General features: G+C 48.9%; 40 protein-coding genes (1 of these 40 only partly in view). 21 read left to right on the top strand and 19 right to left on the bottom strand.

The genetic code is table 11. The features are described 5' to 3' along the window. The first annotated feature begins 241 nt into the window (after positions 1-241). Both CVV44_02725 and CVV44_02720 read left to right on the top strand, forming a co-directional pair. Positions 242-1,441, top strand: coding sequence for a hypothetical protein (locus CVV44_02725; GenBank protein PKL40536.1), 1,200 nt, complete (start codon positions 242-244; stop codon positions 1,439-1,441). 123 nt (positions 1,442-1,564) lie between these two features. Then, the gene (locus CVV44_02720; GenBank protein PKL40535.1) at positions 1,565-2,449 is read left to right on the top strand and encodes an iron-regulated protein; all 885 of its coding nucleotides are present in this window, start codon (positions 1,565-1,567) and stop codon (positions 2,447-2,449) included. 98 nt (positions 2,450-2,547) lie between these two features. Here the strand turns inward: CVV44_02720 and CVV44_02715 are convergent, their stop codons facing one another. The 4 genes from CVV44_02715 to CVV44_02700 all read right to left on the bottom strand — a co-directional run bounded on the left by CVV44_02715 (position 2,548) and on the right by CVV44_02700 (position 7,853). Continuing rightward, complete coding sequence (locus CVV44_02715) at positions 2,548-3,507, bottom strand: sodium:proton exchanger (GenBank protein ID PKL40534.1); 960 nt, start codon at positions 3,505-3,507, stop codon at positions 2,548-2,550. A gap of 111 nt (positions 3,508-3,618) precedes the next feature. Next, complete coding sequence (locus CVV44_02710; GenBank protein ID PKL40533.1) at positions 3,619-5,496, bottom strand: sugar phosphorylase; 1,878 nt, start codon at positions 5,494-5,496, stop codon at positions 3,619-3,621. A gap of 212 nt (positions 5,497-5,708) precedes the next feature. Continuing rightward, positions 5,709-7,130 (bottom strand): hypothetical protein, encoded by a 1,422-nt coding sequence (locus CVV44_02705; protein ID PKL40532.1) that lies wholly within the window; start codon positions 7,128-7,130, stop codon positions 5,709-5,711. A gap of 3 nt (positions 7,131-7,133) precedes the next feature. Further along, complete coding sequence (locus CVV44_02700; GenBank protein PKL40909.1) at positions 7,134-7,853, bottom strand: two-component system response regulator OmpR; 720 nt, start codon at positions 7,851-7,853, stop codon at positions 7,134-7,136. Between the two features lie 183 nt (positions 7,854-8,036). Between CVV44_02700 and CVV44_02695 the strand changes: the two genes are divergently transcribed. Both CVV44_02695 and CVV44_02690 read left to right on the top strand, forming a co-directional pair. Continuing rightward, positions 8,037-8,489, top strand: coding sequence for a hypothetical protein (locus tag CVV44_02695; protein PKL40531.1), 453 nt, complete (start codon positions 8,037-8,039; stop codon positions 8,487-8,489). 187 nt (positions 8,490-8,676) lie between these two features. Next, entirely contained in the window at positions 8,677-10,056 is a 1,380-nt protein-coding gene (locus tag CVV44_02690) for a hypothetical protein (protein PKL40530.1), read from the top strand. 37 nt (positions 10,057-10,093) lie between these two features. On the opposite strand, the gene CVV44_02685 is transcribed toward CVV44_02690, so the two are convergent. Next, positions 10,094-12,715: an aminopeptidase N gene (locus CVV44_02685; GenBank protein ID PKL40529.1), complete on the bottom strand. Its 2,622-nt coding sequence runs from the start codon at positions 12,713-12,715 to the stop codon at positions 10,094-10,096. 289 nt (positions 12,716-13,004) lie between these two features. Between CVV44_02685 and CVV44_02680 the strand changes: the two genes are divergently transcribed. Further along, positions 13,005-14,276, top strand: coding sequence for a pyridine nucleotide-disulfide oxidoreductase (locus CVV44_02680; protein ID PKL40528.1), 1,272 nt, complete (start codon positions 13,005-13,007; stop codon positions 14,274-14,276). 9 nt (positions 14,277-14,285) lie between these two features. On the opposite strand, the gene CVV44_02675 is transcribed toward CVV44_02680, so the two are convergent. Beyond that, on the bottom strand, positions 14,286-18,755 hold the full coding sequence (locus tag CVV44_02675; GenBank protein ID PKL40527.1) for an ATP-dependent helicase: 4,470 nt from the start codon (positions 18,753-18,755) through the stop codon (positions 14,286-14,288). Between the two features lie 286 nt (positions 18,756-19,041). On the opposite strand from CVV44_02675, the gene CVV44_02670 reads away from it, so the two are divergent. Then, positions 19,042-19,554: a hypothetical protein gene (locus CVV44_02670; GenBank protein PKL40526.1), complete on the top strand. Its 513-nt coding sequence runs from the start codon at positions 19,042-19,044 to the stop codon at positions 19,552-19,554. A 268-nt stretch (positions 19,555-19,822) separates the two neighbouring features. Then, positions 19,823-20,029 (top strand): hypothetical protein, encoded by a 207-nt coding sequence (locus tag CVV44_02665; protein PKL40525.1) that lies wholly within the window; start codon positions 19,823-19,825, stop codon positions 20,027-20,029. 136 nt (positions 20,030-20,165) lie between these two features. On the opposite strand, the gene CVV44_02660 is transcribed toward CVV44_02665, so the two are convergent. The 5 genes from CVV44_02660 to CVV44_02640 form a co-directional block, all read right to left on the bottom strand. Beyond that, the gene (locus CVV44_02660) at positions 20,166-21,731 is read right to left on the bottom strand and encodes a chemotaxis protein (GenBank protein PKL40524.1); all 1,566 of its coding nucleotides are present in this window, start codon (positions 21,729-21,731) and stop codon (positions 20,166-20,168) included. A gap of 154 nt (positions 21,732-21,885) precedes the next feature. After that, positions 21,886-27,297 (bottom strand): hypothetical protein, encoded by a 5,412-nt coding sequence (locus CVV44_02655; GenBank protein PKL40523.1) that lies wholly within the window; start codon positions 27,295-27,297, stop codon positions 21,886-21,888. 1 nt (position 27,298) lies between these two features. Then, on the bottom strand, positions 27,299-27,913 hold the full coding sequence (locus CVV44_02650) for a hypothetical protein (GenBank protein PKL40522.1): 615 nt from the start codon (positions 27,911-27,913) through the stop codon (positions 27,299-27,301). Further along, on the bottom strand, positions 27,910-28,635 hold the full coding sequence (locus tag CVV44_02645) for a hypothetical protein (protein PKL40521.1): 726 nt from the start codon (positions 28,633-28,635) through the stop codon (positions 27,910-27,912). The genes CVV44_02650 and CVV44_02645 overlap by 4 nt, the downstream gene beginning before the upstream one ends. A gap of 19 nt (positions 28,636-28,654) precedes the next feature. Continuing rightward, positions 28,655-30,853: a hybrid sensor histidine kinase/response regulator gene (locus CVV44_02640; GenBank protein PKL40520.1), complete on the bottom strand. Its 2,199-nt coding sequence runs from the start codon at positions 30,851-30,853 to the stop codon at positions 28,655-28,657. A 208-nt stretch (positions 30,854-31,061) separates the two neighbouring features. Between CVV44_02640 and CVV44_02635 the strand changes: the two genes are divergently transcribed. Next, positions 31,062-31,367, top strand: coding sequence for an antibiotic biosynthesis monooxygenase (locus CVV44_02635; GenBank protein ID PKL40519.1), 306 nt, complete (start codon positions 31,062-31,064; stop codon positions 31,365-31,367). 29 nt (positions 31,368-31,396) lie between these two features. After that, the gene (locus CVV44_02630; protein PKL40908.1) at positions 31,397-32,554 is read left to right on the top strand and encodes an alcohol dehydrogenase; all 1,158 of its coding nucleotides are present in this window, start codon (positions 31,397-31,399) and stop codon (positions 32,552-32,554) included. A gap of 2 nt (positions 32,555-32,556) precedes the next feature. Here CVV44_02630 and CVV44_02625 read toward each other — a convergent pair whose 3' ends face one another. Next, positions 32,557-34,833, bottom strand: coding sequence for a hypothetical protein (locus tag CVV44_02625; GenBank protein PKL40518.1), 2,277 nt, complete (start codon positions 34,831-34,833; stop codon positions 32,557-32,559). Positions 34,834-35,029: 196 nt separating this feature from the next. Here CVV44_02625 and CVV44_02620 point away from each other — a divergent pair, with 196 nt between their 5' ends. Further along, entirely contained in the window at positions 35,030-35,392 is a 363-nt protein-coding gene (locus CVV44_02620; GenBank protein ID PKL40517.1) for a hypothetical protein, read from the top strand. Positions 35,393-35,460: 68 nt separating this feature from the next. On the opposite strand, the gene CVV44_02615 is transcribed toward CVV44_02620, so the two are convergent. Both CVV44_02615 and CVV44_02610 read right to left on the bottom strand, forming a co-directional pair. Beyond that, positions 35,461-36,699, bottom strand: a complete 1,239-nt coding sequence (locus CVV44_02615; GenBank protein ID PKL40516.1) for a hypothetical protein — start codon at positions 36,697-36,699, stop codon at positions 35,461-35,463. A gap of 21 nt (positions 36,700-36,720) precedes the next feature. Further along, positions 36,721-38,451 carry a hypothetical protein gene (locus CVV44_02610; GenBank protein PKL40515.1) on the bottom strand — a complete coding sequence of 577 codons (1,731 nt, stop codon included), beginning with the start codon at positions 38,449-38,451 and terminating at the stop codon, positions 36,721-36,723. Between the two features lie 214 nt (positions 38,452-38,665). On the opposite strand from CVV44_02610, the gene CVV44_02605 reads away from it, so the two are divergent. Continuing rightward, on the top strand, positions 38,666-39,112 hold the full coding sequence (locus tag CVV44_02605) for a GNAT family N-acetyltransferase (GenBank protein ID PKL40514.1): 447 nt from the start codon (positions 38,666-38,668) through the stop codon (positions 39,110-39,112). Positions 39,113-39,186: 74 nt separating this feature from the next. On the opposite strand, the gene CVV44_02600 is transcribed toward CVV44_02605, so the two are convergent. After that, positions 39,187-40,998, bottom strand: a complete 1,812-nt coding sequence (locus CVV44_02600; GenBank protein ID PKL40513.1) for a hypothetical protein — start codon at positions 40,996-40,998, stop codon at positions 39,187-39,189. Positions 40,999-41,179: 181 nt separating this feature from the next. Between CVV44_02600 and CVV44_02595 the strand changes: the two genes are divergently transcribed. From CVV44_02595 to CVV44_02575, 5 genes are all read left to right on the top strand, one after another. Further along, positions 41,180-41,809, top strand: a complete 630-nt coding sequence (locus tag CVV44_02595; GenBank protein ID PKL40512.1) for a TetR/AcrR family transcriptional regulator — start codon at positions 41,180-41,182, stop codon at positions 41,807-41,809. A gap of 31 nt (positions 41,810-41,840) precedes the next feature. Further along, positions 41,841-42,392 carry a hypothetical protein gene (locus CVV44_02590; protein ID PKL40511.1) on the top strand — a complete coding sequence of 184 codons (552 nt, stop codon included), beginning with the start codon at positions 41,841-41,843 and terminating at the stop codon, positions 42,390-42,392. Between the two features lie 121 nt (positions 42,393-42,513). Continuing rightward, complete coding sequence (locus tag CVV44_02585; GenBank protein PKL40510.1) at positions 42,514-43,122, top strand: hypothetical protein; 609 nt, start codon at positions 42,514-42,516, stop codon at positions 43,120-43,122. Between the two features lie 23 nt (positions 43,123-43,145). Continuing rightward, positions 43,146-44,915, top strand: a complete 1,770-nt coding sequence (locus CVV44_02580; protein ID PKL40509.1) for a hypothetical protein — start codon at positions 43,146-43,148, stop codon at positions 44,913-44,915. Between the two features lie 28 nt (positions 44,916-44,943). Next, positions 44,944-45,981, top strand: coding sequence for a DUF2804 domain-containing protein (locus tag CVV44_02575; protein ID PKL40508.1), 1,038 nt, complete (start codon positions 44,944-44,946; stop codon positions 45,979-45,981). A gap of 53 nt (positions 45,982-46,034) precedes the next feature. Here CVV44_02575 and CVV44_02570 read toward each other — a convergent pair whose 3' ends face one another. Together CVV44_02570 and CVV44_02565 are read right to left on the bottom strand one after the other, a co-directional pair. After that, the gene (locus CVV44_02570) at positions 46,035-47,291 is read right to left on the bottom strand and encodes a hypothetical protein (protein PKL40507.1); all 1,257 of its coding nucleotides are present in this window, start codon (positions 47,289-47,291) and stop codon (positions 46,035-46,037) included. Positions 47,292-47,307: 16 nt separating this feature from the next. Further along, the gene (locus CVV44_02565) at positions 47,308-49,077 is read right to left on the bottom strand and encodes a hypothetical protein (GenBank protein PKL40506.1); all 1,770 of its coding nucleotides are present in this window, start codon (positions 49,075-49,077) and stop codon (positions 47,308-47,310) included. A 150-nt stretch (positions 49,078-49,227) separates the two neighbouring features. Between CVV44_02565 and CVV44_02560 the strand changes: the two genes are divergently transcribed. Continuing rightward, positions 49,228-49,923, top strand: coding sequence for a hypothetical protein (locus CVV44_02560; protein PKL40505.1), 696 nt, complete (start codon positions 49,228-49,230; stop codon positions 49,921-49,923). A 41-nt stretch (positions 49,924-49,964) separates the two neighbouring features. Here the strand turns inward: CVV44_02560 and CVV44_02555 are convergent, their stop codons facing one another. Continuing rightward, positions 49,965-50,978 (bottom strand): hypothetical protein, encoded by a 1,014-nt coding sequence (locus tag CVV44_02555; GenBank protein PKL40504.1) that lies wholly within the window; start codon positions 50,976-50,978, stop codon positions 49,965-49,967. Between the two features lie 174 nt (positions 50,979-51,152). On the opposite strand from CVV44_02555, the gene CVV44_02550 reads away from it, so the two are divergent. Next, positions 51,153-52,613 (top strand): hypothetical protein, encoded by a 1,461-nt coding sequence (locus tag CVV44_02550; protein ID PKL40503.1) that lies wholly within the window; start codon positions 51,153-51,155, stop codon positions 52,611-52,613. Positions 52,614-52,691: 78 nt separating this feature from the next. On the opposite strand, the gene CVV44_02545 is transcribed toward CVV44_02550, so the two are convergent. Continuing rightward, entirely contained in the window at positions 52,692-53,447 is a 756-nt protein-coding gene (locus CVV44_02545; GenBank protein PKL40502.1) for a hypothetical protein, read from the bottom strand. 227 nt (positions 53,448-53,674) lie between these two features. Here CVV44_02545 and CVV44_02540 point away from each other — a divergent pair, with 227 nt between their 5' ends. The 3 genes from CVV44_02540 to CVV44_02530 all read left to right on the top strand — a co-directional run. Next, the gene (locus tag CVV44_02540; protein ID PKL40501.1) at positions 53,675-54,301 is read left to right on the top strand and encodes a hypothetical protein; all 627 of its coding nucleotides are present in this window, start codon (positions 53,675-53,677) and stop codon (positions 54,299-54,301) included. Continuing rightward, the gene (locus tag CVV44_02535; GenBank protein PKL40500.1) at positions 54,298-54,942 is read left to right on the top strand and encodes a hypothetical protein; all 645 of its coding nucleotides are present in this window, start codon (positions 54,298-54,300) and stop codon (positions 54,940-54,942) included. Before CVV44_02540 ends, CVV44_02535 begins: the two co-directional genes overlap by 4 nt. A 94-nt stretch (positions 54,943-55,036) precedes the next feature. Then, positions 55,037-55,624 carry the 5' portion of a hypothetical protein gene (locus tag CVV44_02530; GenBank protein ID PKL40499.1) on the top strand. 510 nt of this gene lie beyond the right edge of the window, so the window shows 588 of its 1,098 coding nt (coding positions 1-588); its start codon is at positions 55,037-55,039; its stop codon lies beyond the right edge, outside the window.

Raw genomic sequence — 55,624 nt, 5'->3', positions numbered from 1 at the left:
GATTTATTAATGTATATCTTAAAGAAAACCATGAGGCACCGGTGAAGATCACGCGCCATGCCTTTTTCACCCGTCTGGGCGAGACCTTTGAGCAGTGTGTAGAGAAATTTCTCTGGTTTGAAGATGCATATCGTAAAAGGCTGGCCCTGTATTTTTAAAACACCATGCGGGGTCAGAACATCAATCATAAAATATCCAAGATTATCTTGACAGCAAAGAACTTAGTATCATAACTGATCTCATGAAAGCATTTACTGATAAAGATGTATTTGTTATCGCAGGCCATGGCCCTTTGGAGAACGCCCGGCAGGCAATGATGAAAATTGATACTTCCATATTTCGGGGTAAATCAGTTCTCATCAAACCAAACATAGGCCGCATGGTGGGTCCAGGCAAGGGAATCAACACACATCCCGATGCCGTTGCTGGCGTTATCGAGGCCCTCAGACTCGGTGGTGCCGGAAAAATCGCCATTGGTGAAAGCCCCATTGTAGGCGTCGATGTGACGAAGGCTTTTTCTCTTTCAGGCATTTCAGATGTAGCAGAGAAGTATGACTGTGAACTTATCGATATGGATGCACGTGATTTTATCACGAAAGAGATTCCTCATGGACTGGTTCTGGACAACACCAAAATATGCAGTACAATCTACAAGTTTGATATCCTCCTTTCACTGCCCGTAGCAAAATGTCACATGCACACCGGCGTCACCCTGGGAATAAAAAATATGAAGGGCTGTCTGTACCGCCGGGAAAAGATCCGGTATCATCAACTTGAATGGCGTCCGGGGTCAGAGCATCAGGAAAAAACCCTGGATCTGGCTATATCAGACATGGCCACAATACTGCTGCCCGACATTACGGTTATTGACGGATACATTGGCATGGATGGCCTAGGGCCTTCGGGAGGCGATCCGGTACACTCAAATTTCGCCCTGGCGTCTGCCCATCCCCTGGGTGCAGATATCATCGGCGCCACCCTCATGGGAAAAAAACCTGGCGATATCCCGCACCTGCGTCTGATTGCTGAACGTCTGGGTCTGTCCCCTGAGGCAGGGGGTTATCATGTTATACCGGAAAATTACCAGGAATATATCACTGAATACCGCGACCCGCCGAAGGATATATCAATTGAATATCCCGACGTGGAGCTTGTTGATATCGATTCATGCAGCGCCTGCCTGTCCACAGTCATGCTTTTCCTGAAGAGATTCAAAAAGGATATGGAGCAATATATTCCCGATGATAAAACCCTTGCACTGGCAATTGGCAAGGGGGTGACTGAAAAAGATATCCGTGAAGGGACTGTCCTTATAGGCAACTGTGCACGATTGCATTCGGATAAATATACCTTTGTTAAAGGATGTCCTCCTGTTGCTACGAGGATATTTGAGGCCATTACCGGGCATGAACCGCCGGAGAATGAACCCGACGTCAAATAACATCTATTATCACCGCAACTGTCTCTCTTCTTTATTTTGTAACTGATATATTCATCAGTTATCCATAGTAATTACTATACTTGAATTTCCCGGATAAAGGTTAATGAATGCCAGGTTGATGATATGAAGAAAACAGTATTAATAACACTGCTATGCGTAACGGCTCTGACCCCTCTACTTCCCCAAGATAAACCGGCATATCGCCTTTTTTCAGGAAACGGGGACAGAGCCCTTTATACCGATTTGCTGGTCCGCGCACAGAATGCCGATATAGTATTCTTCGGTGAACTGCACAACAATCCTATTGCGCATTGGCTGGAACTGGAGCTTATTAAAGATCTATATATTGCAGGCCATAAGATGATTCTTGGCGCTGAAATGATGGAAAGCGACAACCAGCTCAGCATTGACGAATATCTGGCAGGACTTATCACCGACTCCAGATTCGAAGAGGAAGCTCGATTATGGCCTAATTATAAGACAGATTACAGGCCTCTCCTGCAATTCGCCCGGGACAATAAATATCCCTTCATTGCCACCAACGTTCCGCGCCGCTATGCATCCATGGTATTCAAAAATGGCTTCGAGGCCCTGCAGGAACTCCCGGTTCAGGCCAGACAGTACATAGCGCCCCTGCCTATCCCTTTCGATAGTAATCTTAAATCATATAGGGAAATTACGGAAAAACTGGGAGGCTCTGACCCCACCCATATTGCTGTGCACACGAAAGGATATCTGGCCGAAGCCCAGGCGCTGAAGGATGCTACCATGGCCTGGTTCATAGGGAAAAATCTACGGAAGGGTCAGACCTTTATCCATTTTAACGGGTCATATCACTCCAATTACAATGAAGGAATCATCTGGTATCTGAAAAAAAATCATGGTGATTTGAGTATCACCACGATAAATACCGTCACACAGGGCTCTCTTGATATGCTTGAAGAACAATACCGTGGAACTGCCGATATCATTATCGTGGTCCATGCATCCATGACGTCCTCCCATTAAGGACGGGGATCCTTTAAAAAATCACGAGAGAAGGGACAGAGCCCCTTGTTACTTAGAATCACGTCCTGGAGCCTATCAAGGCTCTGACCCCTGGGAAATCACATAGCATAAAGTACGTATCCCATATAAGAGACATAGATACAAAGCAAGAATATCCCTTCGAAGCGCTCAATGTGCCGTCCCTTTCCGGTAAAAATGAAAAGAAATAGAAAAATCCCGGCCAGGATATTAATCAGGATATCACCGCTCGCCCCGCTGTTTAGGGGTACGGGATGAATAACCGCAGATATGCCGAGAATAAAGAAAATATTAAATATATTTGATCCTACCACATTACCAATGGCAAGATCTACGTTTCCCTTGCGGGCGGCCACCACCGAGGTGGCCAGTTCCGGGAGCGATGTTCCGACTGAAACGATAGTAAGACCGATGACACGTTCAGTTAATCCTGCCAGCCTTGCCAGCTCTACGGATGATTCCACAATAAGATGACCACCCCCGGCTAGACCGGCAAATCCTGCAATTATCATCACAATGGATCGGAGCAATGTATATTCGCCTATTTCAAAGTCACTCTGCTCATCACCCTTTTTAGATAAATAATAATTATAGACCATAAAAATGGTGAAAAAGAAAAGAAAGACAATGCCATCTATTCTGGAAATCTCGGAAAAATTACGATTATCCAGGACAGCATCATTGACACATATCCATACGAGCAAGGCAGCTGCAAGGCTGAGCGGTATCTCAATCCATGTCGTATTTCTTTTCACAGCCAGGGGCGTAATAATAGAGGATATACCCACGATAACGAGAACATTGAACAAATTACTGCCGATGACATTGCCCAGTGTAATTTCCGTTCTGCCCTGCATGGATGCGAAAACATTGACAAACAACTCCGGTGCCGAGGTGCCGAATGCCACAATAGTGAGACCTATAACGATAACCGGTATATCCAGCCGTTTTGCCAGTGAAGAAGCGCCATCGACCATCATGGAAGCCCCGTAGACAAGAATTACGAAACCAATGAGAAGAAGCACAATACTAATCATCATAATCTCCTTTATAATAATTACAGAACAGGATTCCCGTCAATTCAAGGGGTCAGAGCCTCCGTCAGAGTTCCAAACGATCCAAGGGGTCAGAGCCAGCATAATAAATCTGATTTAAACCTGCATTTTAAGCCAGAGTACTTCATATGGTTCCAGATTCAATGTAAATACACTATTAGCAACGAAATATTCGTCACCGGTGAGGATGTCAACCCACTTCCGATGACGTATGAATTCAGCCAGGGAAATCTTCACCTGCTGTTTTTCCGGTATAACACTGGTGATTGCCAGTATATTTTCATTGCCGTCCGGAGATGTTCTGAGGACGGCAAAAACTGCATCGGAAACTGTAAGTATGCTCTGACCCCCTTGGGGATGAAAGGCCTTTTCCCTGGTCCTTTTCTGTATGAGAAATGACAGGCGATGGGCTACCCGGGCCGTTGTGGTTGAAAAATCTTCCATGGCCTTTTCCAGTTCTTTTCTGCTGAGAACATCGCGGTTGATGCTGCGTTTGTCCTTTTCATGCTTAACCGCTTCAATATCGTTTTTTGAACCCAGAAGACCGTGCAGATACACCCCCGGAACACCGATTATCACCAACGGAATGGAACGGGCGGCAATATAACGATTCACCTGGAAATCCACTTCCTCTCCGGACTCCTCACAGTTCAGGGCGCTATAAAAGGTGATATTCAGCTCGTAGATAGATTCTTTTCCATCTTTATCGGTCCGATAGGATATCAGCCCCCCGCGCTGTGTTACACGCTCCGCCATGAGTTCTATATCCTCATCGGTGAGAAACTCCCGGGCACCCAGTACTCCTATCCCGTCATGACTGTCGAGAAAATTGAGATAAGTGGCATACAGCGAGGGATTCTTTAATTCACGAGCCCATTGTGTCAGCTTCGCGGCCGTGCTGTTATGAAACGTGTGAAGGATAAGCGGCGGCAGGGCGAAATTATACACCAGTTGTGCCTCGTCATAACCGCTTCCAAAGTAGGTGATGTTATCGCTGTGAGGCACATTGGTCTCGGTGACAATGGCCACATGAGGAACCACGGCATCGAGGATAAGCCTGAACAGTTTTATGATAGTGTGGGTCTGGGAAAGGTTTGCGCCCGTGGTGCCCAATTCGTCCCAAAGATAGGTGACGGCGTCGAGGCGGATAATATCAGCCCCCCTGCGAATATAAAACAGGAGAATTTCTATTATCTTGATGAGCACCATGGGGTTCTGAAACTTCAGGTCGATCTGATCAGGACTGAAGGTTGTCCACACGAGGCGCCTGCCGTTATACGAATGGAATGGTGTCAGGACTTCACTGGTACGGGGCCTCATGAGTTTGTTCAGCTTTTTCCGTGGAACATTTCTTCGCTCGGGAAAATGAGTGAAGTATCCCTGGTAGGCCGGGTTGCCATTGAGAAATTCCTGGAACCAGAAGCTCTTGGAAGATACGTGGTTGATAACACCGTCAAACATGAGGCGAAAATCATTCTTCAAGTCTATGATATCCTCCCAGGTACCCAGATCCGGGTCCACCTGGCGGTAGTCGCTGATGGCAAAACCGCGGTCCGACGAAGACGGGAAAAAGGGCAGGATATGAATAGTATTGAAAACACCCCTCAGGTATTTATGGGACATCTCGTCCAGGGTCTTCAGTGGTTTTTTATGTTTGTCCACCACCAGGTTGCCGTAGGTTATCAGGATAGCATCCTCGTTTGTAAACCGGTCTTCGGGTCTGAAATGGCTCTCCCATTCCATCATCTCATCGGTCTTGTGGGCATGATAGACCGATATCACTCGCTCCAGTTCTTTTATATACCTGCGGGCTTTGGTTTCACCATAGAGTTGAACCAGCATTGAAAAGATTCTGCTGCGAATATCTTCACGAAGCCGATACAGGGGACGCCTGAAATCGGGCTCCAGACTATGAAAATTTGAAGGACGCGCATCCTTCCTTTTCATCTGTTTCTCCTGATAAAAATAATCCATACCATAATCTACACGTCAGTTAACGTTCAGAATCCGATTTATTATATTCTCTTCTAAAAGTAAGTATAGGATAGAAGGCGGTTTTCTGCAACCAAACACTGTAAAATATTAAAAAAAATTTCTTTCCAGTCCCAGGGGCAGTTCCTGTTCCGCCTTTTCAAAAAATGAGCAGGAATTGGCAATCCCGGTAAGAAAATCGTTCTTGGCCGGGTTTATTTCCCCGCATTTCTGTATCTGTATGAGTTTCCATTGTTCACTGCTTCCAGAGGAAAGGAAAGATAAATCTCAAAACGGTTCTCCCGCCAGTAGAGGGTCAGAGCCCCTCCATGGTTTTCCACAATTTTTTGAACGATGGCCAGTCCCAGCCCGTATCCCGGTATATCGGCATTCTTTCCTCTCTGGAAGGGTTGCAGGAGTTTTTCCGGATCAGTGCCCACGGGAGAAAGGGTGTCATTTTTCACGGTGAGCGTCATGCCATCTCCCGCTCTCTTCATTTCCATCTGTATTGAGCTCCCGGGGGGTGAATACTTCACGGCATTGTCAATAATGTTGTTAAATGCAGTCTTTATATCATCGGGATCACCCGTCATGAGAAATTGCACTTCAGGAATATCAAGACTGAAATGAAGGCTTCTACTTTCCAACACCGGTTCAAAACGCTTCACCGCATCCCTGGCCATGGCTGCCGCATCGAAGGATTGTTCCATTGATTCGGCGCCATGAATATCCATCTTCGTCAGCTGCAATATCCGGCCGATGAGCGTATCCATATCCTGAATCTCTTCTTTAATCGTTTCCAGGAGCGGAAGACATGCCCCTGTATTGTTTCCCTTCAGACGATCTTCGAGCAGTTCCCCGGCAATGCGTATCCTGGCCAGGGGAGAACGCAGTTCGTGGGAGATATGGGCCGTGAGCATTTTCGTCCCCGTGACCATATATTCCAGCTTTTCGGCCATGGTATTAAAGGCGTCGGCCAGTTCACCTATTTCATCCCTCCCCCGCACCTGCACCCTCTCCTGCAGGCGCCCCCAGGATATCCTGAGAGCCGATGCCTTCAATTTTTTCAGAGGTTCCGTGATGTATCGGGAAAGGGGAAATATGAGAAGCGCCATTATAAGGCCCAGAAAGGCCAGGGCAAGGGCAAAATCCCTTTCGAAGGCTCTGACCCCGCGGCGTGCGTAGTATAAATGGAGAGAGGCATTGGCAATTGTTGCCGTTTTAAGAGGAAGAATCATATGGATATTCTCGTTTCTCTTTCCCCATGAAACCCGGTAATTCTCCCTTTCTATAGACCTGTGGGCCGGTGTCATGAAAGACGGCTCTCCCTGGAAGGATTTCACAATATATTTACCGCCCGATTCGATCCAAACCATGAGGCCGTACCGGCTATCCAGTTCAGTAAAAAGATCGCGTAGTTTTGGATAGGGATTCTCCGGATCACGTCCAGGAAGGGTCAGAGCCTCTTCCGTCAGGGTTCCGATGATCAGACTCCCGGCATTCACGTACTGTTCAAAGCGTTCGTGAAAGGGATTCCCCAATATCAGCCTGAAGGCGGCAAATATTAAGAATTCCATGATCAGGAGAAGGACCATGAAAGAAACAAATATCTTTATATAAAGCCTTCCCGTTCTCATGGTTTACTCTTTATGGACAAACATGTATCCAGATCCCCACATGGTCTTTATGCAATTTTTATTTCCTTTCAATAAGTCCACTTTAGACCGGAGTTTGCTGATATGTACATCGATACTCCGTTCGAAGGCGATAAAATCCCTTCCCCGGGCATAGTTCATGATTTCATCACGCGATAGAACCGTATTTTTTTTCAGCATCAGCAGTTCCAGAATACGATATTCCGTGATGGAAAGCTCCAGTTCCCCGTCACTGCCGCGCAGCATATGGGAGGCCCTGTCCAGTGTGAGTTCCCCGGCTGTTATGTTATCCGCCTCCCTTCCCTTTTCGGGGTTCCCTCCGGGCTGAGCCCTCCGCATGACGGCCTTCATGCGGGCCAGAAGTTCCCGGGGATTGAATGGCTTGGGGAGATAATCATCTGCGCCCAGTTCCAGGCCAATGATTCGGTCCGTGTCCTCGCCGCGCGCCGTGAGCATGATGACGGGAAGACCGTACCTCTGCCGTACATCGCGCAGTACATCGAAGCCATCCCGGTCCGGCAGCATAATATCGAGAATGAGGATATGGGGACTGTTCTCCTCAATGGCCTGCAAAACCCCCGAGGCTGTCTTGAGGGACATCACGGAAAAGCCGAAGTCCTCCAGGTATTGCCGGAGAAGTTTCTGAAGCTTCACATCGTCATCAACAATGAGGACCCTTTTATCCTGTTCTGTTCCACTATTCATAATCATAAAGAATGTACTCAAAAAATTCGTTCGCCGTGTTCTTTTTTACAATCTTTTTACATTCAAGCCGACGGCGAATAACTTATTTAACATCTGTACCCTATATTGACTGAAATGACTGACGCAATGAAACAACATTGTAGGCAGTTCATTAAAGATATCAAGTTAAAAAAGGAGACAGCCATGTCAAAACCAAAAACACTTTTCCTCACCGTCATCGCCCTTGTTTCTGCGGGGCTTCTTTTCTCTTCATGCCATCATAACGGACGGCACTGCGGCGACAATTTCCCCGACAAGGTCCTGAAACGCATGGACAACCATGTGGCAAAACTGGAACTGAACGCGTCACAGCAGCAATTCTACAACGGCCTGCGCGAAGAGGTACGCCAGGATATTATAAAAATACGCGACGACAGGATAAAATCGCTTGATGAAGCCATGGAGGAGCTGAACAAGGAGAAGCCCGACATGGCATACCTGGTAGCCGCGGCAAAGAAAAAACATGAAAATATGCCGGCTCTTTTCGACAAGTATGCCGACCGCTTCCTGCAGTTCTATAACATGCTCGATACGAAGCAGCAGAAACAGGTCGTGGAAAAAATGAAAAAGTTGGGAAATCATTTCAATTGTAATTGATCCCTGCCTATCATGCCGCACTTTTTTGGAGTGCGGCATGATTTTTATCTATTATCATTCCTGCACTATTATCCGTATATTTTCCGCAAAAATAAATTTTCTGTTTTACAAAATTTAAAATATCCGGTAAAGTTTCTGCGGCAACTAAAAACACACCTTTTGCATCGATTGAGTGAAGGAGAAAAACATGGGAATCAATACAAGCATACGTAAAAGCCTGTTATCAGCATATGAAGATAAGGGCGTGTTCGTTAAAAAAAGAGCCGTAGCCCTTTTTTATGTATGTCTTTTTATGATAGTGGTGCAGGCGTTATTGATGCTAACCCTTGTTACCAGCGGCACTCTCAAGGCCCCTCAGTTCATCACGCTGTTTCTCGATGTTATTGCAACGGTTCTATCCCTCTTCATCCTGATACGGGGCCGCTATACTCTGGCGGCAAACATCATGACCATATTCAATACACTGATCATTACAGGGGGATTCTTTTCCAAACTCTCTTATGCTCCTGCCGAAGGATACATTACTTTGGTCTATTTCATGTACATGGTCATAGCCATGGCAGCTCTTCTCACCAGCCCATCGATCCTGACCGGTGTTGTGGGAACATTTTTTATCAGTGATATCGTTTATTTTATACTGGCAAAATCAAAAATAGCTCCAGAACTTCAGGATCCCATCCGCATGGCAGCCATTGAAAGCGCCTTTTCCATGATTGCCATTTTAATTTTACTTCGGGCCATGCAGTATATCAGCAGTTCGGCCGTAACCTCGGCCGAACAGGAATCGGAGACAAACCGGCAGCAGAACAATATCATCACGGGAATACTGAAGCGAGTGGCCGGCACTTCTGAACTCTTATCCTCATCATCCGATGATGTGTCGGCGTCAGCCGATGACCTGAGCTCCGGAGCCAGCGAACAGGCATCCAACCTGGAAGAAATCACCTCGTCCCTGGAGGAGATCGGTGCCAGCATCCAGCAGAACACGGAGAATTCGAAGAAAACCAACGAGATCGCCGGCCGGACTGCCCGAATGGCCGCGGAAGGCGGAAAGGCCGTAGACGAAACGCATGACGCCATCAGGAAAATCCACCAGAGGATAACGCTCATCGAGGATATTGCCTACCAGACCAATCTGCTGGCACTCAATGCAGCCATTGAGGCGGCCAGGGCCGGTGATGCCGGCCGGGGATTTTCCGTTGTGGCCGGCGAGGTCCGGAAACTGGCGGAAAAAAGCCAGACGGCATCGCAGGAAATAAGCTCACTGGCGGGAAACGGCGTCAGCCTGGCGGAAAAAACAGGAAATCTCATCAAGACTATTGTCAAGGATATCCAGGAAACGGCCGACCTGGTCCAGTCCATCACCCATTCATCGGAGGAACAGAATAACGGCGTTGAACAGATCACCGTGGGCATGGAACAGCTCAACAGTCTGTCACAGTCCAATGCATCGCTTTCCGAGCAGCTGGCTGCTTCATCGGATTTATTAAAAAAGCAGTCCGACGAGCTGAAGGCAATTCTGGAGACGAACGATCAGGCCGCGGCCCTTCCCATGCTAAAGGCGTGAGCGTACCGCGGTATCAAATCGTCCTGTTCCCCTTACGTCAGGAACTGGAATTCTCCAGGGTCTTCTCCACGATCTCACGGGTGTTTTTTGAAAGATCCCCGAGATCGGCTATGCGCTCCAGCTGCCGCTTCATGTGTTCTTTCCTTCCCGCATCCACGCGGGGATAGAGCTTGAAGGCCTTGGCCAGCATTGATGAGATGGATGGATTGAAGGCATCGATCTCCATGATGCGGTCCGCTGCATATACATACCCGCTGCCCGACTCATGATGAAAATTCACCAGATTCTGGGTAAAGGCTCCCACAACGGAACGCACCAGGTTGGGGACTTTAATGTCATAGGCGGGATCAGCCTCGAGCTCTTTCACCCGCTCAAGCGTCCCGGGAAGCCCCGAAAGGGACTGTACGGAAAACCACTTGGTAATAACCACCTGGTCATGTTTCCATTTTTCATAAAAATGCGTCAGGGCTCTGTCCCTGTAGGAGTTGTCCGTTCCGGCCAACAGGGAGAGTGCACCCAGGGCATCGGTCATGTTTCCCGCTTTTTCATAGAGATCGTGACAGAGCGCGAGAAATTCATCCTCACCGGTCTCAACGAGATAGTCCAGGGCGCGCAGGCGCAAAGCCCGTTTCCCCATGGCCTCCATGCTCAGGGAAAATTCCCCTTTTCCTTCCAGTGACATGAACATGCGGTGAAACCCGTCTCTGAATGAACATCCCATTTCCCGCCTGAGACAATTCCGTGCTTCATGTATGGCATTAAAGTCAACGGGACTGTACTCCTGCACCAGGATTGATTCATAAGGGAGCTCCAGCATAAGGGCCTTGAAATTTTTATCCATAGCCTCATCATCGATAATAGCCCCGAAGACTGGGGCTATGTCCTCGTTCATGGAGCATGATACTCCCCGTTGAATGGCCGTCACATAGTCCTTCAGGATTCCCCTGGTTACTACCTGTCCCGCGTCCCACCGGTTGAAGGCATCGCTGTCGCGCATGAATAAAAGTTTGAGTTCTTCATGAGACCAGGCATAATCGATTCTTACCGGAGCGGAAAAGTTCCTGTTAAGCGAGGGCACGGGCTTCTCATTTATTCCCTCGAAAACAAAGCGTTCCTCACGCTCCCTTATCTGCAGCACGACCGTACCGTCTTCGCCCAGCATATCCCGGCCACGGGCATCCAGAAGTCCCACGGCCAGGGGCATGTGCATGGGGCCCGTGTCTTCCCGGTTCTGCTCCCGGGGAATATCCTGACGCACGGTAATGGCATACTGCCTTTTTTCCTGATCATATCCGGTCTCAATGGCCAGGACAGGCGTCCCGGCCCGGCTGTACCAGAGCCTGAACTGTGCCAGGTCCGTATCGGTCGCTGATTCCATGGCATGTACAAAATCATCGCAGGTCACGGCATGACCGTCATGGAGCTCAAAATATCGCCACATCCCCTTTTGAAAGCCCTCCTCTCCCAGGATGGTATGTATCATCCTGATGACCTCGGCTCCCTTTTCATAGACCGTGGCCGTATAAAAATTATTTATCTCCAGATAGCTGTCGGGCCGGATGGGATGGGCGTTGGGACCGGCATCCTCGGTGAACTGAACGGTTCTCAGACCGTTGACATCGAGGATTCTCTGCACGGGCCTGGACTGGATATCCGAGGAGAATTCCTGGTCGCGGAATACCGTGAGTCCCTCCTTCAGGGTCAGTTGAAACCAGTCCCTGAGAGTAACTCGGTTCCCGGTCCAGTTGTGAAAATACTCATGGGCGATGACACTCTCGATGCCGAGATAATTGGTATCCGTGGCCGTTTCCGGGTTGGCCAGAACATAGTGTGAATTGAATACATTGAGACCCTTGTTTTCCATGGCTCCCATGTTAAAGGTATCCACAGCCACGATCATGTAGATATCCAGGTCGTATTCCAGACCAAAACGCTCCTCGTCCCACTTCATGGCCTTTTTCAGGGACTCCATGGCGTGATAACAGCGGGATTCATTGCCGGGATCGCAGTAGATGCGAAGATCGACAGTGCGCCCCGACATGGTGGTAAAGCTATCGCGTACCAGTCCCAGGTCCCCCGCCACCAGGGCAAAGAGATAGGCCGGCTTGGGAAAGGGGTCCTCCCATTTGACCCAGTGTCTGCCGTCGCCCAGGCTTACCTCCTCAACGAGGTTGCCGTTGGCCAGAAGGACGGGACAACTTTTCGAGTCGCCAATAATTTTAGTAGTAAACCGGCTCATAACATCGGGCCGATCGATGAAAAAGGTGATTTTACGGAATCCCTCGGGCTCGTTCTGGGTGCAGAAAACCTTTCCCGATTTATACAGTCCCTCCAGAGCCTGGTTATCACGAGGATTTATTTCCGTAGCCAGCTTCAGGGTAAACCGGTCCGGGACATCCGTAATAACCAGAGAAGCCTCCGTGGCATCATACTCTGAAGCATCCATGGTGCGGCCGTCAATCTCCACGGAGAGCAGTTTCAGTTTTTCCCCATTGAGTACCAGGGGATCGCTTCCATGACCATTCCGTATGATCTCCATCATATTGGTTACCATGGTACTGGAGTCATGGAGGTTGAATGTCAGATCGATTTGGGGTATGAGAAAATTCGGTTCCTTATAGTCACTTCTGAGTATCCTCTTTTCACCGGTTTGTTTCATATCTTCCTTCTTAAATATCAAACATATGCCATAATCATAGTATGGGCGGATGATATTTCAAGAATATCATCCCGCTATTAATGCTGTATGCCCGGGGGCGCAACATATGTCCAGCAACTTTTCAGCGTGTAGGATAATAGTATAATGGCCTGGATAAAATCCGGAATACCTTCATTACCCGGAAATAACATGTTTTTTCATCGTCAATATTAAATGCTGGAATTATTCGGCCACCCGGTTTATAGTATAAAATACTAGAAAAATTTAAGGACTTTGAGCGAAAAAATCCATGAAAAAATCCTACGATGTAATTATAACAGGGTCCGGTCCCTCGGGCCTGGGAACGGCTTTTCACCTGGCGGAAAACTCACGGAAGTCCATACTCCTGCTGGACAAGGCTCGTGTCAGCACCGGGGGCCTCCGCAATGACTGCAAACAGAACTACACCTATCCCGTAGGTTTCCCCGAGGAACTCTGGGAGCACGATGATGCGGAATCCCTGCTTGAGGAGACGGCTCACCACCTGGAGCCCGATATCCAGGAAAGCAGGAACCTCGACGTGTATATCAGGCGGGCCGAAAAGCTGGGCGTGGAACTGGTCCGCATAAAGCAGTGCCATGTGGGTACTGATAAATCCGTACAGCTCATCTCCTCCCTCACGGGGAAATTGCGGGACATGGGAGTGGATATCTCCCTGGAAACCGAGGTTGCCGACGTTGACTTCGGAAATGCCTCCATTTCCATTTCCCGGGCCCCCGGCAGCCTTTCCTACGGAGACCTGGTTCTGGCCCCGGGAAGAAACGGCGCCATGTGGCTGCAGTACATCATGCAGAAACTGGGAATTTCATACCGCGACAATATCGTTGATGTGGGTGTCAGGATAGAGGCCCGCGAGGATAACTATCCTATTGTAAAGGACTATTACGATCCGAAATTCCTGTTCCCTGAAAACGTCCGCACCTTCTGCACCAATTCCGGCGCCGCCTATATCGTAAAAGAAAAATATGACCATTACTACTCGGTAAACGGACATTCCTTTTCCACGGACCGTAAACCCAACGGTCTTATAAACTTTGCCATGCTCAAGACCATCAATCTCACGGACCCCGTGGTGAGCGGCCACCAGTTCGCCGATATCCTGGGCCAGATGGCCATGCAGCTCAGCGGCGGCCAGCCCATGATGCAGCGCATCGGTGATTTTCGCCTTGGCAAGCGCTCCAAGTCAGGAACGTTTAATGACGACCTTTATAATTTCGCGCCCACACTGAAAGGCGCCACACCCGGCGACATAAGTCTGGCGGTCCCGGCCAAAATACTTCGAAGTCTCTGGAAATCCATGAAAATGCTCGATACCATCGTACCGGGGATACTTCACCCCTCAACGATCATTTATTATCCCGAAATCAAGACGTACGGCAACAAACCGGAATTCCTTGACCGCTATTTCCAGGCAAAAAAACACATATACATGATTGGGGATGGCGCCGGCACAAGCCGCGGCATCACCGCGGCCTGGGCCTCGGGCATACGTGCAGCGCGGGGAATTCTATCACAGTCCTGACGATAGTTGTCAGTATTTTCTTCTGAGGGTCAGGGTTATCCCGTCATCCATAAATCCGAACCGCCGGAACGATTCTCTGTAAACGCTCTCAACGGCTTTCATCCCGTTGATCAGTTCAACGCTGATCTTTTTAACCGGGTTAAAATCGCGCTCCATGAGCATGCGAAATATGGCAAGATATTGCTGCAGCAGCGGATCATCGTCGGGACATTTTATTTCAACTTCCCTGCCGTTTCTTTTCAGTATCATGATCATCTTCTTCCCGCGGAAGACCAGGAACGAGGACCGCATCCGTGGCGGAAACGGTTCTTTTAGTCCTTCAAGCTTAATCCCGCAGAGCGATGCCGGATCAGCGGCGTTGAACCAGAATATTGACTCTCCGTAATCATCTCCGGTGAGGAGCCGGAATCCCTCGTGGGACATGAATTGCGGCCCCGTTATCCCGGCAAAAAAATAACCGGGAACGATTTCTCCCGAAAGCTCCATGATGCGCAGCGTCCTGAAGACGGGTCCCCACCGCAGGGCCGGCATCTCCCGCTCAAGGAGCTCCCTGAAGAGGATACCGTATCTCCGCAGAAGAAGACGAACCCGTTCCTTATCCAGCTCGGCTCGCTCCATGGCATCATAGTCGCCATGTGGCGTTTCAAAAGCATACCAGCTTCCCGGCAGGGGACGCGATGATTTCCATCGGTTAAAATCGCCACGGCGCGGCCTTGATGCTTCATGTGAATGGTTGACCGCTTCAAATCCGTTTAGCAGCCCCTTTCTCACGGTTTCGAATGTGTCATTGGCCGCGGCCCCCTGCCACGCCAGATCCCACAGACGCCGGGCCACATCCTGCGATGCGCAGCCCGCATGCTTCACAATGTCAAAAAAGGCGTACCTGGCGCGCCGGTCCGGCATCAGGGCCCCTGCATCATCCATGCCGGCTGCCGGGGAGCCCTCTCCCCGCAGCAATTCGAGATCCTCGCGAAAAGTAAAGGCCAGCTTCTCCCTGCCGCACCCGTACCAGCACAAATCGCTGGTCTGCATCAGGCTGTCCAGCCAGGAACAGAAATAGGGATCGAGACGGGCCGTAAGAATATACTCCTCCCAGGCCGCTGCAGGGGCGGGAAAGCCCAGCAGCCTGTCAAGTACCAGGGTCAGACCGTCAAGGGACCCGCTGCCCGCACCGAAACGCTGAAACCGGAACAGAAATTCCTGCAGATCTTCCACATCACGTACCTGAAATTCAACTTTCCTTGAGCGCCGGATTATCCGGAGGAGCATCTCCAGGTTGTCGCGGTAACAGACTTCCTCGGGAACGGTTCCTTCCCGCAAAAAATCTATTACGATCTCCTCGTCGTCCAGAAGCCTTGACAGAGAGAGGTTCAGTATTGATTCATCAATACCGGTACAACGAATGATATAATCCCTGTCCAGGGGCCCGTAAAATGAAATCCATTGGCGCAGCAGATCATCGGTGTCAGGAGTATTCTCATCGGGGAATGAATGATCCTGGCCATGGGTTTCCATTCGCCTCAGCGCAGCAGTGACTGCGTCACGACATTCTTTCCCGGTAAAAACATCATTAAAAATCGTGTTATCAAGAGAAAAATTGAAGGCCTCTGCCAGAACCGGCACCGATTCGACGGCACAGACGGATATCTCCCCCCCGCCCGGCAGTGTTACGCGTATTATCCTTGATGCAATATCTTCCAAAAGGGTCCCGCCTTCAATGTCGTGGTCCCTTGTCATGGCCTGGACCAGTCTATCCCATTCATGCAGGGGAATAAGGAGCCGTTCCTTTACCCAGTCCACCAGTTCCCTGGCATTTCCCGGGGAATATCCCGGCGCCGTACGCTGCAGTTTATCCGTCAGTTCATCGACTATGTTCTGCGGTACCAGGGGCCTCAGGTGCGAGGCCGCGGATATTTCCCTGATCAGGCTCTCCCTGAAACGGGACCCGCCCGATGTCAGGGGCGTATCATCGTCATACATGTATTTGTTCGTCTGACGCCACACCAGTCCCGATGCAAAAGGCGAGGCCTGTATCGTATGCGACTCACTTATGCGTATTTCCCCACGCCCGATTTCATCGAGGAGCATTTTCAGATTATCAATGTCGAATTCATCATCCAGGCATGAACGCCAGGTTTCCAGGAGAATGGGAAAATCCTCGAATTTACTCACGGCATCGAGGAGCTGCTTAGATTTAAGCCGGTTCAGCCACAGGGGCATTCTCCGGTGAAAGCCGCTCCGGGGAAGCAGAAGGGCCCGGGCTGCGTTTTCCCGGAACCGTGCGCCAAACAGGCCGCTCTTTCCCAGCCTTCGGTGCAGGAGCTTTTCCAGGGTATCGGCCGTAACGAGTTCAAATAATTGTGCAGCGCTGAATTCGTGGGGAAGGATCAGCATTACGGCATTATTGTCATTGAAAATCTCCAGGCGGTAATTGTGCGCTTCCTCCCAGGCCTGAGCCAGGGCCATGGCGAAGGGTGTATTGACAGCGCCGCCCCAGAGCGTGTGAAGAACAACCTGCCTCTCCTTCGATGTGTGCATGGGATCTTCGCAGTATTCCACAACAAGGTGGTGCCGGTGCGGCAGGGATGCGCCGGTAACTTTTTTCTGCAGCTGAAGGAATTCCGCCAGTTCAAGAGCGGCGTTTTGATCCATATGATAATGCTCCGAGAGATGGTCTATCCAGGATTCCTCCCCTACCCTGGATTCGGCTTCCTCCAGGAAAAGGGCCGTCTTTTCGGAGAAGTGGAAATCATGGTTGACCTCATCGGCCTTCCAGAAGGGAATAATACCCGGCTTCGACCGGGCCGGGATTACCTCCACATCGTTGTGCGTTATGGCATCGATCCGCCAGGCCTGGGTCCCCATGGTGAATGTCTCGCCGACGGAACGTTCCCAGACAAATTCTTCGTCGAGCTCGCCGATCTTCGCCTTTGTATCCTTTACCCTGAGATTGAAATAGCCCCTGTCGGGAATAGTGCCTCCCGAAAGGTAGAGATGATAGCGGAGCCCCTCCCCGGCCGATACGGTATTATCGATGCGGTCCAGGGATATCCTGGGCTTCAATTCTTTCACGCGGGCCCCGGCATAGCGGCCTTCCAGCATGGCCATGACAAGGTCAAAGTGCCGCCGCTGAAGATTATGATAGGGCCAGGTAGTGAGAAAAAAGGCGTAGAGATCATCCACGTCCCATTGTTCAGCCGAAATCATGGAAAGCAGCACCTGGGCAAGGACGTCGAGGGGATTTTCGACGGGGCGCACATTTTCTATATCACCGTCCATGACTGCGCGGGCCATGACGGCAGCGCTGATAAAATCCCTGCCGTGTATGGGCAGGAAGGTGCCGCGGCTTGCACGCCCGATCCCATGGCCCGACCGTCCCACCTTCTGAAGGGCCGAAGATACGGTGTTTGGTGTCTGCACCAGGACCACCTGATCGCATTTGCCAATATCGATACCCAGTTCAAGGGTCCCGGTCGCGGCAATTGCTTTCAGTTCCCCCCTTTTCATCCGCTGCTCCACAACCAGCCGGATCTCCCTGGACAGGGCGCCGTGATGGGAATAGGCAAGTTCACTCTTTTCATTTTCATTAATGAAGCGCGTCACCTTCTCAACCATCCGCCGGGTATTGCAGAATACCAGTGTCGATTCATTGCTCATGATAATACCGCGGATGGCCCGGGTCAGGGCGGGCCACCAGGCATCGCCGTTCATATAGCCCCGGGCCTCTCCGGGAAAAGAGACACGCACCTGGTATTTCTTCTCATTGGCCGCTTCGATTATGGTCACGGGCCTTTTTTCATAATGGCTATCCCCCACGGCACGGTACCCGCCGATAAATTCGGCGATCCGCCCCAGGGGTTTTACCGTGGCCGATAGAGCAATTCGTTGGAACTCCCCGGTCAAGGGGACCAGGCGGTCAACGGCCGTCATGAGATGCGTGCCCCTTTTTGTTCCTGCCAGGGCATGTATTTCATCGAGAATGACCGTGGCTATGCCCGTAAACAGGCCTCTTCCCTTTTTTGAAGTGAGCAGGATATTAAGACTTTCGGGTGTGGTGATGAGAATCTCCGGCGGTTTTCTCATCATGCGCCTTCGCTCATCCTGGGCAGTGTCACCGCTTCGCGTCATAACACCGATTTCCGGGAAGGCACATCCGGCGCTGCGGAATTCCCGGGATATTTCATCAAGGGGATCCATGAGATTCCGGCCGATATCATTATTGAGAGCCTTGAGCGGAGACACATAGAGAACACGCACATTCCCCCGGGGCCAGACACCGGTTATGACCTGGTTGACGGCATAGAGAAAGGCCGTAAGAGTCTTTCCGCTTCCCGTGGGTGCCGTGATGAGGCAGTGATTTCCTGCGGCTATAAAGGGCCAGGCCCTGCTCTGAACATCGGTGGGACTGCCATACCGTGACAGGAACCAGCCCTTCACAAGGGGATGAAAAGCCGCAAACACATCTTCATTTTTATCCATGGAGACCATATCATCTTGAAGATTTTTTTCACTGCAGTGAGTCTTTCCTTAGTATTAATCGGTAAAAATCCGCAGTCAAGTATTTAACTGAAAGCCCTGCAGTATCCCGAACTCAAAAACTTACTATTCATAGCAACAGGGATGAGATAAAAATTTCATATTTCTCCCTGTTTTTTATTTGCCTTTATGGCCGTCATGCATTATATTATTATGATTTAAATTTGGGTTATTTAAAATAGAAAGAGGATAATCCGTACATACTATCATAATATCAACGGTATAAACAATGAACGCAAATAGACTGCAAAACACTATCACCGAACTGGCTAAAATGAAAAGGATGGCGCTTCTTATAATCAAGGCGCTGGAAAGCGAAGACCTTTACGACAAGCTGGACACCCTGGACAGGCTGAACAGGCTGCCTGAACTTCCCACCGATTCAGTATCGTGTGAACTGAGGGAGTACAAGGAAACGAGGGATATTTATAAGCGTCTGTACACCATCGCAGCCCGGTCTATAATGGAGGTTCTCAATTCAAATTTCTTTCTTGGCGCCCATGATCCGTCCCACTCTTTCAACTATTCGGATCCCAGGGAGCCCATTCGCGCCGCGGAGAAAATACAGTACCTCCCAAAAGCTTATATGGGTGGTCCTATCAGGGCAGCAGTGACAAGCCCCTATCCGGCGGTAAATAAAATGGCTGTGGAATTTTACGATGAATTGCCGCAGGAAATGAAATTTTCCAGCACATTCCCCGACGAAGTGAGAAAAAAAATAAGAACTTTACGAAGCAAATAAAAGTAATTGTTGACGTTAATTAAACTATGTTTAATTTTTTTTCCAGAAAACTAAAATTGTGCTTGCTATTTTATATTATAATTTTTATAATACGTTCATGGTGATTAAATCAATTTTGATTCCAGCAATTTCCTGCCTTCACCAAATCATTAACATACATATTAATTTGATAAGGAGGTGTCTCACGCAAGACCTGTTCTACCATACTGTTTTCTCTAAATAAGCACACAATATGTCTATTTTCTCAAACTTAATCAAGGAGTAATATATGACAGAACAACAACTGCTTACTGAGCTTGCAATTGCCGAAAGAAACATGAAAAGGAAGTCAGCCATTTACAGTGTTGCTTTCTTTAAAAGTGTTACTGAAGCTTTCAGGAGTACCCGGACTCACACTTTCGCTGATCTTGTGAGAAAGGACCTGAGACAGGCTGTTGAATTAAGAGAACTGGCTATAAAGGAAAAGCTGTTGTAACTGAAAATGCTTCTGTTGAGAAATTTACACATGTAACTACATACAAGCCGAAAAGGCCGTCCCTGCGACGGCCTTTTTCATTAATTCTGCGGCATATTGTTATTCCAGCCTGTACTATGCTTACGAGAACGAAGAATTATTCCTGTGCATGTACCATGCTCCTGGCAAGAATCTGCATTTGCGCTGACATGTCATTTAACGTGTTATTGGCAATCAGGATTGAACCGGATATTTTAACAATTTTCTGAGCATCTTTTGCAATACTGGAGATGGTATCACTCGATTCACTTATGCCCGCTTCCTGCTGCTGAATTGAATTTTCAATGGATGAGCTCGCCTCATGGATATTGGAATTTATTTCCCGTATGGCTTTAATTTTATCTCCAATGATCCGCATCCTGTTACCGGCGTCCTTTACCTTGTCCTGTATCCTTAAAATAGCCTCATTGAGCTTGACGGTCATGATCGACGATTCATCAATAAGCCTTGTGCTTTCATCTATTTGCTTCTGGTTTTCCACTATTATCCTGTTAATTTCTTTCGCGTTGTTGGTCGTGGCATCGGCGAGTTTGGAAATCTCATCGGCCACAACGGCAAATCCCCGGCCTGAATCCCCGGCCCGGGCCGCTTCGATGGCCGCGTTCAGTGAAAGCAGATTCACCTGATCGGCAATGTCATTGATGACCTGTACAAAATTCGACATCTCAGTACTTTTATTCTTTAATATCTCTGATTTTTCCTTTGTCAGCTTGATATGATCGGCGTTATTTTTTGAGTAGAGGGATATTTCCTTCAGGGTTTCAATGATTTCATTGGAATTCTCGAGAACCGAATCATTTATTTCTTTGAATTCATGGACCGAATCAACGGTGAGACTTATGTCACGGTATAACGATTTGGCCACATCGTTAATCGACTCGGAATTGGCAGCCAGCTCTTCCAGAAAGGCTGATATCTCCTCCAGGGAAGCTGCCTGATCCTGGGAAATTGAATCCATTTCACCCGTAACGGACTCCTGGCTTTTTGTATGTGATTGCAGCACATCAACGGAATCGACCATGGCGGCCGCAATTTTCCTGAGATCACCCAGGCTTTGTTTCGCCTCATTTTGCTTGTTTATGGCCAGCTTGAGAAGTTCCTTCGTGGCCCCGGCACCCACCGATGCACCGATACCGGTCCATATATAAATAAGATACCTGATAAGCAAGTTGCTGGCAGGCCCGCCCGGCCTCAGTTCCGGTCTCATCACAAGCAGGGTGGTCTGCGATATTATTACCAGCAGCAGGGTATAAATGACGATTTTTTTATCAAAATAGAATACACTGAGGGCAATAGCAATGTAATGGATGGCGAAAAGTTCCGTTGCTCCGTAAATAATGAACTGAAACACCCAGATCGACAACATGATGCCGGTCATGAATATATAGCTGGAAAGAACGACATTTTTCAATTTCTTGGTGATCAGAAACGAGACGGACACGATGAAGGTAATCAGAAAAAGTTCGACAAATATACCTGTATAGGTGAGATATTTCGAAGAGGCCCCCGTCATTTTTATCGCCAGTGTGGCAATATTTGACAGCAGTACGATACTTGAGAAGGCCTTCAGCATCCTGATATTATTTTGAGTCATGACATTGGAAAACAGGTCTACGTCCTTCTCTTCATTCAGTGATGTATTAAGTCTTTTTGTTGTATTCATTGAACCGTCTCCGGGATTTAATTAACTGTATAAAAATACGTACACTTTTCGGGCTCCCAGTCCCGAGCAATTGCATACAATCAAAGAAACATCTTACGCAATTGCCGGTCAACTGTTATATTTGATTTTTTCAAATATCATGCAATGCCCTGGGTTACTTGGAATTTTTGCCCTTCACTTCTATTACCATGGGAGCCGACCATCCCTGGATCGAGGGCTCATACATGCACTCCATCCGCGTGGGCCGCACCATGAAACTGCCGGGAAGTTCGGCCCTAACGATGAAGGCCACTTCGTACACCGCCCCCTTCTGAACATTGTTGAAGAAATAAACCATGCGGTTGTCCCAGCGCTCAACACGGACAAAGGGGCGGTATTCATCGTAGGCGTATTCCTTCACTACCTCGAATCCTGATGGCAAATAGTCCTCCAGAACAAGATACTCGAAATTGTCCTGGGCCTGGAACCGCAGTTTCACCAGGATCTCGTCGCCCACCTGTATTTCCTTTTTGTCCGAGAGATTGCCGGGAACCAGGTACTCCCGATAATGCAGGTCCTTGACGCGCGTCAGCGACGAAAAGCTCCGGTGCAGGACCAAACCATTGGAGAGGGCGCCGAGGCTTCTCTCTTCAGACCTGAAGGCCGACAGTAAGCCCTTCGGCTTAAAGTACAGGGTACCGGCGGCCGTAACCTCGTATCCCGCATCCTTCCCTGCCGTTCCCGCAACCTCAATAGCGATATCACCGCCATCACCGGGCAAATTGACGGGAATGATTTTCACCAGGCTATCGGCCGGTTTTTTCTCCGAGGGGTCGTACCTGAAATCGGCTATCCTGTTTCCATTCATGGCAAAAGATACATTCAGTGGTTCGCCGGCCGTAGATCCGCTTTGTTCAAGGAAATCCACAAAACTGTAAATGACCGTGGCTGTTTCCTTGGTGGAGCTCCAGGCTTCGCCCCTGCTCCGCTTGGCGATTGATTGAACCATCTGGCCCGGCAGCGGCGAGGAATCGCCGGCGGCTACCAATGCAGACAGAACATGGGCGGTTATTTCAACACGTCCACCCTGCCACCCCCAACGCTGGGCATCGGCGCTCTCCCAGTATATTCCCTTTCCATCCCTCATGGCCATGGATTTCAGGAGTCCCGTGAATTTTGCCATATCCGTATTCCAGACATCTTCATTTTTCTTCTTATCACTGTCATCGAGAATAAGACCTCCTTTTCTCGACGCCAGGGCCCTGACCATGAAGGCAAGGCGATAGGGGTTTTGATTTCTCAGCCGGGAAAGTTTTTCGTAGGCCCGGGCGTCCCACAGGCCATACAGGGCATAGGTATAGAGCAGATAGGCCCGTGCATCATCATCTTCGATCTCATCATCCTGCAGTATGCGTTTCACCGACTGGAGGCCCCGTACCGTCACGGAATTGTCCACGGCATAGCCGTATTTACCGGCTGCAAACAGAGACTGGAGAGCATACCCCGTAAGGAAGGCATTGCCCCTGTCTCCCGCCCACCATCCCCATGTGCCGTCGTCATTCTGCGACTGTCCCAGTTTTTTGACGCCGGCATGAGTTTTGGCATTGACCGTATCCACATCCTTCTGAGCGACAAGGTGAGCGGCACTCTGTTTCTCCAGAAACCGGTGCAGGGCCATGACGGGCATAAAGCTGTTGATGGTCTGTTCAACACACCCATAGGGATATTTAACCAGGTATTCCGATGACTTGATCATCTGGATCAGCGGCGTGGGATTCACCGTGAGAATTATTTTTTCCGGAACAAAATAAAAATCATCGCTCTTCTGAACCGGTACCAGTACGACTTTACGGTTTTCCGCCATATCGCCGTAACCGAAAAGCTTGTACGAGGCCCCGCGCCGTTCCACGGGGATGGCTATCTGCAGGGCATCTACGGCTCCTTTATCGGCCAGGGCATCGAAGCGAACCGTGAGTTCCTTTTTATTTTCCGGAACGGTAATGGAATAGATATTCCGGGCCGAGCCGAAGGCGGGAAGACTCATTTTTATATCCTGATCAGGGCGCACAGTGGCGTCATTGACCTTCATTTCGGTTTTGATGTGTTCCAGACCGCGCTGCGTATTGCTGTTGACGATGCCCAGGAGCGATATGGCATCACCTTCTATGAAGAACCGGGGTTTACCCAGGCGCGCGATCAGGTCCTGGGTCACGAGAAATTTCTTGAGTTCTTCTCCGACACGCCCCTTTCTGTCATGCCCCCGGGCCGTGAGACGCCAGGTGGTGAGATTATCGGGCAGTTTGAAGCTCACCAGGGCCATGCCCTTTTCGTCGGTCCGTATTATTCCGTTCCAGAAGGCCGTATCGTCGAATTTCTGGCGTACCTTTACCTTGCCGTCCTTGCCGGCACCGGCGAGCAGGGTGATGGGATAGGAATAGCTGGTGAGAACCCAGTTGGATATTTTCGTGTAAAAGAAATCCTTCATCTTCGGCGTGTGGTCATAGCGTATGCTGTAAATAGCCTCATCAACGGCTGCCAGGGACAGGTCGGCCCGAATAGGATTCCCTTTTTCATCAGTGGTTTTAACGGTTACCTCGGCCGTATCTCCCGGGAGGTAGACCTCCTTTTTCGGTGTGATTGAAACCTTCAGCGTGGTTTCCTTCACCGGAATGGAAATATTCTCGGAAACCGTATACAGCGCCCGCTTGCGCTGCATAACGGCATTTATATAAAAGTTTGGCGCGTATTCCTCCCTGACGGGAATGGTAACGGGCGTGATATTGCCCGTCATCTTAACGACACGGGAATAGTAGATATCCCTCCCCTCCAGGGTGACACAGACATAGGCATCGCTGAATCGGCTTTTTATGAGACAGGTAACCTCTCCCGGTTTTTCAAAAACCGTATCGCTCACGGAAAGTTCCAGATTTCTGAAACGCGATGAAACCTCCCCTCCCGAGGGATTATAAACCAGGATGATGCGCGAAGCCTCGATTTTGTTGCTCCTCCGGTCAAAGCTGGAGGTTATTATATCATACTCTCCCGACTCGGCAAAGCGGGCCGGAAGCTCGATCGATGCCTCGCCCTTGCTGTTCGTGGTGACCCTTTCGGAAAAACGGGGACGCGATTCATGGACATAGACACGCTGATAGGGTTTCCAGATATACCGGTAGAGCTCCACCTTCACGTTGGCGCTGATGGGCTTCCCGGTTTGTGTCATTGTTTTAATGGCAACTTCCTTTTTATCACCCGAAGCGAAGAAATTCTGCCTGGGATTAATTTTTATGTAAAACTCCCCTCGGCCTACGCGTATGGTTTTCTGTGATGTAATGCTCACATTTGATTCATCGATGACCGTTGCTTCGAGAGTGACTTCCCGGTCATAGGGAAAATTTCCCGAAAAAAGCTTCAGGGATGCAATACCGTTTTCATCGAGATATTTTTCGCCGTCGAGCCTGAGCCGGTTGTATGAACCGGAATCCCCCGATTCACCGTCAAACCAATACTGGTTGTCCGCATCGTTCAGCTTGTTCTCGTAAAAACGATACCGCACCAGCCCACCCCTGACAGGTGCGCCGAAAAAATACTTGGCCTCAACTTTAAATTCCAGTTCATCACCGTTGATGAAATACTCCTGCGACGGCGTCACTTCAACGGCATATTCCGGTTTCCGGTACTGCTCCACATAAAAAATACCGCTGGCATAGAGATCTTTTTCCGTCGGTCCCGCACGTACTTCGTAGGTGCCCAGCCCGAATGTTTCCTCTATAGTAATTTTTCCCTGTGCCGTACCCCATTCATCAAGCTTGATGGTTCCCTGCCGGACTGCCTGGTCCGTGTCGGTGTTTATGATTTTATAGAAAAGATTTTTTCCCTCAATGGGAATGAAAAGTTCTTTGCGCTCCTTGCCAATTATCTTGTAATAAACCGTATCACCGGAGCGGTATACGGGACGGTCCGTGTAGATAAAATACTTATATTTCTCCCGCTGAAAAGTCGATGGCGATCCCGTATTACAGATGGCATAACTTCCGTCACGGGAGATAACCAGGACGCTGAGATACCTGCCCGATTTAACTCCGTACCGGTATATGCCGTCTTTATTGGTTTTACCCTGGTGCACAATGCTCACGGGAAGATCTTCAATCCGCTGCGGCGCCGTAAAAGACTGCCCCGCCCTTTTTTTGGCCTTGATTTCCTCCGTGGCGTCAAAGATGACCACGGAAGCGTCTTTCTCAGGCCCGTTATCGACAAGATTCGTGGCATAGACAAAAACCGTATTCTGCGACCTCTTGACCACGGTCCCCACGGAGGTAACGGTAAAAAATTTGCGGCTTATCACTTTCCCGGCGCCCTTTACCTCGATGCAGTAGCCTCCCGATGCCAGGGGATCTTTTATGGAAAGATTCTGGTAACGCCACTGGAATGGTTCAAAATTAAGTATGGGTTCCTCCCATTTCGTCACGACGGCAAAACCTTCCGCCGGGGGATTCATGAGGTCCGGTTCTCCCTTTCCTTTCAGGAAAACGGCCATGGGCACACGATATACCGTTGCCGTCACCGATTCAAGGCGGAATGTCCTCAGGTTGAATTCCAGTTTGTTTCCCGGCGCGAAAGTATACCGGTATGCATACACCTGCGCTTCCGGTCTTTTGGCCTCCACGACAAAACCCACATCCTTCTTTTCCTCACCCTCATTGAGAACAATCTTTCTTTTCGTCAGATCATAAAATCCCTTGTGAGACACATTGAGTTCATAGGTTCCCGGTTTCATTTCATCGAGTCGCCACGTGCCGTCCTGGTAGGTGACGGCGGAATGATTGTTTCTCCCCGTGGCTATCACGGAAATATTCTGAGCCGGTACGTCCAGATCCTTTATCATCACGGTCCCGGCGATCGATGCGGGCCGGAACATCTTCATATCGAGCTTGAAGGTTTCCCCCTGCTTAAGACGTTGCAGCCTGGCAGTTTCAGTGATGTACCCGCTGCCGGAGAAGGCCAGGCTGTAGCTTCCCTGGACAAGTTTGATAAAGCGGTATTTTCCATCGCTGCCCGTCGTACTGAACTGCGGCCTGTTCTCGCGGCCGTCATCGCTGTAATCGCTGTTCTGCAGTTTGACCTCCACGCCGGAAATAGGCCTGCCCGTTGAGTCGGTGATAGTGCCCGCCAGAACCGCTTCGGGATCGAGGTAAATATCCTGTTCGCCGGGATTGATATGTCCCGTCGATGTATAGGTGACATATCCCTCGGCCGAGATTTCCATGATGTACTGAACATGGGGAATGAAGTCCTTGATGGAATAATATCCCCGCCCTGAGGTTTCAACCAGATAATAACCGATGCCCATATTGGCGTTCTTGATCTCCACGCGGGCCCCTGGTACGGCCTTTTCCGTTTTCCGGTCGTACACATGTCCCTCAATAACCGCATCGCGCGACACCTCCTTTAAGGACCCGCCGCTGTAGACGCTCCTGCCGTCATCAAGCTTTTTTACTCCCGCAGAAGAGCAGGCCAGCATAAATGAGACCATCAACAGGACAAACGATTTGATACCCATATGTTTCATGGTAAACCTCCCCACGTTCATTTCACTTTATTGTCACGGCCCGGAAAGCCTGGACCGACTGAATAGGCACGTCCTTGAGTCTTTTTCTGAGATATTCATGCGTTTTCATCTCGGCGGGAACGAAAACATGCTGTTCTCCGCCCGCGGTGAGAACGATTACCCCGTAATGCGCGATATCGACGGTTTCAATGTCATCGGCATGGAAGGGTTGTGTCGTCACGGTGAGGATGATACGGGTTTCCCCGAGTTCTTCAATTCCCAGAGGATCATTTCTCATATCATGCCGGAGCGCACCGTGAAGATACGTCCGGAGCACTGCAGCTGCGTCGTCAGAATCGTGAAAAAACGAACCGTAGCATCCCCGCACCCTGCCGTCCTTCATCATGGTGATAAAAAGACCGAGCCTGCCGTAAAAACCGGGAAGAGAAGCGGGTAATGCCGTTCGCTCCCGCGAGCCCGTCAGGTACCGGCGCGCTTCATCGCCGAGCCAGGTAATGAGAAGGCTCCCGGTGTCAGTCCCGGCCAGGGCCGACCATGGAACAAGAGGATCATCATCGCCTGCCTGAAGATTCCTTCCGCCGCCGATGCAGGCCGACATGAAAAACAGTATTACCGCGAATCGGACCAATCGTTTCATCGGGTCCGTACCGGCGGATAAAAATCTTTATAGAGAAGAAGCCTCTCCACGGTTTTTTCATTCACGACTTTTTTCCGGTAAACGTATACTGACATCCCAGGCCTTATTTTCACATCCCCTCTGGAAAAAGGCAGCTCGTTTTCCTCTTCTTCGGTCTCGACGAGATAGGTGCAGGCCGGTTTTCCCGCGCCCATGACGATTATGGAAAGGCTCCTGTCGTTGAGGATGACCCGCAGGGTAACGTTCCCCGTAAGGGTATTTTTCATACGCAGATCCTTTTTCCCGTACTTGATGGTGGCGTCAAGACCGAGGGGAACATAGGTGACGGGCTGATAATGACGATGTCTCTCCACGATCTGGAAGCCCGCCAGGAGCAGGGCATTGAAGAGCGTTGAAGAGACCTGGCATATCCCGCCGCCCGATTCCATGACCAGGGTGTCCTGGTAGAGTACGGAGCCTTCCCTGTACCCGTTTTGTGACGATCCTTCACCAACGCGTTCATTGAAGGAAAAAACCTGGTCTGCCACGATCACATGACCGTTCAGACTTTCACAGGCAATGGCGATATTCTGTCTCACACCTTCTGATTGATCCACCACGGAGGTGGTATAGGAAGCCAGTGCCGTTTCATTGCTGGGGAAGGCACCCGGGGAAACAAGACACAGGATGGATACGGTAATAAAGGTAGATATTCTTTTCATTGTACCCCACGAACCGTTCATTTTTAGAACGCCGCGGGGATTACGTCAAGGCTTTTAATATAGCCCTGCCCAGTTCTTCAATTTTATAGGGCTTGATAACATATCCGCAAAATCCATACTCATGAAACCTGGCCATGACAGGATCATTGGCATACCCGCTCGATACAATAGCCCTAATATCCGGATCAAGCTTTTTAAGTTCCACCATGGCGTCCTTGCCGCCCATGGCCCCGGGAACGGTAAGATCCATAATCACAACCTTGAAGCGGGGACCAGACTCGATGCTTCCACGGTATAATTCAATGGCCTTTGAACCATCACGCGAAGTTTGCACCTCACAGCCCAGCCGTTGGAGCATGTGCTCGGCGACCCGCAGCACGATCTCATCATCATCCATGAGAAGGATCCTTACTCCATCGAAGGAACTCGTTGTCAGGATTTCCTTTTCCTCCATGACTTTTTCCATTGAAGCGGGAAGATAAAACTCGAAAGTGGCTCCCTCCCCCGGTGCCGAGAGTACTGCTATATGACCGTTATGGTTCTTGATGATACTGGCAGTTACGGCAAGGCCCAGGCCGTTACCTTCCATTTTTGTCGTAAAGAAAGGCTCAAATATTTTATTCATGATATCAGACCTGATACCGTCACCACTATCACTGATACTCACCCTGATGTAATGTCCGGGTAGCAGGGGGATTGAACTCTCTTCATCGATCACTGCATTCACGGCAACCACCCGGATAGTTCCACCACCGATCATGGACTGGCGGGCATTTAAAATCATGTTATGTACTACCTGGCTTATCTGTCCCCGGTCAACCTCGGCATTCCATAAATGCTCATCGATATCATAGACGCATTGCACGCTTGATCCGCTAAGAACGAAGGCCGTAGTATCCTTGATAAGATTTTTCAGCGATGCCATGGTTTTAATAGGGGCTCCTCCCTTGGAAAAAGTGAGGAGCTGCTGGGTCAGATCCTTGGCCCTGAGGCATGCCCTTTCGGCATCGAGGAGAAATTCCCGGTTCCGGTTTTTCTCCTCCATATCCAGACGCACGATGGAAACACTGCCGAGAATTGCCGTTAAAAGATTATTGAAATCATGGGCAATACCCCCGGCAAAAACGCCCAGCGATTCTATTTTCGATGCCTTGAGCACCTCATCTTCCATTTTCTTTCTCTCGGTTATATCACGAAAGGCTATAACGGCTCCATTAATCCTGTTCAGTGAATCATACAGGGGTGTGGCTATGGCCGAAATCATTTTCCGGGTACCGTCACAGCACATGAGTATTACATCGCCCTCCATCTCCACCTGTTCACCCTCACATAAAACCTTCTCGATGGGATCGTCCAGCGCCTGCTCAGCCCTTGTACTGACAATCTTGAAAACCTCGTTGATATGTTTCTCCCGGCAATCGCCTGAACTTCGGCACAGAATATCCTCTGCGGCCCTGTTCATCGTTTCAATATTCCCTTCCGATGTAAGGGTGATAACACCATCACCGATGGACCGCAGTGTTGTAGCAAGGCGGTCCCTTTCCTCGTTGATCTTCTGGTTGGATATCATGATGTCGTTGTGGGCTTTGATCAGTTCATCGTTCATGGCCTCCAGTTCCTCGCTGGTAGCGGCCAGTTCCTCGTACTGGGCCTGGATCTCTTCCTCCGCCTTCTGGGCCTTTTCAAGAGATCTCTTGTAAATGGAAAAAATACTGTAGCAGAACACACCGGTCAGTGAAAAGGCCAGGATGTTATCCAGCATAAACTCCCTGGTGATGCTGTTCTCGAGATTGAAGGTAATCTGAATATAGATGGAGTAAACCAGCAGCAGAACCATATTCAGGGCAAAGTACAGAATAATGCCCCCGCCCTTCCTGATAAAAACCAGCGGTGTCATGGTCAGAACGGCAAGAACAAGGATGATGGAATCAATCCTTTGCACCAGGGGTCCCGATTCAAAAAAATTAACCATCCATATTGCTACAAGGGCGACAACGAGTAAAAAATGGGCATAGAAGCTGAAATGACCCTTTTTCAAAAAAAACAGGGCCCCAAGTATCAGGACAATGGCAGCGACGAAGGGCAGTATGATTCCGGGATCTCTCTGATCTCTGACAATGAAGAATATCGAAAAGGCCACCAGGGCGATTGTGGATGAGATTACAATCACAAACAAAACCCGGGCCCTCTGCTGAAGCATGAAGTCCGAATCCTCAAAACTTTTCAGGAAAAAACGCATGAATCTATTATACACTCAAAGCCCCTCCACATTTGCCCAAAAGAATGTTTAATAAATTCTACCCCTCCCTTTGATAAAATTCAAGTTAATTTTAAGGATTTTTTTTGCGAAAGAATATTGCCTTTATTGCGTATAACCGGTAAAGTATTGACAGAATGAATGTAATGATTCAGTAAAATGAAGAACATTATAAATTGAGGAAAATGCCATGTTAATTGTACAGGTTCATGTAAAGGTCAGGCCGGACAGCATCGGGGCCTTCATAGAGGCGACCCGTGAAAATGCCAAAAACAGCCTGCTGGAAAAGGGAATTGCCCGCTTCGATGTCATTCAGCAAGCCGATGATCCATCATCCTTTATTCTCATTGAAGCTTACAGGGATGACGACGCCCCGGCACGTCACAAGGAAACGTCACATTATAATATATGGCGTGATGCGGTAGATGGAATGATGGCTGAACCAAGAACGGGAATAAAATACATCAACATCTTTCCCGACGACAAAAAATGGTAAAGGACCCCATGGAAATACATGCCAGTCCTATTCTATTTGATTTCAGTACGGCGGGAACTGTAATCTTCGGTACGGGAACCGCCTCCCGCATTCCCGCTCTTACGGCAGAAATGGGAAATTCGGTTCTGCTTATAACGGGAAGCAGGCCGGAACGGGCGGATCAACTGCGGTCATCGCTGAAAAAACGCAGCATTATCACTACGAACTTCAGCGTAAGCGCTGAACCATCAACGGAAACGATCATGCAGGGATACGATCTGGCCAGCCGAGCGGGATGTTCCATAGTTATATCCATGGGCGGCGGCAGCGTACTTGACACAGGCAAGGCCGTGGCAGCCATGATGACCAACAAGGGCGAAGTAACGGACTACCTCGAAGTGGTGGGGAAAGGAATGGTGCCCGCCATCCCCCCGGCTCCTTTCATTGCCGTTCCCACGACAGCAGGGACAGGAACCGAGGTGACACGAAATGCCGTAATAACATCCATCCGCCATAAGGTAAAGGTAAGCATGCGAGGTCCGTACCTGCTTCCCCGTTTCGCCGTGGTCGATCCTGAACTTACTCTTTCCATGCCGCCTTCAGTCACGGCCTCAACTGGACTGGACGCACTGACACAACTAATCGAGGCCTTTGTTTCCATTGCTGCCAGTCCCATCACCGACGCCATCTGCCGTGAAGGACTGCACCATGCCGCAGCTTCCCTGCTCTGTGCCTATACCGACGGCGACAACCTGCAGGCCCGCGAAGGCATGGCCCTGGCAAGTCTTTTCAGCGGCATGGCTCTCGCCAACGCCAAACTGGGTGCCGTACATGGCTTTGCCGGTCCGCTGGGAGGCATGTTTCCCGCAGCCCATGGCGTCATCTGTGCCTGCCTGCTCCCCCATGTCATGAAAGCCAATATAGAGACGCTGGAGCTTCAACATGAAAATTCCCGCACCATGGGAAAATTCCGTGAAATTGCCTGCATACTCATTGGTGAACCCGAAGCCGGCCCCCATGACCTCGTGGAATGGATTGATACAATATGCGAAACCATGAAAATCCCGTCGTTGCGAAGCATGGGAGTTACAGAAGCTCATATTCCGTCCATAACGGCACAGTCAAAAAAATCCAGCAGCATGAAGGGTAATCCCGTTGAGTTGGATGATGATGTACTGGAGAAAATACTGTTCAGGGCTCTGGATTAATTTCAGAGCTTGCGGAGGAGCACGGCTGTAAGATCATCGGCACGCTTGTTGCCTTGCAGGTATAAATAAAAATCGTCAAGGATTGACTGAAGCTGCTCCCTGGCCGGCGTACCATGAGAAGCAGCCCCGAAAGCGCTTACCAGCTTGTCCAGACCGTATGGCTCCCCTCCCAGGTTCTGATTTTCGACCAGGCAATCGCTGTAAACAAGAAAAGAATCGCCGCTCTGAACCGGAACGCGCTGCATATCGAACTCATTGTTCATTATGGGGATGCCCAGGAATCCGCCTGTCCCGGGATGATCGGACTTTCTTATTATATCTACTGTATCCTTTCCCCCTTTTCGAACAAGCAGGTCTGGATGGGCTGCATTGACATACTCCAGGCAGTCACCGTCGATCTTCAGCATCACTCCCGTGAGGTAGTTGTCCATGGCCCCCATTTCCTTTATGAGATTTTTATTAAAAATTCCCATAATATCAGCGGCAGGTTTATCCCTGTTTTCCATAAAAAGGCGGAAAGCCAGGGACTTGCCTATCATGGTGATGAGGCCCGAGGCAACACCATGGCCCGATACGTCAAAAAGCGAGATACCCATAAGACGGCCTTCCTCGGTATAAAAATCATAGAAGTCACCTGAGACATCGGCCATGGGCTGATTAACAAAAGCGATGTCCCAATCGCGGATCGCGGGCGGGTCCTTTACAAAAAAACTCTTCTGCACGTTTGCCGCCATGGAAAGGTCAACCTTTATAATTCTCTGGGTCTGTTCGAGACGGCTGTTGGTTGAAAGGAGGTGTTCATTCACCGATTCCAACTCTTCCATGGCCGCTTCAATTTTCTCCTTGGCATGCTGAAGCTCCCTGGTTCTTCCCTCGACCTTATGCTCAAGATTCAGATTGAGATCGGTAAGCATGGTGTTGGCCGATTCCAGCTCACCCGATTTAAGCATGAGCTGTTTCCAGAGCTTCTCCGCCCGTCTTCGCGCCGAGGCATTCTGTGATGATACGATATATGCCTGTGTCAGTACCAGGAAGAAAAGACCGTACCCAGAATAAAGCCCGGTATTCACAACCCGGTGAACCATGAGAATATCATTAATCGAGACGGCAAAAATTACAGCCAGGCCTGTGAAGGAGATGAAGGCCAGCCTGCTGCGGTCCTGGTAAAAACCCCGTATCATCAATACAACAAACCAAAGACCGAATATGATAATGTGGGCGTCATACACAATAAGCGTTTTATAAAAATAATAGGACTTAAGAAAAAGCACCGGCAGGGTCAGCAGCACAGAGATTCCCCAGACAGCATAAATCATCCTGGCAGGGAAATAACGGGGAAAAGCCTTGTAATAAAAAGTCAGAAATATGGGGAAACCGAGATAGATACACAGAAACGTTACACGGTTAAGGGCCTCAAAACAGTTTGCATCAGGGTACAATTCCTCGAACAGCCTGAGATTCCCGTAGGATGTCGATAACAGGGCGACGAGCAGGCAGTAAATACCGAGCCAGAGCGGTGCCTTCTCTTCCCTGCGGAGAAGAAAAAATAATATGTGGAAAAAGCCGAAAATGGTAAGGGCTCCTATAATAAAAAACTCCCGGAACCTGATATTCATGATATTCCGCGTAAGGTCCCCGGCACGTCCCACCGAGGGCGCCGTCCACAAGCCGCCGATATTGGTGCCGAAATCAGCCACCTCAAAAATGAGCGTTACCCGATTGGCGCCCCTGAATTTAGCCAGGATCGAACCCATGAGAGGACGGGTATCCTCCTCAGTTTTACCCGGCTTTCCGGCCTTTCCCAGTAACTCAACCGATCCGTCGGGATATGCAGCATATACCCGGCTGGAAGAGATGGCAAAAAGGAGGTTTATGGCAAACTCCTCCCCTGCCGGCGGTAAAAGCAGGGTCGCCCTGTATGATGCGAATCCCTGGTCGGGGAGGCGTTTTCCATGAAGCCTGTATCCGTTCCAGGTTCCCGGGATGTCAATTAGCCCGTCAGGTGAGGAATTTACGGGATCCATACCGTCGGTCACGAGAAACTTCTGCCAGAAAAACTCCCAGCTCCCCGAGAGCTTAATATCCTTGTTTTCCCTGAAATCGATGTTCCGCAGATCAATCACACCCTTACGAACTTCCGGGACATTCCCTCCGTGACCGCAGGAAGAAAGGAACATTACCAGCATGATCAGGACAGGAGCAAATGATCGCCTCGCATTACCGACAGCTCTGTTTCCAATATATGTTGCAATTGCTTTAATCATCACTTGACCACGCATATAAGAAGCGCAATTATAACCAACGCAGGCTATACTGTATAATTAAAAAATAAAAAACCAGAAAAAAATTTATTAGTCACCCATAACTTTATTAGCAATATTAATTATTTTGCTTATTACTTATAGTATAATACCGATATTTTAAAAAAGGAGACCATGAGACATAAAATCCTCGGCCTCGTCAAGGAGGAAACCAATGAAAGTAGAAAGATCGAACCAGTACCGCGAATATATCAAAAGCAGCAGACACCAGGACAGAGAACAGGAATCGACCCGCAGCAGATCATTTATAAGAAAATCCTATGACGGTTCCGACCACCTGGAAATATCCCGGGAAGCCCATCGAATTTTTGAAATGCGGCAGAAGGCCCGGCAGGAACTGGAAGCCAGGGATCGGGAGCGTATCACGGGAAGGTTTGAAGAACTTCTTGCCGACCTGGAAGCTTTGTCATCGAGGAGGGCATCAATATCCCCCCCTGCAGATGACGCCTTTAAAAGCCGGGAAGAACATATCCTTAAAAGAACGGCAGATATACTGCTTGACCACCTGTGGAAATAATTAAATAGCCGGATTATTACAGAGACGTAATGCTATGATGGATATTAATGATGGGAAGAACAAAAAAATCAGAAATAATATCCCACGCCGCACCGCATAAGATAACCCGACATTATGGCGCTGTAAGTCCCGCCCTGGCCTGAATAACTCCACGTATCCTGGAAAACATCAAGAAAGTATTTATATCCTACTGAAATATAGAAAGATATAGGGCTATTGTAGTCATAGAGTAAATCCACCGTGGGATTCAGCATATATGATGAAAAACTGCCCGACTTCTGCATCTTGCCATCGACAGGATAAATGAGTAATGAACCTGATCCAATATCCTCGGACATGTAGAGGTGCTGATAATCATACCTGATATAGGCGAGGCCGAGAAAAATACTGGAGCGGATATACAGCTTGTTGAAGGTTTTGAAAATATATCCATACCCGAGAAGATACTCAAAAGCCCTTTTGAAATCAATAGCTGATCGTACCGTGGAATCGGTACCCCCCTGCGAAATATCATTCTCGATAATACGCTCATCATAGACATACTTGCCCGACGTACTAAGACTCAGATTGATCAGTCCCTGGAAACTGTGCGTCTTGTTTATATCATAGACTACACCGGCGCTGAAGCCGATATCACCCGATTCTTCCTTGAAGTGGCTCGTGGTCAGAGGCTTGTAATACTCCATACCGGCCGTGAGCCGCAGGTACGGCGGAAGATAATTATAGGCGTCATTACCCTGGAGATAATTTTCCGAGACGGTCCCCAGAGACTTCCGGTCCAGTTGGGATTCCCTTTCGTAAAGAACAGTCCCTTTTGCTGCATCAACTACCTTGATTTTAATCACTTCACGCGTTCCGTCTTCACTCGCCTCCAGCCTGCCCATGATGACATACCCAGTTTTCAGCTTCTGTGCAAGTTCAGCCTCGCGCCGGGAACTATAGAGATTATCTTCGTCTATATCCAGATCATCCAGGATATCCTCTACTTCATCCTGATCCATGATGGTAAACCTGTCGGAACCACCAAGGTACGACGACAGCATCCGTGTCATCGTATAATGGATATTTTTCTGGCACCGGTCACTATCTTTCAGTTCAAAACCGGCAAGGACAACCGTGGATTTTTTTCCATTTTCCGAGGGAATATCCTGAATAATGGCCCGGACAAACTGGTCAACCTGCTCCTGAAGCCTGTCGGGTGAAACCGACGATCCTTTCAGCTGCATAAGCTTTTCTCCCGCCATGGATGGCAGGGGTGACAGACCAAATACAATAAATGAAATGATAACGCTAATTCTGTTTTTCATTATTCAATACACGCATCGTCCTTAATAAGGACATGTCCTTAGTTCCTGTGTGAAGTTAATCTGTACCGGAGCACCGCCGTCCTGGCTCACAATAAAATACCCCCCTGAGGCGTCTCCATTATCCACAACAATATTCCAGGTAACGGTTCCGTTGTAGATACCCGACACGGCAACCGGCCCCCTTACGGTTCCGTCCTTGCTGCTCCCGCTGTCCATGGAATTGGAACCGTTCATAAAAACGCTGAAGTTCCTGTAATTGTAAAACGTCCAGGTGCCGGTCCCTGACATGGTGGCTACATTGACGTTCAGACTATAGTTGACCTTACCATCGAGACCGTATATGTTTACACTGACATTGGCGCCGCTGTCATAATCGGCGACCCTGGGAACTCCCAGGGCCTGGGCAGTTCGCTTCTCACCCTCAATTGTTTCCCAATAGGCAACACGGAGAAATTCCAGGTCTGTCGCCGTCCTCCAGCCGCTGGGAACCGTACTGGATGTACCTTCTTCACCGGCAGCATTTACGGCAAGTATCTCGTAATTGAACAGCCCGGCAGGAACACTGGTGTCTTCATAAGCCGGTTCGAGCAATCCCACGATGAGGGGATTATTGTAATCGAAATTTAACGTGCCGGCCTGCTTTCTGTAAATAGTGTATGTTACACCTTCCAGTGACAGGGGTTCCCATGCCAGGGTAATTCTGTCCGCGTAATTGCCGGTGCTGACCGTGATATTCTTAACCGGGGACGGCGCTGTTGCAGACACGCTGCGTCCAATGGTGTAATTGCTCATGGAAACAAGTGTATTGTTGCTGCGAAGAGCCTGCATCCTGTAATAATATCGCTTATTCAACTCAAGTGCTGAGTCCATGTCATCAAAGTAATACACGCAATCTTCGTTGAACTCCCTTATCTTGTGGGTTTCTGCGGGGTCTTCAACAGGTTCTTCACCAAAATAATCGGGAAAGCTGCCGGTAAAATCATCTTCATCAAGAACCTGGGAACCGTCCTTGTTTACAACCAGAACCTGACTCCTGCCCACACCGTCCTTTATGAAATAATCGATGGGTGTATAGGAAAGGGTATTGTTTTCATTTTTAAATACGATGGGTCCCCAGGTGCTGACGAACTCCAGGTGATTCCCGTCCTCGCTGATGTCGCAAATCTGCCGGCCCGCCGCGTCGTTGATGGCGCTGGCTATGAGTCCCGGCGTATAGCTGGCTGACCAGGTCGTGGGAACCCATGTAACCAGTGTGGGAAAGGATACGACTATATCGATGTCAGCGGTGGATTCATCGGCTGAACCCATGAGGATACGCAGTTGTGGAATCTGCAATGCCGCGATGTATTTACCGCTGCTCAGATCCTCTTCCGATGTGTAGGAAAAATTGAGGTACACAGGATCGATTTCATCATTATCTTCTTCCTCGGGTTCCTCCACGACGGGGATAGGTACATAGGGATCAGCGTTTACGATGCGGGCGCTATCATCGGAAGGAGTAAATTCCTTGATACTTTCATAGGGCCCTTCGGGAGTTTCAGCGCGATACATCCGGTACAGAGAAGCATCGGACATTTCAGACCAGCTGACGGTTATCCTGTCGACAAAATCTCCTGTTGCGTAGGCCTTCAGGGAAAGATTATCGGCAGAATTTATTTGTGCAGCGGGAGGCATACAACCGCTTGAAATGCAGGCGCTCATGATTCCCATGTATGCAAAGAACTTTCCTGAAATGGAAATTATCCGTCTCATAATTTATCCCCGACATTATAAATATCGATATGTACATTAACTAATCGATCAATTATAATAAACAATAAAATCAAAAAGTTGTCAATAATAATTACTATGTTTAGTTAACTTTTTAACCAATTAATTAAATCTAAAAAAACTCAATTTTTTTTATTTATCTTGACAAAAATCAATGGCTTGACAGTGGGGACAGAGCGCCTTATAACAGGAAACGATGAAATTACTGCCAAGACAAATATCCGAAGAAGATCTTCCAGGACTTATGGCCTTGTATGCCTGTCTGCATCCAAAAGAGAAACAGCCCGAACCGGCTGTCTTGAAAAAGGCATGGGGCGGAATTATCAATAACCGTGACTTCTTCACCTGTTACATCATCGAAAAAGACGGCATGGTCATCGCATCGGCTTCGCTGGCAATTGTACCCAATCTCACACGCCAGGGCCGCCCCTATGCCGTTGTGGAAAATGTTATTACCCATCCCGGTTTCCGCAGGCAGGGCCATGGCTTTGAAGTCATGCAGGCCGTGATCGAACATGCCAGGATGCGAAATTGCTATAAAATAATACTGCTCAGCAGCGTAAACAGAATCGAAGCCCATGCCTTTTATGATAAGCTGGGATTTGACCGTCATGCCAAACAAGGCTTTCATCTGGCCCTGTAATGGGTGGATTATCTTAATATGGGCTCTGCATACTGAATTATAATTTGCAATACGGGCCGCCGGGAGCGTAATGTCTACAGGACCATCCCCGGTTTACGGTTCACCACGGGTATGCCGTTTTTCAGAACCGGTGTGCCGTTTACAATTACCGTGCCTATCCCCCGCGGGGACTGATCGGTTTTTCCTGCCACATTGTTATCGGCGATATTCTTCCAGTCAAACACGGTGATATCGGCGGCATATCCCTTTTTCAGCAGCCCCCTGTCCTTAAGGCCAAACTGTTGTGCCGAGGCCCCGGTCATTTTGCGAACAACCTGTTCCAGTGACACATGGCCATAGTCCCGGGCCAGCTGAAGGAACCGGGGGAAATTGCCGAAAGCCGCGGGGTTCTGCACCCCTTCCCCCATCACCGTGGCATCGGTCATAAAAATTGACTGGGGATGTCGCATCATATCCATGACATTTTCCTGCGAGCTGTACCGGCTGTTCAGCACATGAGCCTCGCCCCCTGATTTCCTGGCCAGATCGACAAATACTTCAAAGCTGCTCATATTCTTTTTTTCAGCGATCTCGTGAATGAACATGCCGTTGCAGTCATTGTATTCCGGAACAAGCGCGTTGGTAATTCTTATATCCTCCATACCGAAACCGAGAAGAAAGGTTATGAGCTCCAGTTCCGCCCTGAGCCGCAGCAGGTCTCCCCTGTCAGTGAATGCGGCAGGTGTTTTTTCGAGAAACCACTTGGGCATAAAAACATTAATCTTGGATATTCCGCAATTGTAGGCATAGGTATCGAACATCACGTCCGTGCCTTTTGACCGGGCCTCATCAATGAGTTCCAGGGCCCGAGAGCAGGTATCAAAGGATTTTTCTCCCACGAATATGAGATGCGAGGCCTGGAGGCGCACTCCCGTGTCCCCGGCTATTTTCAGCATCTCCTTCAGGGCTATGAGGTTATGTGACTCGCCAAAGGGATTGAGGGGATAGGTGGGCGACAGGGCCGAATAGGCCTTCATATGAACCGTGAGCACCTTGTCATGCTTTTTAACAAGCCTGGCCAGGTCATAGAGATCTTCATCAGTGGCAAAGATGCCCGGCTCATACTGGAGCCCCAGGGATGCTCCCCTGGCCCCCTGCTCCATGGCCTCTTCCATGAGATAGAGATATTCCTTCTTCATGGCGCTCGTCATGGCCCGGGGACTGTAGCCCTGGAGGGATATCCTGGTCGTACCATCACCGGCCAGCATCAGCATATTCTGCAGAGTCCCCTTCCCCCGCAGATATCTTTGATACTCATCCATGGATTCCCACGCAAAGGTATATTCGCTGCCGGAAAAAAGCTTCGTGAATCCTTCGATCTTCGATTTGAAGGGGCTCTTCTTTTTAAATCCTGCCGCGCTGAAACCGCAGTTGCCGCAAAAAAAGGTGGTCACTCCCTGCCTGATATAAGGAATGAAATGACGATCGGCATTTTTTACCGGAAACACAAAGTCCTGGTGGGCATGCATATCGATAAATCCCGGTGCTATAACCATGCCGGTACAGTCAAGGCTCTGACCCCGGAAATCCAGGTCTTTGGCCGTCACCATTTCAATTCTATTTCCCGAAATAAGGAGATCCCCCCTGTAGGCCCCGGCACCGGAACCGTCCACGATAATACCGTTTTTCAGAAGCAGCATGGAACCCCGGTCAGCTACGGCAAGACGCTCCCTTTTCCCCGCCATGAGACGGTCGAAGCCTGAAAAGTCCGGCGTTTTTGTTGAATATGATGTTCCATTCCTGCCGCAGGCCAAAAGACCCGGCAGGGCCGCTGAAGCTGCGATGAGTGCCGATTTTTTAATAAAGGACTTTCTGCTTAAAAATGACCCGTTCTTATTATCCGCCATAGCCCTGCCTCCCCTGCTGATTTGAAATCCGGGGTCAGAGCCCCGGTTTAGTAAAGGTGATATTAATTATATACTCAGCTTGACAACTGACCGATATACATTAAAATACGAATATTAACTCATATTGTCAAGCATAATATGAGCTAATACTCATATTATTTATTTTCAGGGAGACTCGTTTATGCCCCGCATTCATAATAAGAATACAAGAGAACCAAGGCAAAAAAGAAGTATAGAGATGAAACAAAGAATAATGGAGGCTGCCAGGCTCCTCTTTTCCGAAAAGGGTCTTCATGGGACAAGCTCCAATGAAATCGTGGAAAAGGCCGGTGTGTCCATTGGCAGTTTCTATAGCTATTTCCCGGACAAACGCACCCTGTACCTGGAGGTGTTGGAGAGCTTTATCAATACCGTTTCAGCCCATATTTTATCGGATGCCATTGAATTCCGGTATACCGGCGAGGAGCACGATATTAAAGAAACCCTCTATCAGTACCTTAAAAATGTTTTCCGCAGCTTTGACATCGACCTGCGGTTCCATGCCCAGACCATCGCCCTGCGCTTTACCGATGCGGACATCGCCAAAATCTATGACGCAGCCGAAAAACGCGAACTCCAGTATATTAAAAATATTCTTATTCAATTTCGCAAAAGCCGTCCCCTGGGTATTGAGGATATCGATATGGCTGCAAAAATAATCCATGGCTCAATCGCCTACCTGGTACACTCAATCAAATTTTTCAATTACCGGAGTGATGAAGACAGGCTCATCAATGAACTGGCGCAATCCATATTTAAATATATTGCCTGAATAAAAAATCAATCCCAGTGGAGGAAATATCGTGGATGATCTTCAAAGAGAAAAGAAAAAGGGTCTGAGCATGGGATATCTGAAGGATGTCCTTTTCAGGAGAAAGCTCATTGGAAAAAAATATCAGACACCGGGATTTGGACTGACGGCCCAGCTCTTTGCCTCCATGAGTAAAGTGATAATCGAAAGACTTGGTCCCGATGAAGGGGAGAAACTGATCCGCGAAGCCGTTGAAAATTTCGGCAGGGAAAGGGGCCGTCGGATAGCACAGCGTGTCACGGCCCTGGGCAAACCGCTCTCCTTCAAGAACTGGCTTATCTACACCGATATTGACGGAGCAAATTTCCCCGTGAAGCCTTACCTGGATAATGCCGACCTCCTGGCCCCCGTTACCACCTGCTCCTTCCATGCCGCTGCCCGGGAATGGGGCCTTGAGGAATACGCGAACATCTACTGTAAATATGCAGATTTTGCTATCCTGGACGGGTATAATCCCCATGTAAAACTGGAGTTGGAGCAGCGCTTTAAAACAGGCAAAGATCATTGCCTTTTCAGGTATATAGTGAAGGACAATAATAAATAGAACACGGGCAGGCAAAGTCCGTCATATTCCATGAAAGCGGTGAATTCTGTAATAATAGAATTGACAGTTCGCCGGAAATATCATCATAATAATTGCAAATATCACCGGGGAGAACACCACAATGAAAAAGACAGGTTTTTATGTAACTCTCATAAAATCAGCGGTTTTTCTTTTATCTATTTTTACGATACTCCTGCTCATCAGTTTTGATCTGAAGGCCAGCGACCTCAGCGACGCCCGGACCCTCCGAGAGCGGTGTGAAAAGGAGATCAAAACCCTTGAAATAGCGGTCCTGAATTTCGGCACGGAAAAAATAAAACAGGACTTCCAGGAAGGTGAAAAAAAAATAAAACTCGCCAAGGTAAAATACATACAAACCAGGTACACCGAAGCTATCGAGCTTTATAACGGCTACCTGAAACTGCAGTATGCCATTTACCGGGACCTGGCAGGGATCTATATCGACAGAACGGCGAAAATCATCGATGATATAGGCGTGGAACTGGTAGATTTCGTGGACAACAAAAAGATCGAGAAATATTTTATTATGGCGAGCCAGAACCTTAACGACGCGAAAAAATTGAATTCATCACAGCATTATCGCCAGGTCATAGATGGTTGCCGGCAGGCAAAGAACTACGCCATTTCGGCCTATGAGGTGGCCGGCAAAAAAGCGCCGCAGCAGTACGCCGTGGACATACAGGACAATAAAAACCAGATAAACCGGTAAAGGAACAGGGCAAACAGTCGGATATGTTTTACCTGTCACTATTCGCTTTTTTCTCCTGCATAGCGGGTCTCTACTTCGGGATATACGTCCTGAGGCTCAACCCCCGACTTATGCTCAACCGCCTCTTCTTTGTCATCATCATCTGCTTCGCCATCTGGTCCTTCGGCTACACATTTATCTACATGGCCCGCGACCGCGAAACGGCCATGTTCTGGTACAGGATCTCATCCATCGGGTGGACCGCCATCCCGGGAGTTTTCCTTCATTTCATCCTTATATTTACAAAACAGCAAACCCTGACGAAGAAAAAATGGTTCTTTATCCTCCTCTACACTCCCGTGGTCCTCTTTCTCATCCGCTCTATGACGGGCGTGCTGTTCACCGGGGATTTCATATGGGAGCAGGACATGATCCTGGAAGTGCAGGACAGCACCTCACCGTGGTACCGCGCTTACATGATCTACAACGGCCTGTGTATGACCGCCGCCGCCGGTATAAGCCTTAAATACCTGCTGGAAGTCAAATCGATACGAAAGAAAAAACAGGCGAAGATAGTCATAGTCTCCCTCATGAGCACCATGGTGATAGTCTACACGTTCAATATCATTTCGGTTTTGATGGGCCTAAAACTCCCCGTTGTAGGGCACCTCTCCTTCGTGGGCGGCCTTGCCGGCATCTGGTATGCCATCGGTAAATACCGCCTCCTCATGCTCAGCTCCAAAATCGCCTCGGAAAAAATAATATCCCAGATGATGGACCTGGTCTTTCTTCTGGACAAATACGGCAATATTGTGCTTTTCAATGAACAGGTATTAAACACCCTGGGCTACACCTCCCGAGAACTGACAGGAAAGCCCTTCCACTCCATCACCGGCAGGGACATCTTCCCCGTCGACAACAGGACCGGCGCCATGACAAATATCGAACTGAAAATAAAAAGAAGGTCCCACGGAGATATCCCCGTCAATATTTCTTCCTCGTTAATAACCGATGAATTCGACGAGCATGTGGGAACTGTCATCGTGGGACACGACATCAGGGAGAAGCAGGAGCTGGCCCAGAAAAACGATATCATGGAAAAGGAGCTGATCCTGGCCCAGAAGATTCAGAGCAGTATAATTCCGCGAACCATGCCCGTTGTTGACGGCGTTAAAATTCATGCCGTTTACCGGTCCATGGCAGAGCTGGGCGGTGATTTTTTTGATTTCATAAAACTCCGGGACCGTGACATGCTGGGCATCTTCATCAGTGATGTTTCAGGCCACGGTGTGCCCGCCGCTCTCATAACGGGGATGCTGAAGACGCTGCTCGACACGGCCGGCGTTATCAGGCTCGATCCAGCCGACCTTCTCAGGTATATCAATAACAACATAACGGGATACATGGGCGACAATTTCCTCACGGCCTTCTACTGCATCTACAATAACAATGACAGGACACTCCGGTATGCCAGGGCCGGGCATACATACCCTTTTCTTATACGCCATGGTGAAATATCCCGTCTGATCTCGAAAGGGACTCTCCTGGGATATGAAAGAGAAATCAACTGCGAAGAAATTACCATCAATCTCATGGAAGGCGACAAGATACTCCTGTATACCGACGGTCTTACCGAGGCCGTAGACAGGAACTTCCGGCAGTTTGAAGATACCATGCCGGACATCCTCCCGGTATACGGGAAAAAACCCGTAAAGGAATTTGTCGACGGCATATACAGTGAACTGCAGCAGCACCGGGGAGACAATCCCTTCGAGGATGATGTGCTCCTGATAGGACTTGAGGTTGTTCCCTGACATTCATTAAATTATTAAGGAGATATTCATGCAGAAAGAAATAACGGGCCCACTGGAACTGCTGAAAGATGACGGCACACTGACCGGCGAAGGCTGGGCACGCAAACCCTGGTGGAACTATGACCGCCGTAAAGTCAGGGCACCGTGGCACCGCATCAAGGAATGGGACTATTATGCCGTGATTTCCCAGGATGGCGGATACGGTCTCACCGTTACCATGTCTGACCTGAGCTTTGCCGCGCTGGTCGCCGTATGCTGGGTTGATTTCAAAGCCGGTACCTATAAACAGCTCGACACCATCCGGCTCATGACACGGGGCCGCATGGGATTCCCTCCGTCGTCGAAAAGCGGCGACCTCTATTTCAGTGATAAAAAAATGACCGTGGAATTCGGGATCAGGGACAATAAAAGAATCATATCCGTTGATGTGCCGTCCTTTGAATCGCCCTACGGCGACCGGGGACTAAAGGCCCGCCTGGTCCTTCAACAGGACCCGGACATGGACAGCATGGTCATCGCCACGTCATGGGCCGAAAATCGAAAGGCCTTCTATTATAACCAGAAAATCAACTGCATGCCCGCCGAAGGAACGGTCACCATGGGCACCAGGATATTCACCTTCTCGCCGACCAACTCCTTCGGCTGCCTCGACTGGGGCCGCGGCAACTGGACATACAAAAACACCTGGTACTGGGGCTCGGCCTCGGGCACTGTCAACGGCAAGTCCCTGGGATGGAACATCGGGTACGGTTTCAGCGACAGAAGCCCCGCTTCGGAAAACATCCTCTTTTATGAGGGAAAAGGTCACAAGCTGAACCAGGTCACCTTCCACTTCGACGCTAATGATTTCATGAAGCCCTGGAAATTCACCAGTAATGACGGCCGCTTTGAACTTGATTTTGAGCCGGCCCTGGACAGGGAAAGCTATTTCAACCTGGGCCTTATTTCATCGATACAGCACCAGGTATTCGGCTGGTACACCGGCACTGTGACGCTCGATAACGGGACGGTGATAGCCCTGGAACGCTTTCCCGGATTTGCCGAGGAAGTCAGAAACCGGTGGTGAGCAAAAAAGGCCGGGCAAATCAGAGCATGATATTTCCGGCGCCCCGATATTTACTATGCCGGGGGCTCTGACCCCGCAGATGATGACTGCAGCAAAATAACCAGGGCCAGGGCATTTAAGGCCGCCTTGGGCGCCAGGGAACCGGTGATGACAAATTCCTGCCCGATACGGTCTTTACCGGGGCCTCCTGAACAGTGCTCATTGCCGCCCAGGGGTCCCAGGCCGTCGATTGCAGGCACGCGATGCCAGAGCCAGTTCCCGTCACTGAGGCCCCCTCGCTGTTCAGGAACGATCCGCATCCCCGCGACAGAAGCAGCCTCCTCCCAGACCGAAAAGAGATGATCCGTTCTTTCATTTCCCGGCCATGACGGAACCCGGCGATCCAGGCTGATCTTTGCCGTGCATGAAAGGCTTTTTCCCCCGGAAGGGTCAGAGCCCGCCAGGGACATCATGGCGTCCACGGACTCCCTGAACACAGATTCGTCATGGGCCCGCATCTCAACCTGCGCTGCTGCATAATCGGGGACACGGTTGAGGGCCATACCTCCCGAGATCATGCCCACATTCACGGTGATTCCTCTTTCATAATCCGTCAGGGCCGCGGCCCTTTCTATAATTCCGCAGAGATGCACGATGGCATTGGCGCCGCTTTTATGCGCCGAACCGGCATGGGCCGCCCTGCCAAAAGATTCAATGGTGAAAACGGCCCTGCCCTTGCGCGAGGTAACCAGGGAGAATTCATCGATGCGGCCGCCATCGGCCTCAAAGATGAGACATGCCAGGGTACCGGCATCCATATTGTCGAGACAGAACGTGCCGAAATCATCGGATGTGGTCTCTTCCGAGGCGTCGAAAAACAGCTTCCAGTTCACGGACTCAAACAGTGAAGGAACTTCATGACTGAGGGATTCGAGCATCATGAACATTACCAGGGTCCCGCCCTTGATATCGCTGGTCCCCGGTCCCGAGGCACTGTCGCCTTCGAGGCGAAAATGAAAATCATGACTCTGCTCTTCCCCGGGGGGAAAAACCGTATCAAGGTGAGACACGCACGATATGGATGCCCTGCCCGAACCTTTCCTGGTGAGTATCACGTGACTGCCGTAAAGGGGATTCCGGGAAGGAACAAACTCCGGGGTAAATCCCAGACCGGCAAAGAGATCAGCCGTGTATTCACCCAGGGCTCTGACCCCTTCACGGTTTTCAGTCCAGGAATTGATGGATACCATCTCCTCCAGTATGTGAAGATAGCGAGGCTTGCTTTCTTCGAGAAAGCGTAATACCCTGTCATGAATATCCCGATATAACACGTTCTGTATTATCCTGTTATCTCACCAGCACCGTAAGCCGAACCGGCTTCCGCATCTGGAGGGTCCAGGTGTTGGCTCCCTGTATATTATCACCGGCAATATAAAGGAAATTGGATACGGGATACATGGAAGAAGAGGAAGGCAGATAGGGCCAAATGAAGGGAGTAGGATAATAATTTCTCAGATTGATTGAACCCAGGACATATCCCAGGGAATCAGCAATGAAACCGTCAGTGCCGCTGTTATACTCATACTGTGGAACCGTTGTTTTATCCGAAAGCAGGTTGGCTACACCCCAGTTTCGGAGGATGGTGGTAAAATTATCATCATGCCCCATTACACCCGCGGCATACTCCACGGCACGATAATCCGTATAAGCACATTGCACAATATTCCGAAAGAACTCCGCCCCGCCGTAATTACGGGCCAGGTAGGCACCGAAGGCATAGCTCATGGCATAGCTCATTAAAAAAAATTCATTGGAAGCATCATCATCGGGCCAGTCCGTCAGGGAGATATAATTATAGTAATTATATGCGGGAAGCCTTCCATCATAATTAAACGGCAGCCCTGGTCCCGTGGTATCACCATCAACACCGCGCGGCCCCTTGATGATCACCTGTTCCGCGCCGCTCAACGCGCCCAGTTTCATGGTAATAAAATCTTCGGCTACAAGGGAACACATCTCATCAAGCCAGGTTTCAGTGCCCGTGGTGAGTTCATACTTTATCTGCTTCTGGTAGAAGTGGATCATATGCTGAAATTCATGGGCTAAAGTAGACACAATATCGCCCGGTGACGGGTCGGAAACGTCCCAATCAGTTCCATCTGTTCCGTCACCATTAGCGAACATAACGGCATCGAGATAGAACATGATTCTCTGGTTGGAACCCGAATAGTAGCTGCTCTTAAAATTATCCTTGGCATAAAAATATCCCGCCACTCCCCCCTCAGTCAGGGGCGTAGTATTATCATTGTCAATATCATAGAGCAGAATAGTGATTTCATTGTTATCATCGATGAGGTTAGTAAAGGGAGGCGTGCCCCATTCATCGCCGAAAATATCCGTGACCCAGGTATAGATATCATCGACACCGTCCTTTAGAAAAACCTTGGCCAGTTCAGCAACCATGGCATCGGTCACCAGTCTGGATTTAGTCCCTGAAGGGGACAGACAGTCGTTGGCAACCCATATGTTAAGCGTTTTCCCGGCGATTAGACCTGATACGTAGCGGCAGCTGGCGCTTACGGATGAACCGGAACTGGAAAGACCAAGATAAAAGGTGCCGGTCCCACCTAGCGTGTCATTAGAAGGCATGGGATCTTCCAGCGGTTCGTAGATATTTCTGGACAGTGAATCGGTGTTTAAAAGCGCATTCCGGTTAAAGTCCGATATTTGCGGCTTGCCCCGCTGCAGTACGGGCACGGTTTGATCCGCACTTTCGGGAACCGTTAAAAGTGCCGGTTCATCCTCGTCGGCGCTCCTTCCGGAAACGGTGTTTTCAAGAAGCTGCGGCAGGGCGTAATTGCTCTCCGATGTATTGGTGAAAATAAAAAATACATCCTTGGGGTCTAACCCCAGATTAAGCGTATAGGTAAGGTTGACATCGGTGCTCGTATCGGGGAAAAATATTTCGTAGTCACCCCCGAGATAATCGTGTTCAATCGACACATCGGTATAGGTGATTTTCTCTCCGCCACCACAGCCCGGCCCAGCAATCAAAAACGAAAGCAAAAGTATAAATGTCAGTATATGTTTATATTCTGTATATATACGATTTTTCATGCATAGAATCTCTTTTATTGAAAGAATTGACGACAAATATATGTACTATAATATACAATGAACCTTCCATATAATGACAAGGTTTTTTTATTTATAGGTTTTTAAAAAGATTGTATTTTAATATGTAATTTAATATACAAGGCTCTCTTGATGAAAACAGCATTAATAAATCCTGATACACCGGCAGTAATAGTTCATAATTTGAAAAAACTGGGGGTCAGAGCCCTGACTGTTCCGCATTTTGACGGCGTTTCCCGCCCCATCTCAGGGCATCCCGACATTCAGATATTTACACACAATGGGAATATCTTCTGCCACAGGGCTCTGACCCCGTCGTTTCTGCATGAACTGGGCAAATATGGCCGCATCACCCTGTGTGAAACCGTCCCGGGACCGGCATATCCGGAAGATATACCTTATAATATTGCCTGTACGGGAAAAGCGGCATTCCACCGCATTGAGGGGACAGAGCCTCGCATCAAAGAATACCTGGCAGACCAGAAAATCACACTCCATAATGTTAAACAGGGCTACTCACGATGTTCCACGCTCATTGTCGATGAGGATCATATTATTACGGCTGACCGTTCCATTCATGCCGAGGCTGAAAAGGCGGGTATCACTTCGCTTCTCATAAACCCGGGCCATGTCACCCTCCCCGGTTACCGTTATGGTTTTCTTGGAGGGGCCTCGGGCACCGCGGGAAATACGGTATATCTGACGGGAACACTGCGCAGTCACCCCGACGAGGACCAGATTGTATCATTTATTGAGAACACGGGGAAAAAAATCATATACCTTTCCGGTGAAACCGCTATAGATTTGGGTTCAATCCTGTTTATCTGATTATGAGGCTCTAACCCCCTTTGATACAACCTGACCATCATCTATTTTGCTGTTATGCCATAGAAGGCGTCGCCTGGAACAAGCTGCTCAACCGTTATCCTATTAAAGCCCGCTTCCTCAAGAAACCGATGCGTCTCGTCCAGACGGGGAAGCGGATAGCATCCCTGTATGGATGTAACGGCCATATTAAGATTGGAAGTTCCCCAGCCGTTTTTTCTGGTATTGAATGAATTTACAATAGCCAGCTCACCGTTCTCCCGGAGCATGGCCCGGATGTTACTGAACACCTGTTTTCGTTCTTCAACAGTGAAATAATAAACAACATTATACATTGTTATTATATCGTATTCATGGCCAAGCTCTGTGGACGGCGTGCGGATATCACCCCCCGTGACAGCAAATTGATTGTCCATCCGCCAGTCTCTCATATTTGCCGCGGCCTGACTTACTACGTTTTCATCATAATCGATGCCCATGCCGTAAACACCCTCATTGACCGAATGAGCCAGTTTCAGGTTATTCCCCGAGCCGCAGCCCACATCAAGTGTTTTAAGTTCCCCTCTCCCGGTAAAGGTTTGCACGACAAAAGTCTTTATCATCGGTTCCAGCAGCTTTCCCCATCGAGCGATTATGGGCCCGGCCTCTTCCAGGTAGGGACCGTTCCCCTCACCGCGAAGCCGATTTCCCGCCTTCCGGTAAATGTCACTGTAATAGGTGGAGCCCGCTTCGATGAGGGCCCGGTTGCAGTCACCTTTCCCTCCCAGAAGATTCTTGAGACGTTTTCCCTTTACGTAATAACGACCTTTTTTTAGAGAAAGTTCACGCAGCGCGCATCCCAGATCAAGAAGCGCGTCAAGGATATCGGCACGCCGAACACCCGATTCCTCCATGATCTCATCTCGTGTAAGCCCCCTGTCCAGAATATCCAGGAGCCCGCTTTCTATGACTGCGTATAAAAACTGCCACCGGACGAAGGCTTTCCAGTCTCCAAGGAAGGGGATCATGCGCATCAGATCCCCGTTGCCCAGTACCGTGAGAATATTCTTTATTTTCATGTCAGAAACCTCCCGATGCAACAAACAATACCGCCATTATTAATTGCAATATGTATATCCCTATAGATCACCATGTCAATCGCGAAAAATAAACACCTTAAAACATCCCTGGAATAAAAATACTGTTGAAAAATTTCTTGACCACACTGATGTTGTACCTTGTTGATAAACGCCATGCATATACTATCACAGTACATTAATATCATAATCAGTTTCATTGACTGGAGGACCTTCTTTGACGTCCCCATCATGGCGCTCATGGTTCTCATCCTGTACAGGACGCTGAAGAGCTCGGGATCATGGAGAATCGGCATGGGGATCGGGGTAATCCTCTTCATCTACTCCATGGCGCGCCTTTTCAGTTTCAGCGGTCTTTCCTGGCTGTTCAACAATGTGAGCAATATTGCGCTCATCGCCCTTATCATCATCTTTCAGCCCGAGATAAGGAAAATATTCGAAAGAACAGCATCGACCCTGAAAATCCGAAAAACTCTCTCCGAGGGGAACCATCTATCGCTGCTAATCTGTGAATCGGTATTCCAGATGGCGGCCGGCAAGCTGGGAGCCATCATCATTCTTCCCGGCAGGGATTCCATCAATTCGAAGGTTTCGGGCGGGATTCACATGAATGGCAGGCCCAGCGTTCCCCTCATACTAAGCATCTTTGACAACCACTCGCCGGGCCATGACGGCGCCATGGTAATTGAAAACGGTGAAATAACCACATTCGGCCTGCGCCTTCCTCTCTCCACATCGACGCGCTACAACAATGAATTCGGCACGCGGCACCACGCATCCCTGGGACTCTCGGAGGCTACCGATGCACTCATAATCACCGTGTCCGAGGAACGGGGTGTCATCTCCCTTTTTCATGAAGGCCAGGTGGAACTGGTGGAAAATGAAAAAGAACTGCAGGACCGCATCGAAGAACACTGGAAAACAGCCGGCGGATTCACCCCCCTTCAGCAGACCCAGGGCAAAAAGATGTCTCTCGTACTGGAAGGGGCTCTGTCCCTTCTGCTGGCCTTTATTTTATGGCTGTCCATTATGGCCACGGTGAGCCAGACCAAGGAACTGGTCACTACCATTCCCATAGAGTACCGGCTTGCCGATAAAATGATCATTTCCGGCGATAAACCCATTATTGCACGTATAAAAATCTCAGGACCGGCCTCGGAGATAAACCTGGTGAGGCCCGAGGAACTGAAGGCCACCGTGGACCTGAAGCAGTCAAAACCGGGAAAAGTGACGATTTCCGTGGCCAGGAACATCATCAACCTGCACCACAATATCAACCTCATCGATGCCCAACCGTCAAATTTTGACGTGGACCTCTATTCCTTTGTGCAGCAGGATGTCATAATCAAACCTCAATTGGTCGGCGCTCTCCCGGCGGGGCTCGATATTCTATCGGTGGAGGTTACGCCTGAAAAGCTGCAGGTAATGCTCGCCACGGAAAAAAACTCCAACGAGGAAATATACCTCACCACGACCCCCATCTTCCTGCAGAATATCAGCCAGAACACTACAATTCGATGCAAGGTCATAGCTCCTCCTGAAATTATCAGTCTCGAAGCAAAACCTCTGCCCGATGTTTCTGTCACCATAATCATCAAGAAACGCGGAGTAAAATAAAAACACTATAAATATTTGAATTTATAAAAGATGCCCCTTCTTCCAGGGGCATTTTGCTGTCGGGATTTCCGTTTTATATTACTCGGCGTTGTCAGGTCCGGATTTCACTCTTTTCGAATGAAGGAAGCCTATTTGGGCTATAATTTTATCGAGCTGTTGCATCTTCTCATCGGATATTTCCGGTATCTTCACCACCTTCCCTACCGGGGTCAGACCCTTAAAGGTGTGCTTTAAAAGAAATTGAAACATCTGCTCCTTGGAGTGCTCGCTGAAAAGAAATTCCACCCAGGGGAAATCAAGATTTTTAGCGATTTCCCTCTGGTTCTCATAAACAATGATAAATGAAACCATCTGCATTATTACCATGTAGGTATTTTCGGTTTCAAAGACACCCTGGTCAACACCGTACTGAATGACTTCCACAAAACTGGAAATTCTCGGATAAAAATATTTGCTCATGAGGTTTTTCAGGTTATTCCGTCCCTCGGCAACCTCGCGGGATATTATTCTGATAAAATCGGGATCAAAGGCTCCCAGGGGAAGGTTGACGAGGAGATAAATACCCATATACAGCGTTTCCTCGGGGGAAAGAGACCATCCTTCCATCTCTTTCCGTATGAGCTGTTCGTCCTCGAGGAAATAATAATGATGCAGCACCTCTTCATAAAGCTTTTCTTTCGTATCAAAATAATAATGAAGCAGTGCCTGGTTGGCGCTGGCACGTTTGGCAATGGCGCCCATTCTGGCGCCGTCGAAACCCTTATCGGAAAACTCTTCCTTCGCAGCCTGAAGTATTCTTTCCTTCGTTTCAAGATGTTTATCAATTGAAGCCATTTTATCCTTCCACTCGATTCTTTATGCCGGTCGATCTATTCAAAAAATCAGATGGCAAATATGTGCCGATAATATAAGTCACCCTAAAAGAGGCGCGGCAAATATGCAAATATTTTCTGCTATTTAATTTTATTTTCCTTAAATATGACAGGGCGAATGCTGATAATAATGAATACAGGGACCGTTTTAATAATCCGATCGGCCCGGTCCCTGTCAATGGAAAAAAAATGAATATGCCGATTTACCGTAATAATAAAAATTTTTTCCTCTTTTCAGCGGTTTATTCATTCTATACAATTGGGGGAACACAGCTCAATACCATGCTGGAAGCAAAAAAAAATCGTGAGTTCAGAAAATGCTATAGCCAGTATTATCCCCTCGTATGCAGCGTTCTTGTATCAAGGGTGGGAAGCATTGATGATGCCGAGGATATCTGCCAGGAGGTATTCATCCGCTTCTTCAATCACTTCCAGGATATCAGGGATAAGAAAAAATGGCTCATGACGGCAGTCCGGTTCGAGATAACCAACTATTACAACAAAAAAGCCACGGCCAGGAGCAATGCCGATGATATTGACGGGTTGTCCGATACAGTTTCTATTTCAGATGAGGATACGTTTCAGGACAGCCGTATAATCATAAAAGAAGTACTGGAAGACAGGACCATCTACAACAGTGAAAAGGAAAAAAATTTATTCGAGCTGGTGGCTATCCATAACTTTTCTTTTAAAGAGGCCGGCAGATATCTCGATATGACGCGATGGCAGGCTGAATACAGGTATAAGCAGGTGGAGAACCGTGTCATATCCAGTCTGAAGGAAAAGGGAATCAGGGAAATAGGTGATCTCCTATGAGAAATAAAAAACCTAAAAAACAGAAATTGCAGCAACTGCTGGGTCATTACAACCTTGCCATGCCGGTAACCGGCGAAATACAGGAGCGTATGGCCCGCCGGATGGGCCCTATCTACTCATCGGTGGTGGAAAAAACATCACGGTACACCCTCATCTCGGCCATCATTACAGGCCTGTACTTCCTCGTAAAAAAAACCGGCATCCCCCTGACCTTTGTTAAAATTACTGCCGCTCTCGCGATAAGTATACCCGTGGTCACAGTCATATACATCGGTGCTTCCGGAAGCAAAACTCCCGCGGTCCCCCTGTCATATACAGTTACCATAAAACCCTTCACCAGTTCCAGCCTTGGCAGGGAAACAGGCAGGCTTGTGGCGACCAGAATTCACGAAAAACTGAACAGGCTTCATAACGCGTCCTATTCCCGCATCGCCGAAAATACCATAATCAAAGGTACACCCTGGGCCCTCTTTGGCAGCATCGAAAAGCCCGACGAATCGATTCATATCTTTATCAAAATTATCAACGCCAGGACATCACAGATGATCTTCATCACGGAAGAACAGATATCTTCTCTGAGTGACCTGGACCGGGCCGTAGACCGCATCTGCCGGCGCCTTCCGCCATTAAAGGGCAAATAACAGGAACGCCTTAAAATTCCACTTTATCTTGACATAAACACTGATATAGGAGTAATCTGCCGCTGGAAGATTATTTAATGATAAAAGCCTGCCAGTGAAAAGATTATCATATCACCGCATAATGAACCTGCTTATTTCCTGCACGGCAGTTTCCATCCTTTGCCTCACATGTCTCATATCCATGCATGCCCATGCAGCAGAAAAAAAACGCGTTGCAGTCCTCCAGTTCAATCCCGTAAAAGCCCCGCAGTCCTACAGCAACATGGTGAGAAATTATGTGGAAATGAAGCTGCACGGCGAAAAAGACATGTTCGTTCTGGAACGTGAACAGATCAATGCCAAGGAAGACCTGAAGGAACTGCGGGAATACGGGTGTAATGACAGTTCCTGTGCGGTACTGGCCGGGCGTTCCCTGTCGGCCCGGTATGTTGTTTACGGCACCGTATCGGGAAACCGCCCTTATACCATTACCATGCGGGTACTGAGCGTTACCGATGAAAAAATAATATCGGAATATAATGAATCATACGCAAATATCAAAAAAACAAGAAAAACCGTTAATACACTGACGGAAAAAATTATTGCGGACATTCGGAAGCACAGCAAAAAAACAGCCGGCAACGGCAGAAAGACGAAAACTGTAAAAAAACACTCATGTGCCATTGATACACACGCATACTTC

The sequence above is a fragment of the Spirochaetae bacterium HGW-Spirochaetae-1 genome, from assembly GCA_002839375.1.
GTDB lineage: Bacteria > Spirochaetota > UBA4802 > UBA4802 > UBA5550 > PGXY01.
The sequence above is the reverse complement of the archived record's forward strand: the minus strand, read 5'-3'. Positions and strand labels throughout refer to the sequence as shown.

Bases quoted from the DNA above. Each gene is read 5' to 3' on its own strand.
- CVV44_02725 (PKL40536.1), top strand. From the start codon at position 242: ATGAAAGCATTTACTGATAAAGATGTATTTGTTATCGCAGGCCATGGC.
- CVV44_02720 (PKL40535.1), top strand. From the start codon at position 1,565: ATGAAGAAAACAGTATTAATAACACTGCTATGCGTAACGGCTCTGACC.
- CVV44_02715 (PKL40534.1), bottom strand. From the start codon at position 3,507: ATGATGATTAGTATTGTGCTTCTTCTCATTGGTTTCGTAATTCTTGTC.
- CVV44_02710 (PKL40533.1), bottom strand. From the start codon at position 5,496: ATGGATTATTTTTATCAGGAGAAACAGATGAAAAGGAAGGATGCGCGT.
- CVV44_02705 (PKL40532.1), bottom strand. From the start codon at position 7,130: ATGAGAACGGGAAGGCTTTATATAAAGATATTTGTTTCTTTCATGGTC.
- CVV44_02700 (PKL40909.1), bottom strand. From the start codon at position 7,853: ATGAATAGTGGAACAGAACAGGATAAAAGGGTCCTCATTGTTGATGAC.
- CVV44_02695 (PKL40531.1), top strand. From the start codon at position 8,037: ATGTCAAAACCAAAAACACTTTTCCTCACCGTCATCGCCCTTGTTTCT.
- CVV44_02690 (PKL40530.1), top strand. From the start codon at position 8,677: ATGGGAATCAATACAAGCATACGTAAAAGCCTGTTATCAGCATATGAA.
- CVV44_02685 (PKL40529.1), bottom strand. From the start codon at position 12,715: ATGAAACAAACCGGTGAAAAGAGGATACTCAGAAGTGACTATAAGGAA.
- CVV44_02680 (PKL40528.1), top strand. From the start codon at position 13,005: ATGAAAAAATCCTACGATGTAATTATAACAGGGTCCGGTCCCTCGGGC.
- CVV44_02675 (PKL40527.1), bottom strand. From the start codon at position 18,755: ATGGATAAAAATGAAGATGTGTTTGCGGCTTTTCATCCCCTTGTGAAG.
- CVV44_02670 (PKL40526.1), top strand. From the start codon at position 19,042: ATGAACGCAAATAGACTGCAAAACACTATCACCGAACTGGCTAAAATG.
- CVV44_02665 (PKL40525.1), top strand. From the start codon at position 19,823: ATGACAGAACAACAACTGCTTACTGAGCTTGCAATTGCCGAAAGAAAC.
- CVV44_02660 (PKL40524.1), bottom strand. From the start codon at position 21,731: ATGAATACAACAAAAAGACTTAATACATCACTGAATGAAGAGAAGGAC.
- CVV44_02655 (PKL40523.1), bottom strand. From the start codon at position 27,297: ATGAACGTGGGGAGGTTTACCATGAAACATATGGGTATCAAATCGTTT.
- CVV44_02650 (PKL40522.1), bottom strand. From the start codon at position 27,913: ATGAAACGATTGGTCCGATTCGCGGTAATACTGTTTTTCATGTCGGCC.
- CVV44_02645 (PKL40521.1), bottom strand. From the start codon at position 28,635: ATGAACGGTTCGTGGGGTACAATGAAAAGAATATCTACCTTTATTACC.
- CVV44_02640 (PKL40520.1), bottom strand. From the start codon at position 30,853: ATGCGTTTTTTCCTGAAAAGTTTTGAGGATTCGGACTTCATGCTTCAG.
- CVV44_02635 (PKL40519.1), top strand. From the start codon at position 31,062: ATGTTAATTGTACAGGTTCATGTAAAGGTCAGGCCGGACAGCATCGGG.
- CVV44_02625 (PKL40518.1), bottom strand. From the start codon at position 34,833: ATGCGTGGTCAAGTGATGATTAAAGCAATTGCAACATATATTGGAAAC.
- CVV44_02620 (PKL40517.1), top strand. From the start codon at position 35,030: ATGAAAGTAGAAAGATCGAACCAGTACCGCGAATATATCAAAAGCAGC.
- CVV44_02615 (PKL40516.1), bottom strand. From the start codon at position 36,699: ATGAAAAACAGAATTAGCGTTATCATTTCATTTATTGTATTTGGTCTG.
- CVV44_02610 (PKL40515.1), bottom strand. From the start codon at position 38,451: ATGAGACGGATAATTTCCATTTCAGGAAAGTTCTTTGCATACATGGGA.
- CVV44_02605 (PKL40514.1), top strand. From the start codon at position 38,666: ATGAAATTACTGCCAAGACAAATATCCGAAGAAGATCTTCCAGGACTT.
- CVV44_02600 (PKL40513.1), bottom strand. From the start codon at position 40,998: ATGGCGGATAATAAGAACGGGTCATTTTTAAGCAGAAAGTCCTTTATT.
- CVV44_02595 (PKL40512.1), top strand. From the start codon at position 41,180: ATGCCCCGCATTCATAATAAGAATACAAGAGAACCAAGGCAAAAAAGA.
- CVV44_02585 (PKL40510.1), top strand. From the start codon at position 42,514: ATGAAAAAGACAGGTTTTTATGTAACTCTCATAAAATCAGCGGTTTTT.
- CVV44_02580 (PKL40509.1), top strand. From the start codon at position 43,146: ATGTTTTACCTGTCACTATTCGCTTTTTTCTCCTGCATAGCGGGTCTC.
- CVV44_02575 (PKL40508.1), top strand. From the start codon at position 44,944: ATGCAGAAAGAAATAACGGGCCCACTGGAACTGCTGAAAGATGACGGC.
- CVV44_02565 (PKL40506.1), bottom strand. From the start codon at position 49,077: ATGAAAAATCGTATATATACAGAATATAAACATATACTGACATTTATA.
- CVV44_02560 (PKL40505.1), top strand. From the start codon at position 49,228: ATGAAAACAGCATTAATAAATCCTGATACACCGGCAGTAATAGTTCAT.
- CVV44_02555 (PKL40504.1), bottom strand. From the start codon at position 50,978: ATGAAAATAAAGAATATTCTCACGGTACTGGGCAACGGGGATCTGATG.
- CVV44_02550 (PKL40503.1), top strand. From the start codon at position 51,153: ATGCATATACTATCACAGTACATTAATATCATAATCAGTTTCATTGAC.
- CVV44_02545 (PKL40502.1), bottom strand. From the start codon at position 53,447: ATGGCTTCAATTGATAAACATCTTGAAACGAAGGAAAGAATACTTCAG.
- CVV44_02540 (PKL40501.1), top strand. From the start codon at position 53,675: ATGAATATGCCGATTTACCGTAATAATAAAAATTTTTTCCTCTTTTCA.
- CVV44_02535 (PKL40500.1), top strand. From the start codon at position 54,298: ATGAGAAATAAAAAACCTAAAAAACAGAAATTGCAGCAACTGCTGGGT.